The sequence below is a fragment of the Polaromonas sp. AER18D-145 genome, assembly GCF_002379095.1.
Lineage (GTDB): Bacteria > Pseudomonadota > Gammaproteobacteria > Burkholderiales > Burkholderiaceae_C > Polaromonas.
In genome coordinates, this window is record NZ_NBZV01000013.1 from 1 (window position 1) to 57,671 (window position 57,671).

Sequence of the window (57,671 nt, forward strand, 5' to 3'; positions counted from 1 at the left end):
AGCGACACCTACGTGTTCCAGAGCGGTGACGGCCTGGACACCATCCTGGACAGCGATGGCAAAGGCAGCCTCCTCCATGATGGCGACACCCTGGCGGGCGGTGCGCAATATGGCGACACCCGTGTTTACAAAAGCACCGACGGCAAACACCTGTATACCCTTGCCGGCGAGAGCACCCTCATCATCGATGGCCAGATTGTGGTGCAGGGTTATGACAAGGCGCGTGCTGACTTGGGAATCACCTACAGTGACGCGCCTGTGGTGAACAATCCGGACACCAACAACGACATCAAAGGTGATCTCAAACCGAAGGACGCCAACCTTGCTCTGGAAGGTAACCAGTACGACAACGACTCTCTTGGCAATATTATTGTCGGAGCCGAAGTAGAGGCGGATCGGGTTGACGTGCTAAGAGACAGTGGCGCGAATGATCACATCATCAGCGGTGGAGGAAATGACCGCATCTACGCGTTCCGCGGCGGTGACGACCTGATCGAAGCGGGAACAGGACAAGATGAAGTCTATGGCGGGGCCGGCAACGATGTCATCATGGGTGGAGCCGACGGCGACATTCTCAGCGGCGAAGTCGGCAATGATCGTATTTACGCCGACAGCCAGATGACCGTAGCTGCCGCGATAGCGTCTGGCAACGCCTCGACCGGTAGCGGTCAAAGGGGCGATTGGCTGGCTGGTGGATCGGGTGACGACACGCTGGTGGGAAGCACCGGCAACGACGTCTTGGCAGGCGGTGGCGGGCAAGATTTGCTTATAGGCGGGGCCGGCGATGACGAACTTCTAGGCGACCACGACTGGGTCGCTCAGAGTTTCACGTGGACCGTCACCGATCTGCCGACGGTTAGGTGGTTCGAGCCAGTCACGGGAACGATATCTCCATCGGACAGTGGAGCCGACGTCATTTACGCTGGGCGAGGCAACGACCACGCCTGGGGCGGAAGCGGCAATGATGTCATTTTTGGTGAAGATGGCAACGACTCCCTCGTGGGCGATGAAGGTAACGACATCGTTATGGGTGGCGACGGAGAAGATAAGCTGTTCGGGAAGGTCGACAACGACTATCTGGATGGCGGCGCGGGCGCTGACCAGATAAGCGGAGACGCTGGCGATGACATTCTGATCGGCGGCACTGGAAATGACACCTTGGAGGGTGGCGCTGGTCAAGACATTTACATCTTCAACAAGGGTGACGGCGTAGACACCATTGTTGACGCCAAATCAGAGAACAACATTTTTCGCTTTGGCGAAGGAGTTAATGCCAGCGACATTACCCTGCGCCTGGGCTCGCTGCTGCTCGACATGGGCAATGGCGACCAGGTGCACATAGACAACTTCAACCAGCACGATGTGTACAACAGTGTGGCGATCGACAGTTTCGAGTTTGCTGACGGATCCATCCTGAGCAGTAGTGCCTTGCTGGCTCGAGGTTTTGACATTCACGGAACCGAACAGAACGATACCCTTACCGGCACCAACATCACCGACCGGATGCACGGTTTTGGCGGCGACGATCTTCTTTTTGGCGGCGCGGGAGCAGATACCCTATCCGGGGGTGATGGCGTTGACGAGTTGCAAGGCGAGGATGGCGATGATCTGCTGAACGGAGATGCCGGCGCTGATACTCTGTTTGGGGGTGCCGGCCGGGACAATCTTTCTGGCGAAGATGGTGCGGACTACCTGGACGGGGGGGAGATGACGATCTGCTATCGGGCGGAGCAGACGACGACAGTTTGTTTGGCGGCGCGGGGGCGGACTACCTACTGGGTGGAACCGGCAACGATTTTCTGGCGGGCGATATGGAAACGGACGCCTTTACAGCCCAAGGCGCAGACTTTCTGGACGGCGGCGACGGTAACGATGAGCTTCGCGGCGAGGGGGGCAACGACACCCTCATGGGCGGCAAAGACAATGACTTGCTGTACGGCGACGCAGGCGATGACGATCTCTCCGGGGGAGACGGCGTTGACGAACTGCAAGGCGGTGAGGGCAATGACCTGCTGAATGGTGGTGCTGGCATCGATAACTTGTTTGGGGATGCAGGGCAAGATGAACTCCAGGGGAGCGAAGGCGCAGACCGGTTGAATGGCGGAGCGGGCAACGATGTCCTCATGGGTGGTGCTGACGGCGACTCGCTGTGGGGTGATGATGGCAATGATTTGCTGAACGGGGATGACGGCGATGACACGCTGACCGGCGGCGCTGGAAATGACACGCTGACTGGTGGTAGTGGCTCAGACGGATTGTTCGGCGGTGAGAACGACGACAAGTATGTAATACGCACCAGCGACGCTGTCACAGGTCATATTGACATCATTAGCGATTCGCAGGGCGTCAATACGTTACGAATAGAAGGTGCCTCGCTTGCGGATATTCAGCTCAGTATTGCCCAAAGCGGTAGTACCGAACATTTGTTCATGACTTACGATGCCACGGGCGCGAAAGTGGCAATTCAAGACGGCCTGGCCGGCGGTGCCATCAAGTGGCTTGAAGTGGACGGTCAGACAATTGATTTTCTGGAGTTTATTGGAACCCGTCTGCAAAGCTGGATTTATGGCCGAACCGCTCAGGAAGGACGAATTTTGGCCGGGGGCGCTGATTCTGACTACCTCCAGATAGAGCACAACAACACACTGATTTCAGGCGGCAAGGGCGACGACGATATAGGCCTGTACAGCACCGGGAACACGGTGTTGATCAGAGAAGGGGATGGTGTTGATCGAATCGACGGATCAGCCCCGACTGCCGGGGAAGCCAACTTGCTTGAATTTGGCACCGGCGTTGTGCTTAACGACATAGTGATTGAGCGTGGAATCCAGGGTGAAGTTCTGATCCGAACGGTTGATGGAACAACCGGCGCGCAGATTCGAGGAGGAATTACTGAAGTAAGGTTCCAGGACGGCGATCAATTGTTCGAATTGTCTGAACTGGTCCAGAGGGACCTCGCAGAGCGTGCAACTGAAGGCGACGATCTTGTAGTGGGGTCGGTGTTTGATGACGTTGTTCGAGGGGAAGCAGGTAATGACGTTCTCCTTGGCTATGAGGGCGATGACACCCTGATTGCGGATGGCGGCAATGACATCCTGATTGGCGGAGAGGGCAACGACACCTACGTCATTACTCCCGGTGCTGGGAGTGTGACTTTGCTGGTTGGACTGGATCAAGGTGAAAGTGCGGCACAGGCCGGAGCGGACCGTATTGTTTTCCGCGGTACAAAATCCCAGTACACGTGGACGACCAGCCGTGTAGACAACTCCCTGGTCGTCACTGCGCATCTCACGGAATCTGGCTCCAGTTCAAGTGTGCGTCTGGAAGGGTATTTCGACTCAGGTGTGGGCGCCGCGGTGTGGTCTGCCGCCACAGTGGGATTTGAGGACGGCAGCGTGCTTTCGATTCATGAACTGCTGTTCTCGTTCACGCCAGCTACGGAAGGCGACGACATTATTTATGGTCACCCTGGTGCAGAGGTGATTGATGCCTTGGGTGGAAATGACAATGTCTTCGCCCTGGATGGCAACGACGTTGTTGACGGCGGTGACGGAGATGACATTGTTGACGGCAGTTACGGCGATGATCTGCTGCATGGCGGTCTGGGGCAAGACGTTCTGACGGGCGGTGTTGGAGCAGATGTATTGCACGGAGGGGATGGTGATGACCTGCTTGCCGGTGGCGGAGGCGACGACATTCTATGGGGTGATGCGGGCAATGATTTCCTGATAGGCGAGTTGGGCAACGACACCTTGTACGGTGGCGCTGGCGTGGATAGCTTGCAAGGCGGAGAAGGGGAGGATCATCTGGACGGCGGAGAGGGGGACGACCTCCTGTTTGGAAATGATGGCGATGATGTGCTGCTCGGTGGCAGCGGGAACGATGTCTTGAATGGGGGGCTGGGGTCAGACACTTTGAATGGAGGCGAGGGGGACGACTTGTACGTGTTTGATAGTGATCCGCTTAGCGCCAGCCGCCTTGGCGAGGTAGATCGGATTATCGACGAGCAGGGCGCAGATGTCATTCAGGTTCGGGGGGCGTCAGCGTCGGAGGTCAGAGTATTTTCTTTAGGCAATCAGGAATACAGTGTTTTGTGGGGCACAGGTGGCGTCAAATTAAAAGGAGGGAGCGATGCACTGACGTGTTTTCAATTGGACATAGACGGCGTGCGCTCTTCGCTTGCAGACTACCTGGTTGCACCCCCGACAGAAGAGCCGCCGACGACGCCTGCCCAGGCGAATGCCAACTTCATCGCCCGGCATGAATATCAGGCGCGCATGCAGATTGAATATGCCGGCAGTATTGGCGCTCTGGTATGGCGTTATGACTCGAGCGATACGATCGGATCGCTGATGGAAAAATTCAGCACTGACGAATTGAATACCGATGTGTCGCGATCGTCGTATACCGCTGGAAGCACGCCTTATTACTACACGGTCAGCGGCTACCGGGATCCGCAGGGCAACGTCTTCGCAACGAACTACTATACGCAGACGACGTATAGCGAAACCAACACGCTGACAACAATCACACCAGGATACTCATACACCAGGCCTGACGGGTCAGTTGGACTAACAATGCCGACGTACGTCATTGTTACCAACCCGATGGTGACGTCGGTGACATATGCCATACCAAACCTGACTGCGTTTACCGAACAGAGGATTGGCTACACCACCGGTTACACGTTCCATGCCGCACCTACATCCGTAGACGCACAGCTAGGCTCTTCTGCCAATACGTTTACATTTTCTGCTGGGCTGGTCAATGGGGGCGACGGAGACGACCACATCTGGGCGAATATGGCCTCTTTCGCGCGATGGACATACATGAATGAGAGGCCGGACGGCTATGGTGTGCACAGCTATTTCAGCGTGGATGGCGGTAGAAGCGTAGCTCTAACGGAGCGTAACAAAACCTTATTGACAGGACAAACTACCGCCAGCTGGATAAATGGTGGAGAGGGCAACGACACCATTGTCGGCTCAGAAGTGTCTGATGTGATTTATGGCGGACCAGGCTTTAACTCTTTGGATGGAAGTACCGGTCCTGATCGCTACCTTGTTCTGGATCAGGGTGCAGAAAACCTAGGGTTCGACTACATCGCGGATAACTCAGTGGCGCATCCGCTGGAAAATCGTTATTACGACTCTTATGGCGGTATACCTGAAGAAATTCTGCCGCCAGGCGCAGATATCGACACGGTCGAGTTCGGCCCCGGCATCTTTCTGGAAGATCTTCAATTCAGCGTCAAAACCGCCGGAACCGATTCCGAGTATTTCCTGCCCAATGTTGGGAGTTATTGGGATCCACAACCCTATCTGGTGGTGGAGCGGGACGGCCGGAGACTGGTTTCAATCGAGCTGGCCAGCGACGGTACCTCCACTGAGCCGCCGGCCGATCCGCTGGGTGCAGGCGTAGAAGTTCTGGAGTTCCAGGATGGGCAGAAGATTACTCTGGCGGAGGCCTTAGAGATTGCGCGGACCCAGGTGCCGCCCGCGGCCAATCGAATTACCGGAACAGCCGGTGACGACGTTTTGGTGGGGACGGTTAATCGGGATGTGATCGACGGTGCTGCTGGTGTGGACCGTATGACGGGCGGCGTAGGAGACGATACGTACTATGTTGACAACAGCGCAGACGTGGTGGTGGAGAAGGCAGGAGAAGGCACAGACACGGTGATCACCACGGTCAGTGACCGCCTGTCGGCGCATGTAGATAACCTGACGCTTGCTGGGGTGGACGCCATCAACGGGACCGGCAACAGCCTGAACAACGTGTTGACCGGCAACAGCGCCAACAACACCCTGAACGGCGGCGCCGGTGCGGACACCATGCAAGGCGGCCTGGGCAACGACAGCTACTATGTCGACAACACCGGCGACCAGGTGATCGAAGAAGAAGGCCAGGGCACAGACCGAGTACTCGCATCCATCAGCTACACCCTCGGCGCCAACCTCGAAGACCTGCAACTCACAGGCACGGCTAACATTGACGCCACCGGCAACGAAGGCGCTAACAAACTCACCGGCAACGCCGGCGCCAACACCCTGGTCGGCCTGGCCGGCGACGACCGCCTGCTGGGAGGTTTGGGCGCAGACACCATGCTGGGCGGAGAAGGCGACGACCTGTACGAAGTCGACAACACGGTTGACGTGGTGACCGAACTTGGCGGCGAAGGCGTGGACACGGTAGAAGCCTCGGTGACCTACACCCTGGGCGCCAACGTCGAGAACCTCCTCCTGACCGGCACAGCCGTCGTCGGCGCCACCGGCAATGAGCTCAACAACCTCCTGCAAGGCAACCTTGTCGCCAACACCCTGACGGGCGGCGCCGGCAACGACACCTTGAACGGCATGAAAGGCCTGGACACCCTGATAGGCGGAGCCGGCAACGACACCTACCTGTTCGAAGACGACTTCGACACCATCGTGGAAGAAACCAATGGAGGACGCGACACCCTCATCAGCCGAATCAGCGCAGCCACCCTGGCCGCCAACGTCGAAGACGGCGTCCTGCTCGGCGCGGCTGTGGCCCTGACCGGCAACGAACTGTCCAACGTCCTGACCGGCAACAACGCTGCCAATACCCTGGACGGCGGTCTAGGGGCCGACGTCCTGATAGGCGGCAAAGGCAACGACCTGTATGTGGTTGATACCAAGGCCGACACCGTGGTCGAGAACGCGGCAGAAGGCAGCGACACCATTGAATCGAGCGTCAACTACAGCCTGGGCAGCAACGTCGAGCACCTCACGCTGACCGGCACAGCCGAAGTCGGTATGGGTAATGAGCTGGCCAACAAACTCACCGGCAACGCACAGTCCAACAAACTCTGGGGCGGCCTGGGCAAGGACAGCCTGGACGGCGGGCAAGGCGCCGACATCCTCATCGGTGGGTTGGGCCACGACAAATACTGGGTCGACTCCTCCGACGACCTGGTGGCAGAAAACGCACTGGAAGGCACCGACACCGTCTACGCCAGCGTCTCCTACGCGCTTGCAGACAACGTCGAATACCTCACCCTGACCGGCAGCGCCAACATCAACGCCGTCGGCAACGCCGGCAACAACCGCCTGGAAGGCAATACCGGCAACAACATCCTGTTCGGCGGACTGGGCAACGACACCTACGTGTGGGGCCGCGGCAGCGGCCAGGACATCATCGTCAACTTCGACGCCGGCAAACCCTCCGGCGACACTGTGCAGCTGGGTGCGGGCATTGCCGAGGCTGACCTGGGCCTTGCACGGCAGGGTAACGACCTGATTCTCAGCATCAACGGCACCAGCGACCAGCTGACGGTGGCCAACTACTTCCAGAACGCTGGCATAGGTGCCAACGCTCTGGAGAAGATACGCTTTGCCGACGGCACCAGCTGGAACCATGCGGCTGTGCTCAGCCGTACCACGACGCAGGAAGGGGCTTTCAGCGCCCAGATGCTGCCACCCGAGGTGCTGGCCGGCAACCCGACCGCCCTGTTTGACGCCCCCGCGCCGGCGCAAACCCAAACCAGCGATGCCGCCACAGCGCCGCAAAGCGTGGCCGAGTCGATTGCGGCGGCCAAAGAGCGCTTCGAGCAGGGCTTGCAGAACCTGACCTACAGCGTGGACGAGCAAGGTGGCCTGAGCCGCAGCGAGTTTGCCGAGCGCCGGGCCTTGCCGCTGCTGTGGAACCTGCAGGATGCCTTGCTGGACCTGCAGCTGGCGAAGAACCCGGACGGGCGCTTCACGGCGGACATCTCTATGGACAGCCGGGCCACGCGTGACCTGGGCCTGGGCATTGCGATGCTGGGCGGGGTCAACGGCATGGCTGGCAGGCTGGACCAGGTGGCCAGGCCTCAGGAGATTCTGCAGTTTGACCTGGCGCAGATGCAGTAGGGAATAGGGCAATCTGGCGGCACTCCAAGAAAGCACGCGTGACCAAGACTGTTCTGATTATTTGGGAGCACGGTGGCAATCTGGGACATCTTTCCAGATTGCTCCCGATTGCAATTGCCTTACGAGATGCGCAATGGAAAGTGATTTTTGCAGTTGCTGATAAAGTCTCTGCACAGCGATTTCTGGCTCCTGCGGGCTTCAACTGCATCAAGCTGCCTCGAATCGCACCAAAAGTGGCAGCAGCGATATCAGGCCCCCTCAACCACGCTGAGATACTGCTTCGTATGGGCTTTGAAAGAGTAGACCAAGTTCGATCTGTGCTGGATCGCTGGTACGCCCTGTTTGACGACATCAAACCCACAGCGGTGCTCGTGGATGCCTCACCTGTGGCGCTGTATGCGGCCCGCAGCGCAGGTATTCCGACCGTGGTGATCGGACATGGATTTGAAATCCCACCAGAGCAGGCACCGCGACCCTGCTTTATGCCATGGGTTGAAAACTCTGTAGCGAGGGCCGAGGAGCTTGAACTTCGTCTGGAGAGAGCGCTGGAAGAGCTGGCAAAAACCATACCGGCGCGCCTTCGCAAAAATGCCCCCAAGTCAATGAATGATCTTTTTAGTTCTGACAGCATAGCTTTGTGCGCGTGGTCGGAATTGGATCATTTCGATCGACCGGCCGGAGTTCGTGACGCTTCTGATGTCTACTTCGGACCGATTTGGTCAGAATCGCCGGGAGGAGAGCTTTTGAGCTGGCCAGATGGAGACGGACCGAAAGTACTGTGTTACCTCAACTTGCGGGATAAACGGTATGACCTGACCTGGCAGGCGCTCAAACTTCAGGGGGCAAACGTGCTGGTGATTTCACCTTCAGGCCTACCCAGGGCCTGTGAAGCCGCACGCGGATGGGGCATCAGAGTTGTCGAGCATCCGGTGCAGCTGGATCCGCTCATACGAGATAGCGCAGCCATTGTGGGGAACGGAGGCATGGGCCTGACAAGCATGTCGCTGCAGGCTGGTAAGCGGATACTGCTGCTCCCTGAGCATATGGAGCAGGCCATCCTGGCCTACCGCTTGAGTAAACAGGGGTTGGCCCTGGCGACCATACGGAACAAGATAAAAACTGTAGTCGCCGAAAAAGTTGATCAACTTCTGAGCGGTGAAATTTCTGCCGAACGCATTAAGAATTTTTCCTTGAGACACGGTGACTATCGACCCGGAGTGGCTGTACAAAAGACAGTCGCCACACTCTCGAAATTAGGACCACGCTGAGTAAGCCCCGTCAAAGAGTCCAATCTGGCTCACGACGGAGCGATGTGGCTTCAGCAGGGGCCGAACGCACTTTCATGCAGCGCCGTTGGTCTGTTTTTCGGGCCTTTCGGCGCATTTGCAGCCCTCATAGCCGAATTTACTAATCGGCCAAAAGTGAAGCCATAGACATATTGTCCAGAACGGCAAGCTACTGTGCGCCGTGCAGGACTCAACGAACAGTAAACTGCAGCCATGGATTCAGCCGCCCTGCCTTTGCCCGGTGACAGCCGTCATGTCGTGGCAGACATCGCCGCACGTGATGACTGGGTGGAGGCCAAGCTGACGCGCAACTTCATGCGCAATGCGCGGCCGGCGCTCAATTCAGCCGCGCTGGTGATTCCCGTCATCGTCCTTGTCCTCTACAACAACGTCAACCATTTCGCATTGCTGAGCTGGACGCTGGCTGCCGTGCTTCTCATGGTGATGCGCTACCGGGTGGTCCGGATCTACCAGCGGGACTATGCCGGCTCCGGCATCGTCCAGCAGCGGGCCTTCATTGCACGGTATGGCTGGACCTGGACCCTGGGGGCCGTGGTCTGGGGCTCGTCGATGTTTCTGTACTTTCGCAAGGCGCCGGTTTTCGACCAGTTCATCTGCCTGATTGTGCTGGTGGGCATGGCGGGTTTTGCGGTGGGTGCGTTTGCGGCGTGCCTGCGCTGCTTTCTCGGGTACATCAACGGGCTGGCTTACACCATCCTGGCCGCGATGGCCTGGAGCGTGGCGATAGAACGGCCTTTCCCCGGCACCGTCACCACTTATGCGCTGGTGTTGCTGGTGCTGATTTACTGGTCGGCGGTCCGCATGGCCGGGCAACGCCTGAACCGCGTGCAGCGCTCCAACCTGGAGCTGCAGTTTGCCAACGCGCAACTGATCGCCTCGCTGACCGAAAAGACACGCGTGGCGCTGGAGGCGGTCGAAGCCAAGAACCGGTTTATTGCAAGTGCGGCCCATGATTTGCGCCAGCCTGTGCACGCTCTCAGCCTGTATGCCGACTGGTTGCGTGCCGAGCCGGAACTGGTGCTGCAGATCACGCCGAAAATTGTGCAGTCCACGCAGGCCGTCAATGAGCTTTTCAATTCGCTGTTTGATCTGGCCAGGCTCGATGCCAGTGTGGTGGAAGTGAACTGGCAGCGGGTGGACTTGCCGTCGCTGGTCGGGGAGCTGGAGTTGCAGTACGCTCCGTTGGCGAAAGAGAAGGGGCTGGACCTGCGCACCCATGTGCTTGCAGGGGCGGTGCGCTCCGACCCGGTGCTGCTCAAGCGGCTGCTCGGCAACCTGCTGTCCAATGCGATCCGCCATACCGAACAGGGCGGCGTGTTGCTGGCGGTCCGTCCGGGCGAGGACGGCTGGCGGATGGAGGTGTGGGACACCGGCGTCGGCATTGCGCCGGAGCACCAGCAGGCGATTTTTCAGGAGTTTTACCGCGTGGCCAGGCACAACGGCACCGAGGAAGGCTTCGGGCTGGGTCTGGCCATCGTCAGGCGGCTGTGTGAGGCTCTGAACCATCGCCTGAGCATGAAGTCAAACCCCGGGCAGGGGACGGTGTTCCGGCTGGACATGGAGGCCTTTGACGACGGGGAGCTCGCCCGCGGGCGACCATACAGCCACCACTGAAGAGGCTAGAGCAGGCCTTGGGTACGGGCCAGATGGCTGGCCTGTGATCGGCTTTTGACATTGAGCCTGCGAAACAGGCGCCACAGATGCACTTTCACGGTGTGTTCGCTGATCTGCAATTCGGCGGCAATGTCACGGTTGCTCATGCCTTTGTCCAGCATCACCAGCAATTGCTTCTGGCGTTTGGACAGCTTCTCGGGTTCCGTGTTGGCCTCCGGATCGGCACTGTCATCCAGAAAGGTTTTCAGGACCTTGGCTATCTCGGTCGCACCGACGGATTTTTCGATATACACATCGGCGCCGGCTTCCAGCGAGAGATCCTGGTAGTCCTGTGCGGGGGCAGCTGACAACACCACGATAGGCACCTCGGGAAACTGCTGGCGCAGCTCCCGCACCCCCGATACGCCATGGGTATCCGGCAGCTTGAGGTCGAGGCAGATGATGTCCGGGATGCCATGCTGTTCCACGGCCGGGCCAATGGCCGCCAGCCTGTCGAGCTCGATGACGGACGCTTTTGCATGCAGGCGGCGAATAAGCATCACCACGGCTTCCCGCATGAGAGGGTGGTCATCGATGACAAAAATACGCATGGGGCCTGGCGGTAAGAGGGTGAAAAACTGTCAGTATTTGGATCAAAAAGTAAGCATACCTGCGGACTGTCAAGTTGGCGAGTAAGCGATAGATTTTAAGTCCGGAATTAATGCACTGTCCGGAGCTGAAAACTGATCCTTTCTTATTACTTGTCGATGTTGCGCTCCTGCGCCCGCATGTGTTTTGACGGCCTCTTCCCGACCTTCAGGACCGCGCTTCGACCAGTTGCTGCAAAGCCGAATTCAGTGTTGCCGCAGTGATGCCGGGGAGAGGTTGCAGTTTTTCCCGTAGACCGTCGAGTGCGATGGCGCCCTGGGTTTGCAGCAGACCAATCGCCTGCGCGGCCTCCTTGGGGGCATCGAAGCCGTAGCTTTGCAGCAACAGCTGGCCCTGGGGGTCGACCAGCTTGAAGTGGAACTTGCCATCGGCCTCCCGGTATTGCTTGAAGACCGGCAGGGATGCCTTGGCGGCCTTCGCTGCGGTGACGGCGCTCGTCTGGGCGCCGAGGTTGCGCAGGCCCACCGCGTGGCGCAGTTCCCGCATGAAGGGGCCGGCGAGCTGGCGTGCCTTGTCGGCGCCGGCCTGCAGGATGGCTTCTATCCTGGCGGGGTCTTTCATCAGGGCCTGGTACTGGGCACGCATGGGCGCCACTTCCTGGTCAATCCGTTCGAACAGGCGCTGCTTGGCGTCGCCCCAGGCAATACCTTCGCTGTAGGCCTGGCGCAGCGCGGCGGTTTCAGTCTCGCTGGCAAACGCCTGGTAGATCTGGAACAGGGCCGAGCCTTCGGTCTCCTTGGGCTCGCCCGGTGCGCGCGAGTCGGTGACGATGCCGGCGATGAGTTTTTTCAGCTGCTCGCGCGGCGTGAACAGCGGAATGGTGTTGTCGTAGCTCTTGCTCATCTTGCGGCCGTCCAGGCCGGGCAGCAAGGCGACGGACTCCTCGATCAGCGCCTGCGGCAGCACAAAGTGTTCGCCGTAGAGGTGGTTGAAACGCTGCGCCATGTCGCGCGCCATCTCGATGTGCTGGATCTGGTCGCGGCCGACCGGCACTTGGTGGGCCTTGAACATCAGGATGTCGGCGCCCATCAACACCGGGTACATGAAGAGGCCCGCGCTGACATCGGCGTCGGGGTCGTTGCCGGCGGCGGTGTTTTTATCCACCGAGGCTTTGTAGGCATGGGCGCGGTTGAGCACGCCCTTGGCTGTCACGCAAGTCAGCAGCCAGGTGAGTTCGGGAATCTCGGGAATGTCGGACTGGCGGTAGAAGGTCACGCGCTCCGGGTCCAGTCCGGCGGCCAGCCAGCTGGCGGCGATCTCCAGCGTGGACTGCTGGATGCGCGCCGGCTCATCGCACTTGATGAGCGCATGGTAGTCGGCCAGGAAATAAAAGCTCTCTGCGCCGGCGCCGGTGCTGGCGGCGACGGAGGGACGGATGGATCCGACGTAGTTGCCCAGGTGCGGCGTGCCGGTGGTGGTGATGCCGGTGAGAAAGCGCTGGGGCGAAGGCGAAGTGGCGGGGCGCGCGGCGGCGTCGGAAGGCTTGTTTGTCATCATTTGTCCAGGGTCATTGCACCAGCATCGCCAGAGGCGTCAGCACGATTTCAAGAAGGGCGTAGGTCAGCGTCATCAGCGGGCGCATCCACAGGTTGGTGATCACGCCGGCAATCACCAGCGCCATCACGATGAAAAACCCCCAGGGCTCCACGCGCGAGACCAGCATGGCCTGTTTCCAGGGCAACAAACCTACCAGCACACGCCCGCCATCGAGCGGCGGCAAGGGGAACAGGTTGAACACCAGCATCACGACATTGACCAGAATGCCGGCCTGGCACATCTTGATGAAAAACGGTTCGCTGATGCCCGCGCCCTGCAGCAGGTAGAGCGCGATGCCCCATAGCAGGGCCTGGACCAGGTTGGCGCCCGGGCCGGCCAGGGCCACCCAGACCATGTCGCGCTTGGGGTTGCGCAGCTTGCCGAACTGCACCGGCACCGGTTTGGCATACCCGAACAAAAAGGCACCCGAGGTCGCGAAGTAAAGCACCAGCGGCATCAGGATGGTGCCCACCGGGTCGATGTGTTTGAGCGGGTTGAGCGTCACGCGGCCCAGCATCCAGGCCGTGTTGTCGCCGAAGTGCCGGGCCACATAACCATGCGCCGCCTCGTGTACGGTGATGGCGAACAGCACGGGAAGCGCGTAAATGGCGACGGTTTGAATCAGGTTGGCAAAGTCCATGCCCGGATTGTCTCAGACGACGCTGTGCCCCCAGGTTCGCTGTGTTCCGTTCGTCCTGAGCCTGTCGAAGGATGCTCCCGAGGGGGAGCTTTTCAGACCAGCCGGGGCCGCGGAACCGGCCTTGGCCTGTCCTGAGCTTGCCGAAGGGCCGGGCCGCAGGCGCAGCGGCCCCCGAGGGGCTGGAGCCTGCGGCTCCAAAGCTGCTTGAGCAGCTTTGGACAGGCGACAGAGGTGAAGCGTCTCGCGAGCCGCGGCCTGCAAGGCCTCGGAAGCTACACGCAGTGAGCGCCCGTGGGGGCTCTACAAGCCCAACGCTGCGAGGTCTCCGCGCCCCTGCCGCACCACCACGGGGTCACCGCCCTGGCCCATGGGGGTCAGGTCGATCACCGTGGTGGCTTCCTTGGGGCAGGCGCCGGCATCGATGACCGCCGCCAGATCGTGTTCCATCTGGTCGCGAATCTCGCCCGCGTCGTTCAGCGGCTCGGTCTGGCCCGGCGGGATCAGCGTGGTGGCCAGCAGCGGCGCGCCGTGCAGCTCCAGCAGGCATTGCAGGGTTTTGTGCCCGGGCACACGCAGGCCGATGGTCTTGCGCGAGGGGTGGCTCAGGCGCCGCGGCACTTCCTTGCTGGCCTCAAGGATGAAGGTGTAGGGCCCTGGCGTGGCAGCCTTGATCAGGCGGAACTGCTTGTTGTCGACGCGCGCGTAGTTGGCCAACTCGCTGAGGTCGCGGCACAGCAGCGTCAGGTGGTGTTTGTCGTCCACCCCGCGGATGCGCCGCAGGCTGTCGGCGGCGGTTTTGTCGTCAAGATGGCAGACCAGCGCGTAGCTCGAATCCGTGGGCACGGCGACGACCGCACCGCGTGTCAGCAGCGCTACCGCCTGTTTGAGCAGGCGCACTTGCGGGTTGTCGGGGTGAATCTCGAAATACTGGGCCATGGTGTGCGTTTCGCAATGATGTCAGGACTCTGCCGGACGCACACTGAACTCTTTCAGCGCGCGGCTTTCACGCGCGGTCAACCAGGCGCCGGCGGCGCCGCACAGGGCAATCATCAGCATGCCGATCATGGACCAGCCGTCCGGCACATGTGAAAAAACAATCCAGCCGCCGACCATCGCAAAAGCGATCTGGGCATACAGGTAGGGCGTGAGGGTGGCGGCCGGCGCCCGCATGTAGCCCAGAATCAGCATGAAATGCCCGACGGTGGCCGCCACGCCCATCAGCAGCAGCCAGCCCCACAACGACCACGAGGGCAGGGCGGTCCAGACAAACGGCAGGGCCAGCGAGGCCAGCAGCGTGCCGACCCAGCCGGTGTACAGGTGCATGGTGATCGGGTCTTCGGTTTTGGCCAGCCGGCTGGTGAGCACCTGGAAGCCGGTGTTGGTCGCGACCATGCCCAGCGGCAGCAGCAGGGCCCAGGTGAAGTCTTCGCCGCCGGGGCGGATGATGATCAGCGTGCCGGCAAAACCGCCGAGTACCAGCGACCAGCGCAGGGCCGAGACCTTTTCGCCGAGCGCGGTGGCGGCCAGCAGCGTGATGAGCAGCGGCACGATGGCGCCGATGGCGGTGAACTCGGCCACCGGCATGTATTTGAGGCTTAAAAATGCGAAAAGGCTGCTCAACAACAGCAGCAGGCCGCGCAGGCACTGGAATTTCGGGTGGGCGGTGCGCAGCACGCCCAGGCCGCGCAGCGGCAGCACCACGGCCGTGGTGGCGACCGCCTGGAAAAAGTAGCGAAACCACAGGGCCATCAACAGCGGCACGCTGGCACTGACAAATTTGGTGGTGGTGTCCAGCGTTGCAAAAAAGCCGGTGGCGGCAATGACCAGCGTGATGCCCGCCAGGGCCGATGGCGCGCGGCTCACCGGATGCGGTCTTCCAGAAGCTCCCAGACGGGGGTCAGGTGGCCGGGCAAAAAGGGCAGGGTGCCCAGGTCGGTGTGGCTTTCGTCGGGGCTGTGGAAGTCGCTGCCGCGCGAGGCGGCCAGGCCGAACTCCCTGGCGGTTTCGGCGTATTTCACGTATTCCTGCGTGCTGTGGCTGCCGGTCACCACTTCCACCGCCTGCCCGCCATGGGACTTGAATTCGGTGAACAGTGCGTATTCTTCGTTGGGGGTGAATTTGTAGCGCCCCGGGTGGGCGATCACCGCCACGCCTTTGGCGCTGGTGATCCAGGCCACGGCGTCCTGCAGGCTGGCCCAGCGGTGCGGTACGTAGCCGGGTTTGCCTTCAGTCAGGTACTTGCGAAACACCTCGGAGGTTTCCTTGCAAACGCCCGTCTCCACCAGGAAGCGCGCAAAGTGGGTGCGCGAAATCAGGTCCGGGTTGCCGACAAACTTCAGCGCGCCCTCGTAGGCGCCGCGGATGCCGGCCTTGGCCAGCGAGTCGGACATTTCCATGGCGCGCTGTTCGCGGCCACCGCGCGTGTTGCGCAGGCCCTGCTGCATGGCCGCGTCGTCGGGGTCGAACCCCAGGCCGACGATGTGCACGGTTTCACCGGCAAAAGTCACCGAAATTTCCGTGCCGGTCAGGTAATGCATGCCCTGCGCCCGGGCTGCTGCTGCGGCCCGATGCTGGCCGCCGATTTCGTCGTGGTCGGTCAGCGCCCAGAGCTCGACGCCGTTGGTTTTGGCCCGTTCGGCCAGCGCTTCGGGGGTCATGGTGCCGTCCGACACCACGGAGTGACAGTGCAGATCAGCGTTGAGAATGTTTTTGGGGGTCACCAAACCATTTTAGGCTTTATGCCCTGTTAGCGTTGAGCACTGCGCCAGGGCCTACCATGGCAACACTTCCTGACCTTCACCGGATTTTCTCCATGATCACCGTCCATCACCTCAACCACTCCCGCTCGCAACGCATCCTCTGGCTGCTGGAAGAGCTGGGGGTTGACTACGAGATCCAGCGTTACGAGCGTGACCCCAAGACCATGCTGGCGCCCGCGGCCCTGCGCGCCGTGCATCCGCTGGGCAAGTCGCCGGTCATCACCGACGGCGAGCTGACCCTGGCCGAGTCGGGCGCCATCATCGATTATCTGGTCGAGCGTTACGGCGCCGGAAAATTCTCTCCGGCGGCGGGAACACCGGCGCGCCTGCGCTATACCTACTGGCTGCATTACGCCGAGGGTTCGGCCATGTCGCCGCTGCTGCTCAAGCTGGTGTTCGACAAGATAGAAAGCACACCCATGCCGTTTTTTGCCAAGCCGATTGCCAAAGCCATCAGCAGCAAGACCAAGGCGGCCTTCATCGAGCCGCAAATCAGGCAGCACCTGGACTATCTGGAGGGAGAGTTGGGAAAGAACACTTGGTTTGCCGGAGAGGCGTTCAGCGGCGCGGACATCCAGCTGAGTTTTGTGCTGGAGGCGGCCGAAGCGCGCGGCGGGCTCGATGCCAGCCGTCCGAAGCTGATGGCTTTCCTGAAGCGCATTCACGCGCGGCCGGCCTACCAGCGGGCCATTGCGCGCGGCGGGGAATACACCCTGCTGCACTGAATTTTCAAGCCTTTTATGCCTGCAGCCCTTGAGGCGCGGGCGCTAGTAGCTATCGATTTAATAGCGGATTCAGTGGCGTTTGCTGCGCCGGCCAGGATGTCAGCGAAAGCCGAAGTAGGACAGGATGTCAGCGAAAGCCGAAGTAGGACAGGATGAAGCCGATGATGACGACCAAACCGACGATGTAAATGATGGTGTTCATGTTTTCCTCTGGGCGGTTTCTGGGTGCACCGGGGGCACACCTTCTGTCCCAGATCATGAACGCGGCGGCGGCCTCAGGCTGTAGGCTGCCCCTGCCTGCGGCCGTCGGACAAGGGCTACAGCGCCGCGGCCGCCACGCAAGGCCCTGGCGCGGCCCCGGCCGGGGTTCATCCCCGGCGCGTCAGGCCTTGTTTTTCATGGAACAGGTGTTCCAGCCGAACAGGGCGTAAGGCGGGCACCAGCCGATGGCACCGGTGGCCAACGGAACGATGCCTATCCAGCCCCACAGGCCGACCGTGCCGGTGGCCGCCAGCCCGATCAGGACCAAGCCGAGGACGATGCGAAGGATGCGGTCGATGCCGCCGACGTTGGATTTCATGGTGGTTCCTTTGAAAAAGGGAAAGAAGGACTGATGACCGCATTGGGCGCCTTGGCGCGGCCCGGGTCTGTGACCTGGGTCACGCAGCGGCCCTGCGGCCGCCCCGGGGTTCAGGCGGGCAGGGCCGCGGCCATGGCGCGCAGTGCGGCGCTGTCGCGGATATGGATGTGCTCACGCGCGAGCTCGACCCAGCCTTCGCGCTCAAAGCGGCGCAGCAGGCGCGAGACGATTTCACGCACGGTGCCCAGCTCGTCGGCCAGCGCCTGGTGCGTCAGCGCCAGATCCTGGCCGCGGCCCAGCAGCGCGGCCGCCAGCCGCTGGTCCAGCCGCTGGAAGGCGATGGCATCGATCAGCCCGGTCAGGTCGGCCATGCGTTCGGCAAACAGGCCCAGCACCTCGTTGCGGAAAACCGGGGTTTCCAGCCAGCGGGCGAACACCGGCGGGGCAATCAGCAGCAGGGTGCTGGGCCGGGTGGTCACGCCCTGGGCCGACAGCGGCTGGCTGCGAAACAGGCAGGCGCTGGAGACCAGGCACAACTCGCCGGGGACCACGCGGTAGAGCTCCAGTGAGCGCCCGTCGCCGGAATGGCGCGAGACCTTGACCTCGCCGCTGAGCACCAGCGGAAAGCCCTGGCAGGGCGCGTGTTCGTCGAACAGCACGGTGCCGGCCGGCACGCTGAGCGGGCCGGCGTCCGGCCCCAGCTCGGCCAGCGTGGGCACGACTTCGGCCAGGGCGGGGTACAAGGCGAGGGGGTCGTTCATGGGGCTGACGCTCGGTTTCGGGGTGGTGGCAGGCTGTGCCGGTGGAAGTATGCTACCAAATCAATAGCTGCTTGCGCCCGTGTTTGTTGGGCTGGACGCCAAAATCATTCAAATCTCCGCCGCCTCCACCAGAAAACGCACACGTTTGATGCCCTGCCATTCGTCGGCATCGAGCCGGAAGGCGAGTTTGACGCGTGCCGGCAGCGTCTCGGTGTGGCCGAACCAGATGCCGTCCACCGGCTGGCCCTGGTGCTTGAGCTTGAGCGACAGGTGTTTTTCGCCAACCAGCCGCTGCGAGACGACCTCGACCTCCTCGCTGAAGGTTGGCGCCGCAAAACCCTGGCCCCAGACCTCTTTGTGCAGCGTGTCCACCAGGTCCGCGCGCCGGTACTCGGGCGCCAGCGGGCCGTCGGTGTCGAGGCGGCGCAGCAAGGTGGCGGCGTCCAGCCACTCGTGCGCCACCTGCTGCAGGGCCTGCTCAAACAGCTCGAACTGCTCCTCGTTGATGGTGCAGCCGGCCGCCATCGCGTGGCCGCCAAAACGCAGCAAGACGCCGGGGTGGCGTTTGGCCACCAGGTCCAGCGCATCGCGCAGATGAAAACCGGCAATCGAGCGGCCCGAACCCTTGAGTTCGTGTTCCTTGCCCGGCGCCTGGCTGGCGGCAAACACAAAGGTCGGGCGGTGCAGCTTGTCCTTGATGCGCGAGGCCACGATGCCGACCACGCCTTCGTGGAAGTCGGGGTCGAAGATGGCGATCGCCGGCGGCGGCACCTCATCCTCGTCGATCATCGCGTCGGCCGCGTACTGCGCCTGCTCGCGCATGCCGGCCTCGATGTCGCGCCGCTCACGGTTGATGCCGTCCAGCGTTTTTGCCAGCTCGTCGGCGCGGCCCGCATCGTCGGTCAGCAGGCACTCGATGCCCAGGGTCATGTCGCTGAGCCGGCCGGCGGCGTTGATGCGCGGGCCGACGGCAAAACCGAAGTCGAAACTGGTCGCCACCGCCGCGACGCGCCCGGCGGCGGTGAACAGCGCCGCCAGGCCGGCCGGCAGGGCGCCGCTGCGTATGCGCTTGAGGCCCTGCGCCACGAGGCGGCGGTTGTTGGCGTCCAGCCTGACGACGTCGGCGACCGTGCCGAGTGCGACCAGAGGCAGCAATGCATCGAGCTTGGGTTGTGTGGTGGCGTCGAACACGCCGCGCTTGCGCAGCTCCGCGCGCAACGCCAGCAACACATAAAACATCACACCGACGCCGGCCATGGCCTTGCTCTCAAACGCACAGCCGGGCTGGTTCGGGTTCACGATCACGTCGGCGTCGGGCAGCACGATGGCACCGTCCCTGAGTGCCGGCAGGTGGTGGTCGGTCACCAGCACCTGCATGCCCAGTTCGCGCGCGCGCGCCACGCCGTCGATGCTGGCGATGCCGTTGTCCACCGTGACGAGAAGGTCAGCGCCGGTGGCTTTGACGCGCTCGGCAATCGTCGCCGTCAGCCCGTAGCCGTCGACCACGCGATCGGGCACGATGTAGCCGACCTGGGTGGCGCCCAGCAGGCGCAGGCCGCGCAGCGCGACGGCGCAGGCGGTGGCGCCGTCGCAGTCGTAGTCGGCCACCACGCATATTCTCTTGTTCGCGGCGATGGCGTCGGCCAGCAGCACGGCGGCCTCCGCCGTGCCTTTCATGGCCGACGGTGGCAGCAGCCGCGCCAGGCCGTCGTCGAGTTCATCGGCGGTGCGCACCCCGCGCGCGGCATACAACTGCGCCAGCAGCGGGTGGACGCCGGCCTGCTGCAGTGCCCACACGCTGCGCGGCGGTGCTTCGCGTACTATTATTTTCATAGCTGCTCGAGCAGGACCGACAGGGGCTGCTGGCCAAAAAGACTTTTCATTCGGGAGAAAATTCCGGTGGAGGTGGTTTCAAATGTCCGGGCGTTGCGCTCGCCGCACAGGCTCAGCCGGACGGTCGCGCCGCCTTGCTGCAAGGCGAGCAGCCGCACGCCTTCGCCGGCATCGAGGGCCGTCCAGGCTTGTGTGTAGGCGGCCCAGTCGTCACTGAAAGCGGCGTGCGCCAGGCTGCGTGAGATCGTGGTGTCGGGGGGCACCCTGGCATGAAAGGGGTCAGGCAAGGCGCCGCTGCCGCTGATCCAGAAGGAGTTGACGGCCGGCTGCCTTCTTGCCGCACGCGCATCGTTGACCGCATGGGTGTAGAGCAGCATCTGCATTTCGTTCTGGAGCAACCTCATGGCCCGGCCGGGAACGCCGCCGGGCAGCCAGGGGTCCACATTGCGGCCCAGCACGCGGTCCAGCGAGGCACTGGGCAGGTCGCGAAACAGCTCGCCTTCGGCCAGCCAGCGTGTCGGCGCCGCATGGTGCAGCGTGATGCCATAGGTCTCGAAATAGGGCTGCATGGCCGCCAGCAGCGTGTGCGACTCGGCCTCGGACAGGTCCAGCGCGGCCGGGTCGGTCATCGTGGCGTGTTCGCGGCCCATGGCCCAGTGGCAGGGCGTGATGAATGCCCAAGCCCGGGCCGCAGGGACGCCGCCGCCCTGCAGGTGTTGCCAGGCGGCCCAGGGGATCAGGCCGTCGGGCGCGGGCAGGCCCAGCGCACGGGCCAGCACCCGCTCGTGCGGCGGCGACAGCGAGCGCACATCGCCGCTGTCGGTGTGGACCAGCTTCATGCCCTGCAGCAACTTGCCAAGGTGACGCGAGGCGGCGGGAGGCATGGCCTGGATGGCAGGCAGCCAGTCATCGGAGGCGCAGGCGGCAAAGGGCAGCACCCAGTGGTGTTGAGGCGGGGGGGGGGCGGCGGACATCCGCTTATTGTCCGGGATTGCGGGGTCCCCGGCTGATGCCACAATCGTCCCATGCAAATCCCCTACGAACTGATTCTGGGCTGGCGCTACACGCGCGCCGGTCGCGCCACGCGGCGCAACGGGTTTATTTCCTTCATCTCGGGCGTCTCCATGCTGGGCATTGCGCTGGGCGTGGCGGCGCTGATCATCGTGCTCAGCGTGATGAACGGTTTCCAGAAGGAAGTGCGCGACCGCATGCTGGGCGTGATCTCGCACATCGAGGTGTTTGCGCCCAACGGCGCCGCCCTGCCCGATGTGCAGAAAACCCTGGCCGAGATCAGGCAGAACCCGAACGTGGTCGGGGCTGCCAGCTTTATTGCCGCGCAGGCGCTGCTGGCCCGCGGCGAGGACATGAAGGGCGCGATCGTGCGCGGCATCGACCCGGCGCTGGAGGGGCAAGTCACCGACCTGGCCGTCGACCTGAAGGACACGGCCTTGCCCAAGCTGGTGTCCGGCGAGTTTGGTGTGGTGCTGGGCAGCGAGCTGGCGCGTTCGCTGGGCGTGCGCGAGGGCGACCAGGTGACGCTGATTGCGCCCAGCGGCCAGGTGACCCCGGCCGGCGTGGTGCCGCGCCTGAAACAGATGACGGTGGTGGGGGCGTTTGATTCCGGCCACTTTGAGTACGACTCGGCGCTGGTCATGCTGCACCAGGACGACGCCGCGAAAATTTTCCGCCTCGAAGGCCCGACCGGCATACGCATCAAGCTCAAGGACCTGCACCAGGCGCGCGAAGTGGCGGCCCAGTTGTCGCGCAGCCTCAGCGGCGATTTGCTGATCCGCGACTGGACGCGGCAGAACAAGACCTGGTTTGCCGCCGTGCAGCTGGAAAAACGCATGATGTTCATCATCCTGACCCTGATCGTGGCCGTGGCCGCCTTCAACCTGGTCAGCACCCTGGTGATGACGGTGACCGACAAACGCGCCGACATCGCCATCCTGCGCACCCTGGGCGCCAGCCCGAAAAGCATCATGGGCATCTTCATGGTGCAGGGCGCGATGGTCGGTGTGATCGGCACGCTCTCCGGCCTGTTGCTGGGGCTGGGCATCGCGCTCAACATCGATGTGATCGTGCCCGCGCTGGAGCGCCTGCTCAACGCCAGCTTCCTGCCCAAGGACATCTACCTGATCAGCCGCATGCCCAGCGATCCGCAATACGCAGACATCATGCCGATCGCCGTGATTGCGCTGGTGCTGGCCTTTCTGGCCACCATTTATCCGAGCTGGCGCGCCAGCCGTGTCAATCCCGCCGAGGCCCTGCGTTATGAATGAAAAGACTTCTGCAAATCCGGTTCTCGGGCGCATAGCTTCGTTGCGCGGTGCTCGGAATCCTCACGTACCTGGGTACGTTCCGGTGTCCTGCGCTCCGTGCGCCTCACTCTGCATCCCGATAACCAAATTTTCAGAAGCCTTTTGGGGGCGTGTATGAGCGAGATAGTTCTGCAAGCCCAAGGCCTGACCAAACGCTTCCACGAAGGCCCGATCGACCTGACCGTGCTGCACGGCGTGGACCTGCAGGTGATGGCGGGCGAAACCCTGGCCATCGTCGGCGCCTCGGGTTCCGGTAAAAGCACCTTGCTGCACCTGATGGGCGGGCTGGACGCACCCACCAGCGGGCAGGTCGAGCTCAAGGGCCAGCGGATGTCCTCGCTGTCGGCGGCCGAACAGGGCGATCTGCGCAACCGGCACCTGGGCTTTGTCTACCAGTTCCACCACCTGTTGCCCGAGTTCAGCGCCCTCGACAACGTCGCCATGCCCTTGTGGATACGGCGCGAGGACCGCCAAAAAGCGGCCCAAACCGCCACCGCCATGCTGGCCAGTGTGGGCCTGAAAGACCGCATCCACCACCGTCCCGCGGAACTCTCGGGCGGCGAGCGCCAGCGCGTGGCGATTGCGCGCGCGCTGGTCACGCGGCCGGCCTGCGTGCTGGCCGACGAACCCACCGGCAACCTGGACCGGACCACCGCCGACGGCGTGTTCGAGCTGATGCTGCAACTGGCCCGTGAGCACGGCACGGCCTTTGTGATGGTGACACACGACGAGACGCTGGCAGCACGTTGCGGCCGGCGTTTCCGGCTGGTGTCGGGGCGTTTGTCGGAATGGGCGTGAGGCCGCGGGCCGGCCTGACGGCGGTCCCGCGGGCGGCAAGCCCGGCGCAAGGGCATTAGCCGGCCTCCCGCCCTGAAAAGGGCCGGGCGTGCATAATCTTGGGTCCCCTCGTCGCCCGCGCCTGCGCTTTTTCCTGCCGGTGAGCCCTTCAACATGCCGTGGCAGTGCCTTGCCCGCGGCCCAGGACAACGCCACCTGCGCATGACCGATCACTACACCGCCCTCGGGCTGGACAGCGCTGCCACGCTGGCCGACGTCAAGAAAGCCTTTCGCCAGCAGGCGTCGTTCTGGCATCCCGACAAAAATGCCGATCCGCAGGCGCCGGCGCGTTTTCGGGCGGTGCAGGAAGCCTATGAAGTGCTGTCGGACGCGGAAAAACGCCAGGCTTACGACGACAACCGCCGCCGCAACCTGCTCGACAGCCCGCTGGCCAGTGCGACCGGGATCTGGCAAAACTATTTCAACCCGCTGCTCTCATCTGAGCCCCGCTGACCCATGGAACTGAACAATGAAAAACCCGGCGGCATGAGCATCTCCCCCTATTTTCTCGACCTGCGTTCGGCCTACCAGTCCGAAATGGATGACCTGCGCTTCGACTCCGAGGGACGCGACGTGCTGCACCAGCGCCTGGCTGGCAAACGCCAGGAAATCGGTTTTCTGCTCCAGATGATGGAGCTCAGCCCTGAGATGGTGGCGGTGGTGTTCCACCAGGGTTTTGACTTCACCGGTCGGGTCGCCATGGATCACCTGCTCACCCATGACGCCGATCTGTTTCCTGCCTGGAGCAGCCTGGCGGGCAGCTGTGAGCTGGCGCCCTGGGCTCAGGACCTGGCGCAGATCGTCCTGGAGTCGCCAGGCGGCGACCGGTTCCTGACACTGACGGCAGGCCTGGAATACATGGCGGGCCTGCCGGTCGCTGCGTCGGGGCTCGCCCTGGGCGGCGACGAAGAAGACGACGAAGACAGCGACCAGGATAGCGACGACGACCTGGTGATCTTTGAGGACGATGGCGAGGGCGGGCGAGGCAGCGATGCCCGCGCACGCCAGGAAGCAGGTGCCGACTGGCTGGTCCAGCAGGGCTTCGACCAGAAAGACTGATGGAATCAACCATGACATGGAATGTGAAGCCTTGACGATGACGAACCACCTCGCCCTGATCGAAAAAACCCAGACCCTGATTGCGGCCGGCGACATCGTGGGCGCCGAGTCGGCCCTGGTCGGGCTCGCCGACACCGAAGGGGATGCCGCGCTGATGGTGGTGCTGGAGCAGCTGCCGCCCAAGGACATTCTGGCCGTCATCCGCGAATACGACCATTCGAAGGAGTCGGTGGTCAGCCTGCTGGTGTCGCCCGCGCAGTTCGCCCGCGCCGTGGTGATCGAAAAACTCTACAAGGACCTGACCCGCACGCACCTGCGCGGCATGGTCAACGCGGTCATCTTCCGGGAGGACGCCGACCCGCTGGAGTTTCTCAATGCGATCGGCGACCTGGACGGCGGCAGCGAGGCCCTGGCCGACTATTTTTCTGACCAGTGGAGCCGTGTCGAGGGTTTTGCCCGTAGCGGCAGCTTCGAGGCGGCCGACGAATACGGCAAGATGCTGTCGCAGGCGGCCTTGCTGGCCTCGGCGTACGAAAAGCCGCGTGTCCAGCAGGATGAAATCGCCGACCAGGACTGGATGCAGCTGGCGTGGATTCTGCGTTACGAACTGCCGGACCTGTTCATCGAGATGCTGATGGTGTTGCGCGCCAAGGTCAGCGCCCACCAGGCGGCCGCTTCCGAGGAAGAAGACGAGGAGGACGCCGAGGACGACGGCAAGGTCGAGACGGGCGACACCGACCGTGGCAAGGCCACGCCGACGGCGCGCGAGTCCGACGAGGAATCGGCGATCTGAGCGCCCGACCGGGCTCTCCCGCTTCGACAACCGTTTGACCTTCATTGACCCAGCTGCGACCCTGCCCATGACTTCGCCTTCCGTCATCTCGCTGTACGACGCGCGTCCTTTTTTCGAAAAGGCGCTGCAGTACGGTGTGCAAAGCGGCATCATCGGCGCCGAAAAAATCGAGGCCATGCGTGTCGAGGGGCCCAAGGGCATGGTGCAGATTGCGCGTTATTTCGGCAACGAATTCTTGCGCCCTGAGCTTGAAAAGGCCCGCGACCGCATGATCAACCTGGTCAGCCTTTACCTTGAAAGCACGAGCGGCGGCGACCTGCGGCAGGCGGCCGGGCAGCTGCGCGATTTTTCCCTGCTGTCGCGCTCCAAGGGCGGCTCGGACATGCTCAAGGCCCTGATCGCCATGCCGCAAAACAGCCACTTCGGCATGAACGAGCGCGGCGGCTTTCGCGACGAGCACATTCCGCTGCTGGCCAAATGGTCGCTGCGCAGCCTGGCCGACTACCAGGCCGAACTCGCCAGACGCAGCCAGGTGGCGCAGGTGGTGGATGCGGCCCTCTGGCTGGCCGGCGAGCTGGGTATGGACGCGGACGAGCTGGACGAGGCAGGCAAGGATGCCGAAGCGGTGATCCGCACCGCCTTGCTGGTGCTGGCGATGGGCCGCATCGAGATGCCCGACTGGGTCGCGTTCGAGAAGATGGTCGTCGCCCTGCGCAAGAAGCATGGGGCCGCTCCAAAGGCGCTGCCTGTCGCTGTACCGAAAAAACTGCCTGCCCATCTGCATGGCGTGGTGGAGGTCGTGCGGCGGTCGGTGATCGCCGACGCGCCAAAAATACTTGACCCGGCCTTGCCGGTGCGCCAGCTGTTTGACCGGAGTCCGGCCTTCATGGGCCGGTATTTCTGGGTGGAAGACGGCCTGAACGAAGTCGACCACCATGACCGCCAGGCCTCGGCGGCATGGAACAAGGTCACCGGCGGCAACAGCGACGATGGTTCGCTGCTGACCCTGCTGCTGTGCGTGGCCGCCGGCGCCGCCCCGAAAACCATGTTGACCGAAAAAAGCGCTGCGACCCTGGTGCGCAAGATCTGGAAGTCAGGTTTCCATCCCGCGCTGGCCCACCAATATCTCCTGGATCATGCCCCGGCGCAGCATCAGGAGGCTTACGCCAGTTTGTGGGAAGACTTTGTGGAAGAGGCCCAGCCCACGCTGCAAAGCGATGCGGTTCATGCGCTCAATGACGCCCTGGCGCTGCTGCGGCGGGAATGCCATGTGCAATAGGCGCTTGCCGCTTGTGATGACGGTATTTCTCTAAGAAATTTATGATCACAGCCCTTATCCCATGGGCGCAGGCAGCTATTGAAGTTATAGCGACTTCTCTCTGTAGCTTGTCATACCGGCCTTGATCCGGGAGCCATGTGGGCGGTGCTTTAGGCGCTGTTCGGGCTGAGCTTGTCGAAGGGTCGAAGCCTGCGCGGCTGACCATCGTGAAACCAGCGGCCAAATTAAAAAACCGCCACCCAGGAAACCAGGTGGCGGGAAAACTGCTTAGTTATTTTAGAAACCGAAATCGAGTTGACCCGGATGAGAGCGCCAGTGCTGGCATACGTGTTCGAGGCGGTTAAACCGCATGCGAACGTACGCGCAGACATGCACACTCTTTCGACGATATGGCGACATATCGTTCTCCTCAAGTGAGCGAGGGCGACATTGACCAAATCCCCTCCAAAGTTTAGAATGGAGGCTCCCTAGTAAGGAATGGACTTAGTGGAAAGGGTTCGCCCCCAGACCGAGTTCCATAAATCCTGATGCGCTCTAACGCATCAGGTCGTGACACCAGCCTCATGGCTGGATAGTTGCGGGGATGAGCCGCTTAAGCAGTGGCCTGCCACGGCCGGCGTAGTGTTAGTTCCGCCAAGAATTTCCACACTACGCCGGCCTTCCTATTTCCGCCCCGGCAGGGCAGGCAAATAACCGCCGGGGACGCCTTATCTCCTGCTCATGACGAAGCTCCAGTAGTGATCGACAAGGTGCTTCCTTTCAATGTGATTGTTATCCCGGCAGTCTCGTCGTCTGCCGAATACATCAGGTCAAAAATATTTGCGGCGGTTGTAAGCCACTTAGCGCGCCCGGCTAAGTCCCATTGGGATTCTGGCTCTGGCAGTTTGTCGATCAAACCCTGAATAAATGGTGGAAGGTTCGACCCGCCCCCATTGCCCCCTCCCTTTCGGCGAGTGGTTTCCTCTCCATCGAAATCAGGCCCTGCAGCCGCTTTGGGTGGACCTTGATTAAGACTAGGGGGCAAGGAAAGACGTTCAGCTGATATCTCGAACAAGCCAGCGGTTTTTGCTGACCGCATGAAGGCTAGTCGCGCCTTATCTTTTTGCTTTGGAGCAACACCAAGTTGTTCGGCCATCCGCTCGACAGCCGCCGCCGGAGGTAGTGTTTGACCGTTCAGTTTTTCAAACAGCGCCCTGTACAAAGGCACCGCCATGAAGGCATCCACTCGGGCGGCACGTTCGAACTGCGGATCGACTGCCCGTAATCCGAGTTCAGTCAACTCAACATGCCCTCGGTCATAGTCCAGCAGCCCGAACGTTTTTGCGGTCATCATTCGAGAACGAAATCCGCCGCCCTCAGCGGTCATATTGAGCTTTACGGCTAGCTGTTTCCAGTCGGCAGAAGTGCCTCCTACCTGCTTAACAGCCTGCGCAACCTCAAGGGCGCTGGTTAGGTCGAAATAAGGAAACTCGATGGTTGAACGCCCACGAGCTTCATCGGGCTTGGGCGTAGTAGCTTGGCTTTCAGCAGTCATGGTGCGTCCTTTGCAAGTTGGTAGGACGAATTTTGACTGATGTTCGGGATGAATGCAAGTCGTCAAATGCTATTTTCAGCATTTATCCTAAAAAATCCTCATTTGTTTCGCAATACTGTATCTATGTCCAGTTCTTGAATTGGATGGGGTTGGTGAAATCTGGGTACGTAAAGTACAACATAGCCAAAAGAAAGGCGACCCGATGGGTCCGGGTCCCTCCGCTTCACTCCGGGGCAACCTGCGGTGCGCTCCTCGGCCCAGCCCGACGGGTGGGGAAACAAAGACAAAGACCAACGCCGAATGCGGGGAGTCATGACGCGCGCAGCGCGTCATGACGGAGTCAACAGACGTTCATGTTTGCACGCGAGTGCAGCACACGCGACCAAATGAAGTCCCCCTCCATCGCCCAGCGGGGCGAGGGCAGGGGCTAGGGGTGGGAGTGGGGAGTTCAACCTACTCCCCCAGGCAAACTACAGGCGCAGCAGCGTGATGCCGGATTCTCCCTGGCGGCAAAGCGGTGACGTCAAAGAATCCGGTTAAACCACAGCAGTGACAAGCCCGCCGACAGCAGGGCCAGCACCGACGCCACCAGCGCCAGCAAGCCGGAGATTTCGGTTTCCTTTTTCTCCACGGTCAGACGCGAACTCAAGGTCTTGTAGACCTTCCTCAGGTCCGCCGCGGTGCCGGCATAGAAGTATTCGGCCTGGGTCTTGTTGGCAATGGCCTTGAGGGTTTCCTCGTCGAGCCTGACGCGCATGGACCAGCCTTCAAACCCGATGGTCTCGCCATCGACCGTGCCCACCCCCACGGTGTAGACGCGTACGCCGCGGTCGGCCGCCATCTTGGCGGCTTCCAGGGAGTCCACCCCCGTGGTGCGCTGGCCGTCGGTCAGCAGGATGATGGCCGCCGAGGTGTAGGAACCGGGGGCTACGGGCGTGAACTCCTTCTTCGGCTCTTTCGGCGCCTGGTCAATCGCGATGCCGCTGTTGCGGTTGCGGCCGTAGGTCAGCGACGCCAGGTCGATGCCGGCATCCGGAAACAGCTCGGCCAGCGAGACGACGATGGCGTTGCCGATGGCCGTGGCGCGTTGCAGCTGGAACTTGTCGATGGCCGCGACCAGGTCCTCCCGGCTGAGCGTGGGTTGCTGCACCACCGAGGCGGTGCCTGCAAACGCGACAATGCCGACCCGCACGCTGCGCGGCAGGTCGGCCAGGAAGGCCTTGGCGGCGTTTTGCGAGGCGACCAGGCGGTTCGGCTGCACGTCGGTGGCGCGCATGCTCCCCGACACGTCCATCGCCAGGATGATGGTTTCCTGCTGCGAGGGCAGGGTGATCACGGCGAAGGGCCGCGCTGCAGCCAGCAGCATGGCGGCGATCGCCAGCAGGAAAAGCAGCGGCGGGATGTGACGCCGCAAGCTCTGGCCCGTGCCCATGGCTTCGCGCACGATGGACAGGCTGGCATACCGCAGTGCCATTTTCTTTTTGCGGCGCAGCAGCCACACATAAACCACCACCAGCAGGGGAAGGGCCAGCATCAGCCACAAAAAATGGGGCCAGAGAAAAGTCATGGGAGGTGTCATGGGGTCATCTCCTTGCGGCTCAGGCCGCCGCCTTCAGGTGGCCGGGCAGCTTGCCGCGGCCGTGTCTGCCGGCAGCGCCCGAGACCTGGCCGCGGCGCTTGCGCAGTTCGGTGAAACGCATGATGGCGTCGACCAGGTCGCCGTCGGTGGACAACTCCAGCGTGTCCACGCCGGCCTGCGCCAGCGCCTGGCGCAAGTCGGCTTCACGCTGGGCGGCAATGCGCGCAAAGCGCTGGCGAAAACCCGCGTCGTGGGTGTCGACCAGCAACTGCTCACCGGTTTCCGCGTCGCGTATCGGGATCAGTCCAAGGTCGGGCAGTTCGAGCTCCAGCGGGTCCAGCAGGCGCACCGCCACCACCTCGTGGCGTTGCGCCAGCCGGCCCAGCGCTTTTTCCCAGCCGGGTTCACTGATGAAGTCGGACACCACAAACACCGTGGAACGCCGGCGCAGCAGCTGGGCGGCCGATGTCAGCAGTTCGTCGAGGCGCGTGGTGACCACGCCGGTGGTTGCGGGACGGGTCTGCAGCCTGTGCAGCAGTTGCAGCACATGCGCGCGCCCGCCGCGCGGCGGCAGTACGGTGTCCACACCGGCGCCGTACAGCATGGCGCCCACACGGTTGCCGTGGCGCGTCAGCACGCGCGCCAGCACCGCGACGAATTCGCTGGAGACCTGGCTTTTGCGCTGGTCACCCGACCCAAAATCGACCGAGGGGCTCAGGTCCAGCAGGAACCAGCTGGCCATTTCGCGGTCTTCGGTGAACACACGCACATGCGGCGACTGCAGGCGCGCGGTCACGTTCCAGTCGATGTGGCGCACGTCGTCGTGGTGCTGGTACTCGCGCAGGTCGGCCAGGTCCATGCCGGTGCCGCGCATCAAGGTGCGGTAGTCGCCCTGCAGCAGGCCGTCGAGCCGGCGCAGCACGGTCCACTCGAGACGGCGCAGCACGTGCTCGGCGCTGCCATGGCTGCCAGCGTGCACCCGGGCCACCGACGCCTGGACGGGGGCTTCGGCAGGTTCGGGTTGGACGGATTTGCGGAACCAGTTTTTCATGACCGGTCACCACCTCGTGTAGGGCAACCGGCGAGGGGCCCTCTGCTTCAAGCAGGGGCCGCGGATCTGGCTTTGCCAGTCCGCAGGCGCAGCGGCCCCCGAGGGGCTGGAGCCTGCGGCTCCAAACCTGCCTGCGCAGGTTTGGACAGGCGACAGAAGCGAAGCCTCCGGCGAGCGGCGGCCTGCAAGGCCTCGGGAGCTACACGCAGTGAGCGACCGTGGGGGCCACATTTCTAGGCAACCAGTTTTTCATGTTCCAGTGGACGCGCAGGCGCCGGAACTTTGGCCATGATTCTGGCGATCACGGTGTCCGCGCTCAGGCCCTCGGACAGCGCTTCGTAGGACAGCACCAGCCGGTGCCGCAACACATCCGGCACCAGGTCCGTCATGTCTTCGGGCAGGACATAGCTGCGCCCGCGCAGCATGGCCAGGGCGCGCGCGCCTTCGGTCAGGTTGATGGTGGCGCGCGGGCTGGCGCCGAAGGTGATGAATCGGGCCAGGTCTTTCAGGCCGTTTTTTTCCGGGGTGCGGGTGGCCGATACCAGCCGCACGGCGTACTGGATCAGCGAAGGGTCCACATAGACCCGCCGGCATTCGCGCTGCAGTTCGGCCAGCTGCGCAGTGGTGGCGACGCTGGAGACGGCCACGGCCGGCCCGATCACGCGCTCGACAATCACGAACTCCTCCTCGTCGGTCGGGTAGTCCACCAGCACCTTCATCATGAAACGGTCCACTTGCGCTTCTGGCAGCGGGTAGGTGCCTTCGGTTTCGATCGGGTTTTGCGTGGCCATCACCAGAAAGGGCTCGGGCACTCGGTGGGTAACGCCCGCAATCGTGACCTGGCGCTCCTGCATGACCTCCAGCAGGGCGCTTTGCACCTTGGCCGGCGCCCGGTTGATCTCGTCGGCCAGCAGCAGGTTGGTGAACACCGGGCCCAGCGAGGTGCTGAAATCGCCATTTTTCTGGTTGTAGATGCGGGTGCCGACCAGGTCCGCCGGCACCAGGTCGGGTGTGAACTGGATGCGTTTGAAATTGCCCTGGATGGTGGCGGCCAGGGTCTTGACGGTCAGGGTCTTGGCCAGGCCCGGCACACCTTCAACCAGCAGGTGGCCCTGCGCCAGGATGGCCACCATCACACGTTCGAGAAAACGGTCCTGGCCGACGACCACGCGTTTGACCTCGTAGAGGATCTGTTCCATCAGTTGCGCGGTGTGGGGGTCCTGCGAGGCGGCGGGTGTTTGCATGGGGAGGTCCTTCAGAAGGGAGGCAAGCCGACGGCGGCCGCGGCGTTTTCAATCGGCACGGCAAAGGCGATGCCGACAAAGCTGCGCTGCTGGTTGGGGTTGAGGATGGCGGTGACGATGCCGACCACCTCGCCGTCCATGGTCACCAGCGGGCCGCCGGAGTTGCCGGGGTTGGCGGCCGCGTCAAACTGGATCAGGTTGGTCATTTCCTGCTTGCCTTCGGGAGAGCGGAAGGTGCGCTTGAGGCCGGAGATCACGCCCGCCGATGCCGACGGCCCGATGCCGAAGGGGTAGCCCACGGCCAGCACATGGTCGCCGGACGCCAGGTCGCCGGTGGAACGCATGGTCGCCGCAATCATGTCGTCGGGGATCTTGTGCGCCTGCAGCACCGCCAGGTCGTTTTCGGGCTGGGCGCCGATGATGTGGGCGGTGGACTCCAGCCCGTCGGAAAACACCACCTTGATGGTCTGCGCCCCCTGCACCACATGCAGGTTGGTCAGGATGATGCCTTTGTCCACAATCACCACGCCGGTGCCGACGCCGTACTCCTGGTCTTCCTTGCCGTTCTTGCTTTTACCGTAGCCAGTGACGCGCACCACCGAGGGGCGAATGGTGTCGTAGGCCTTGGCAACGGCCGAGGGCAACTGGGTGGTTTCCAGCGTTTTCAGGACGGCGGCGTTGATGTCGGCCTGCGTCAGCTTGCGTGGCTGCGGCCGCAGCGCCAGCGAGAGGCTGAGGGCCAGCAACAGCGCCATCACGGCCAGCGCGGTCCAAAGCAGGCGCGGGTTGGACAGCGAGAAGAAACGTGTTCGGGGGGCAGGCGCAAGGACCTGCCCGGCTTGCGCCTGCTGCCCTGGCGCCTCCGCGGGAGGGGGTCTGCTGGAGCTGCTGTAGAGGGCTGGCCTGCGCATCCGTGTCACCTGTGAAAAGGGTTTTTCCGGGATTTTTGGACTGACGATTGCACGGTATCACGTCTGGCGCAACCCTGCATATTCTTCAGGCATCCGTGGGGTCATCGCGGCTGGCGGGCGATCAGGCATCATGGAGAAATGCCTCACTGGATAGATACCCATTGCCACCTCGATGCCGCCGAATTCGACAAGGACCGTGTCGCCGTGCGGGCGCGGGCGGCGGCCGCCGGCGTGGCGCATTGTGTGTTGCCGGCGGTCGGGGTGGCTGACTTTGCGGCCGTGCGTACACTGGCGCACGATTTTGGGGACAGTTATGCGCTGGGCATCCACCCCTTGTTTGTCGGCCAGGCACAGGAGGGCGATCTGGCCGCGCTCGATGCCGAACTCGCCCTGCGAAAAACCGACGCCCGGCTGGTTGCGGTGGGCGAAATCGGGCTCGATTATTTTGTGCCGGCCCTGACACAAAGCCCTTTGCGCGAGCGCCAGGAGCATTTCTACCGCGAGCAGCTCCTGCTGGCACGCAAGCACGGCCTGCCGGTGATCCTGCATGTGCGCCGCTCCGCCGACAAACTGCTCAAGCACCTGCGCGAGCTCGCGCCGCAGGACGGCTGGCGCGGCATTGCGCACGCTTTCAACGGCAGCCGGCAACAGGCCGATGAATTCCTCAAGCTGGGCCTCAAGCTCGGTTTTGGCGGGGCCGTCACTTTTGAGCCGGCGCGGCAGCTCAGGCGCCTGGCGGCCGAATTGCCGCTGGAGGCACTGGTGCTGGAAACCGATTCGCCGGACATTCCGCCGCACTGGCTGTACGCCACGGCGCAGCAGCGCGGCGGGGGCCAAGCCCAGGGGCGCAACGAGCCGGCCGAGTTGCCGCGCATCGCCGCGGTGGTGGCTGAACTGCGTGGCATGACGCTCGATGCCCTGGCGCTGGCGACCACGGCCAACGCCGGCGCGGCCCTGCCCGGGCTGCAGGCCCTGTCGGCATGCTGACCGGTCTGGCGCCGCTGGTCAGCCGCCGGACCCGTGTGCTCATCCTCGGCAGTTTCCCCGGCGTGGCCTCGCTGGCCGCGCAGCAGTACTACGGCCATCCGCAAAACCAGTTCTGGAAAATTCTGCAAGCGATTTGGCCCTCCAGCCCAATACCAGTGGGCGTAGACAGCTATCAAAGTCGTAGCGAATGGCTGCTCGACAGGCAACTGGGCGTCTGGGACGTGTATGCCGCCTGCGAACGCGAGGGCAGCCTGGACAGCCGCATCCGCCAGCCGGTGGTCAACGATTTCGCGCAGATGCTGCAACAGTGCCCGGCGCTGGAAGTCATCGCCCACAACGGCGGCGAGAGTTTCAAACATGCCCGAAAAATTGCCCCCACGCTTGCCACTTCGTGTGCTGCGCAGCCCCCTGAGGGGGCTATTTCGCCTTGGGGCGGCCCGGCGGCGAAATGCCGCGAGACCGCCATCGCGTTTTATCAATTACCGTCCACCAGCCCGGCGAATGCCTCCTGGACGTTTGAGCGCAAACTCGCTGCCTGGCGCGACGTATTTGAAAAACACAGATTGACCGATTGACCCGATGGCCCGCAAAGAAACCAGCATCAACCTCAACAAGCTTCCACAGGCAGAACTGCCCGAGGTGAATTTTTCCGATTACGGCGACGTCCGCTACCTGCACCTGGGCACGCAGTGGGTGCAGGGCTCCATGCTGCTGGACAAACCGTTCGACATCGAGCTGGAATATGTCCAGCGCATGATGGTCTGGCTGCTGCTTGCCGAATCCGGCACGGTGGCTGCGCGACACGCGATGCAACTGGGCCTGGGGTCGGCAGCGCTGACCAAGTTCTGCTACAAGAAACTGAAGATGAAAACCACGGCCATCGAGCTCAACCCGCAGGTGCTGGCCGCCTGCCGGCTGTGGTTCAAGCTGCCCGCCGATGACCTGCGCCTGAAGGTCATCTTGGCCGACGCCGCGCAGGAAATCCGCAAGGCGGCGCACCACGGCACCGTGGACGCGCTGCAGGTGGACCTGTACGACCACGAAGCGGCCGCGCCTGTGCTCGACAGCGCGGACTTCTACGCGGATTGCCGCGAGCTGCTCAGCGAGGACGGCGTCATGACGGTCAACCTGTTCGGGCGCGACTCCAGCTACATCAGCTCGCTGGAAAAAATCGCCGAGGTCTTCGGCCCCGAATCCGTCTGGGCCTTCAAGCCGACGCGCGAGGGCAACACCGTCGTGGCGGCGCAACGTGAGCCGACCCGGCCCGAGCGGACGGAGCTTTCGCAACGGGCCGAGGTGATCGAGTCCCGCTTCGGCCTGCCCGCCAAAAAGTGGCTGAGGCTGTTCAAACCCGTTTTTTGAGAGTTCCCCGAGAAGTTCTCCGTCGCAAGGGGGTGATCAGTTAAAGTGCCTGCATGCGTGCTGCCGTGCCTCCCAAACACCCCCCTGAATCCACCACCCGGTCCGCCGCGCCGGCCGGGCCGCTGGACTGGCGCCGGCTGGTGGAGTGGCTCAGTGACGACGGGCTGATCTCGGCGGCCGAGGCGCAACGCACGATTGCGCGTTGCTCGCAGGTCCAGAGCGCGCAGCATCCGCTGATCCGGCTGGCCAGCGTCAGCATGACCCGCGTGTCCGACGGCAAGCCGCTGGACATTGAAACCATTTCCCAGTGGCTGGCTGGCCGGGCCGGCCTGGGCTACCTGCGCATCGACCCCCTGAAGGTGGACGTGGGCAAGGTGGCCGACACCATGTCGGCCGTGTATGCCGAACGCCACAAGGTGCTGCCGGTGCAGGTCACTCCGTCCGAGGTGGTGGTGGCGACCGCCGAGCCCTTCGTCACCGACTGGGTCTCCGAGGTCGAACGCCAGGCCAAGCGCAGCGTGCGCCTGGTGGTGGCCAACCCGCTGGAAATTGCCCGCTACACCGCCGAGTTTTTCGCGCTGGCCAAGTCGGTGAAGGCGGCCATGAAGGCCGGCGGCAACGCCGGCGCCGCCAGTTTCGAGCAACTGGTGGAGCTGGGCAAAACCAACAAGCAGCTCGACGCCAACGACCAGGGCGTGGTGCAGGTGGTGGACTGGCTCTGGCAATACGCCTTTGACCAACGCGCCAGCGACATTCACCTGGAGCCGCGGCGCGACCAGGGCGTGATCCGCTTTCGCATCGACGGCGTGTTGCACCCGGTTTACCAGTTGCCCATGGGGGTGCATAACGCGATGACGGCACGCATCAAGCTGCTGGGCCGCATGGACGTGGTCGAGAAGCGCCGGCCGCAGGACGGCCGCATCAAGACCCGCAACCCGCGCGGCGACGAAATCGAAATGCGGCTGTCCACCTTGCCGACGGCCTTCGGCGAAAAAATGGTGATGCGGATTTTTGACCCCGACACCACCGTCAAGGACCTCGACGCACTGGGCTTTTCCCAGCATGACGCGACGCGCTGGGAGCAGCTCGTCAAGCGGCCCTATGGCATCGTGCTGGTGACCGGGCCGACCGGCTCGGGCAAAACCACCACGCTGTATTCGACGCTCAAACGCATCGCCACCGAAGAGGTCAACGTCAGCACCATCGAAGACCCGATCGAGATGATCGAGCCGGCCTTCAACCAGACCCAGGTGCAGGCGCACCTCGATTTCGATTTCCCGGAAGGCCTGCGCGCGCTGATGCGGCAGGACCCGGACATCATCATGGTCGGCGAGATCCGCGACCTGCAGACCGCGGAAATGGCGGTGCAGGCGGCACTGACCGGGCACCTGGTCTTCAGCACGCTGCACACCAACGACGCGCCTTCGGCGGTGTCGCGCCTGATGGAACTCGGCGTCCCCTCCTATTTGATCAACGCCACCTTGCTGGGTGTGCTGGCGCAGCGGCTGGTGCGCACGCTGTGTCCGCAGTGCCGCGAAAAAGACGAAGGCAGTTCGCGCGAAACGCTCACGGAAATCGTCAAGCCCTGGCAGATCAACGGTGCCTATCAGCCTTACAAGCCGGCCGGCTGTGTTGATTGCCGCATGACCGGCTTCCTGGGCCGCATGGGGTTGTATGAACTGCTGACGGTGACCGAGGCCTTCAAGGACAAGGTCACCAAAGAGCCCAGCATCGACGCGCTGCGGCGCCAGGCCGTGGCCGACGGCATGCGGCCGCTGCGGCTGGCGGGCGCGCTCAAGGTGGCTGAAGGCCTGACCACCATCGAGGAAATCCTTTCCACGACGCCGCCCATGGCCTGAAGCCTGTCCCGGCCGGGACAGGCGGATTTTTTCTGCCGCTTTTTTGCGTAAGTGAAAGCCACATCCCCTTCAGGGGCAATTACATGCACAATCCAGCGATTCATTCTTTAGTTAGAGGAGACAAACCGTGAATATCAAGAGTCAGAAAGACTTTTTTTGCGGCCTGATGTTCATGGCCGTCGGAGGCGCATTCGCATGGGGCGCCAGTACTTACAACGTCGGTACGGGCGCGCGCATGGGCCCCGGCTACTTCCCGCTGATGCTGGGTGTGTTGCTGGCCGTCATTGGCGCCGCGATCACCTTCACCGCACTGGTGGTTGAAACCGAGGGCGGCGGCAAGATCGGCAAGATTGCCTGGAAGCCGCTTATCTTCGTGATTTCCGCCAACGTCGTGTTTGGCATCCTGCTGGCGGGCCTGCCCGCCATCAAGTTCCCGGCCTTCGGCATGATTGTGGCGATTTACGCCCTGACCTTCATTGCCAGCATGGCGGAAGCCGGCTGGAAATTCAAGACCACCTTGATCCTCGCGACGGTGCTGGCCGTCGGCAGCTACATCGCCTTTGTTCTGGCGCTGAAGCTGCAGTTCCCGGTGTGGCCGTCCTTCATCACGGGCTAAGGAAAATAAAATGGATCTGATTACAAATTTGTCCTTGGGTTTCAGCGTGGCATTCACGCCGATCAACCTGATGTATGCCTTTTTTGGCTGCGTTCTGGGTACGCTGATCGGCGTACTGCCGGGCATCGGCCCTGTCGCCACCATCGCGATGCTGCTGCCGGCCACCTATGCGCTGCCACCGGTGTCCGCGCTGATCATGCTGGCCGGCATTTATTACGGTTCCCAGTACGGCGGTTCGACCACCGCCATCCTGGTGAACCTGCCGGGCGAGTCGTCGTCTGTGGTGACCTGTATCGACGGTTACCAGATGGCCAGAAAGGGTCGAGCGGGGCCGGCGCTGGCCGCTGCCGGACTTGGTTCGTTTTTTGCCGGCAGCGTGGGCACGCTGATCATCGCGGCGTTTGCGCCGCCGCTGACCGAACTGGCCTTCAAGTTCGGCCCGGCCGAGTATTTCGCCCTGATGGTGCTGGGCCTGATCGGCGCCGTGGTGCTGGCCTCGGGCTCGCTGCTCAAGGCGGTAGGCATGATTGTGCTGGGGCTGCTGCTGGGCCTGATCGGCACCGACGTGAACTCCGGCGTGGCGCGTTTCAGCTTTGATGTGCCTGAACTGACCGACGGCATCGGTTTTGTCGTGATCGCCATGGGTGTGTTTGGTTACGGTGAGATCATCAGCAACCTGTCCCAGCCCGAGCATGAGCGCGAAGTCTTCACGGCCAGTGTGACGGGGCTGTTCCCCACCAAGCAGGATTTCAAGGACATGGCCCCGGCCGTGTTGCGCGGCACGGCCTTGGGTTCGGCCCTCGGCATCCTGCCCGGCGGTGGCGCCTTGCTGTCGGCCTTTGCCGCCTACACCCTGGAGAAGAAGATCAAGGGCCGTCCTGGTGAAGTGCCATTTGGCCAGGGCAACATCCGCGGTGTGGCCGCTCCTGAATCTGCCAACAACGCCGGCTCACAGACGTCGTTCATCCCGCTGCTGACGCTGGGCATTCCGCCCAACGCCGTGATGGCGCTGATGGTGGGCGCGATGACCATCCACAACATCCAGCCTGGCCCGCAGGTCATGACCAGCAACCCCGAGCTGTTCTGGGGCCTGATTGCCTCGATGTGGATCGGCAATGCCATGCTGGTGATCCTGAACCTGCCACTGATCGGCATCTGGATCAAGCTGCTGACCATTCCCTACCGCCTGCTGTTTCCTGCGATTGTGCTGTTCTGCGCGATTGGCGTGTATTCGACCAACAACAACACCTGGGACATCTGGATGGTGGCGATTTTCGGTGTGATTGGTTATGTTTTCATCAAGCTCGGGGCTGAGCCTGCGCCGCTGCTGCTGGGCTTCATCCTGGGCCCCATGATGGAAGAAAACCTGCGCCGGGCGCTGCTGCTCTCGCGCGGCGACTGGAGCGTGTTTGTGACCCGTCCGCTGTCTGCCGGCCTGCTTGCCGCCGGGGCGCTGCTGCTTGTGATCGTGCTTTTGCCGGCGGTCAAGAACAAGCGTGAAGAGGCTTTTGTCGAGGACTGACCCCTCGGCGACAGGCCCCAACGGCACCCTCGGGTGCCGTTTTTTTTGAGTGAAACTGTCCGAACCCTGCTATCCCGAAAACCGTTGCACAATGGCGAAATGAAACGTAGACATATCATTTTTCTGACGGCGGCCAGCGTTGTTGCAGCGGCCCTGCCTGCCGCGGCGCAGACTTCAGCGGCGGCTCCCGGGGCGGCTTACCCCGCGCGGCCGATCCGCATGATCGTGCCTTTCCCGGCGGGTGGCGCCACCGACATCCTGGCGCGCGCGCTGTCGCAGAAGCTCGGTGAAAAAATCGGGCAGACCGTGGTGGTCGACAACCGGCCGGGCGCCGGCGGGACCATAGGCGCCGACGCCGCGTCCAAGGCCACGCCGGACGGCTACACGCTGCTGCTGGCGACCTCGAGCACCCACAGCATCGGGCCGGCCATCAACCCGAAAATCCCCTACAACGCCGAGGCGGATTTCACGCCGATCGCCTACGTCGCCAGTTCGCCCAATGTCGTGCTGGTACCCAACTCCTCGCCGGCCAGGAGCATGCAAGAGTTCATAGCCCATGCGCGGAAAAATCCGGGGCGGCTGAACTACGCGTCCAGCGGCAACGGCACCATCGTGCACCTGACCACCGAGTACTTCAAGGCGCAGTCCGGCACCTTCATTCTTCACATTCCCTACCGGGGCACGGCGCTGGCCATGCCGGACCTGATCAGCGGCAAGCTCGATGTGCTGTTCGACTCCTTTGTCACCGGCATGCCGCATGTCAAGGATGGCAAGCTGCGCGCCCTGGCGGTGACCAGCCTCAAGCGCACCGCGCTCGCGCCTGATCTGCCGACGGTGTCCGAGGTCCTGCCGGGCTTCGAGTCCGTGACCTGGTTCGGCGTGTACGGCCCCAAAGGCCTGAACGCCGAACTAACGGCCCGGGTGAACCAGGCGGTCAATGCGGCCCTGGCCGACCCCGACGTCAAAGAGCGTTTTGCCCGGCTGGGCGCCGAGCCCACCGGCGGCACGCCGCAGGCTTTTGCGGCGATGGTCAGGACCGACAACGCCAAGTGGAAAAAAATCATTTCCGAACGCAAGATCACCACCGACTGACAGCGTTTAACCGGCGCCAGGGCTTGGCGCCAGCCCTCCCATTTCCAGAGCCATTCATGAACTTCGACTACAGCAATCCCTACACCTCCACCCGCATTCCCCTGTTTGCCCGCAATGTGGTGTCCACCTCGCACCCGCTGGGCGCACAGGCCGGGCTGCGCATGCTGCTCAAGGGCGGCAACGCGGTGGATGCCGCCATTGCCGCTGCCGCTGCCATGACCATCGTCGAGCCGGTCAGCAACGGTCTGGGCAGTGACGCCTTCTGCATCTTGTGGGACGGCAAGGAATTGCATGGCCTCAATGCCTCGGGCCGCGCACCGCAGGCCTGGACGCCGGACTACTTCAAGCGCAAATACGGCGACAGCGCCGCCACCCCGCCCAAGCGCGGTCTTGATTCGGTGACCGTGCCCGGTGCCGTCGCCGGCTGGGTGGCCATGAGCGAGCGTTTTGGCCGGCTGCCGTTTGCCGACCTGATGGAGCCCGCGATCGAGATTGCCGAGCGGGGCTACCTGCTGCCGCCGGTGGTTCAGCAGAAGTGGGCGGCCGCTACCAATGAACTGAAATCGATGCCCGGTTTTGCCCAGTCCTTTCTGCCCTGGGGCCGCGCGCCCAATGTCGGCGAGCTGTTCCGGTTCAAGGCCGCGGCCAGGGCGCTGCGGGCCATTGCCCAGAGCAAGGGTGCGGCGTATTACGGCGGTGAGATCGCGCAGGCGATTGAAAAATTCTCTGCACAAAACGGCGGCAGCCTCACGGCCAAAGACTTTGCGTCCTACCAGCCGGAGTGGGTCAAGCCCATCGGCAAGGACTACCGCGGCCACACGCTGCACGAGATTCCGCCGAACGGCCAGGGCATCTCGGCATTGATTGCGCTGGGCATCCTCGACAAGTTCGATGTGGCCGGCCTGGCGGTCGACGGCGTGGATTCGCAGCACCTGCAGATCGAGGCGATGAAGCTGGCTTTTGCCGACGTCTACAAATACGTGGCGGAGCCATCGTCGATGGAGGTGAGCGTCGATCAAATGCTCGACGACAGCTACCTCGCCTCCCGTGCCAAACTCATCGACATGAAAAAAGCGCAGGACTTCGGCGCCGGCAACCCGGTCAAGGGCGGCACCATTTACCTCACCGCGGCCGACGAAGACGGCATGATGGTCAGCTTCATCCAGAGCAACTACATGGGGTTTGGCTCGGGTTGTGTCGAGCCCGAGTTCGGCATCAGCCTGCAAAACCGCGGCCACGCCTTCAGCCTGCAGGCCGGCGTCAACCAGGTGGCGCCGGGCAAGCGGCCTTTCCACACCATCATCCCGGCCTTCCTCACGAAAACGGTCGGCCCCTCCGATGCCCAGTGGGAAAGCGTCAAGCATCTGGTGTCGGGCCCCGAGGGCCACTCCGGGTTCCGATCCCCTGAAGGGGCCCCTCTCCAGCCCTCCGTAACCCTCCCGGTGATGAGTTACGGCGTGATGGGCGCCAACATGCAGCCCCAGGGCCACATGCAGACGCTGGTGCGCATGCTCGACTACCAACAGAGCCCGCAGGCCGCCTGTGATGCGCCGCGCTGGCGCTACAACGCCGGCTTTGAAATCAATGTCGAAGCGTCGATGAACCCGCAAACCGTGCAGGGCCTGGCGGACCGCGGCCACCGCATGGAAGTCATCAACGACTCCTACCAGGACTTCGGCGCGGGCCAGTTCATCTGCCGCGCCGGCGATCCGAAGGTCGAAGGGTATGTGGCGGCCAGCGACAGCCGGCGCGACGGCCAGGCCGTCGGTTTCTAAAATTTTCTCTTGTCCAGAAGTTCAGAGCAAAAAGCACTTACAGCCCAGAATCCACGGGCGCAGGCAGCTACTAAAAGCATAGCGTCCGGCTTGCTGCTGGCGACGTTCGGCGCGATCGCCTTCAGCGGCAAGGCGATCATCGTCAAGCTCGCCTACCGCTACGGCGTCGATGCGGTCACGCTCATCATGTACCGCATGCTGTTTGCGCTGCCGATATTTGCCGTGATGGCCTGGTGGGCCAGCCGGGGCAAGGCGGCCCTGACCCGCAAGGACTGGCTGGGCGTGCTCTGGCTCGGTTTCACCGGTTATTACCTGGCGAGTTTCCTGGACTTCGCCGGGCTCGCCTACATCAGCGCCTCGCTGGAGCGGCTGATCCTCTACCTCAATCCCACGCTGGTGTTGCTGCTGGGCCTGGTGCTGTACCGCAGGCGGATCAGCGCGCCGCAAATCATGGGTATGGCCATCAGCTACAGCGGCGTGGTGCTGGTCTTCGGCCACGAGATCACCCTGCTGGGGCCGGAGGCCGCCTGGGGCGCGCTGCTGGTGTTTCTCAGCGCCGTCAGTTATGCGCTCTACCTGGTCTACAGCGGCGAGATGGTCAAGCGCCTGGGCGCCTTGCGACTGGTGGGGCTGGCCACAACGGTCGCCTGCCTGTGCTGCATCCTGCAGTTCCTGCTGCTCAGGCCGCTCAGCGCTGCGGCGGTTGCGCCCGAGGTGATCTGGCTCTCGGTGCTCAATGCCACGCTGTGCACGGCGGCTCCGGTGCTGATGGTGATGATGGCCATTGAGCGAATAGGCGCCAGCCTGGCCGCGCAGACCGGCATGGTCGGCCCGATGTCCACCATCTTGATGGGCGTGCTGATTCTCGGGGAGCCGTTCACCGCCTGGGTAGCGGCCGGCACGGTGCTGGTGATCGCCGGCATCTTCGTGTTCAGCCGTGGGGGCAAGTGATATTCGTTCGGCTTTTGCGTCACGCTGCGTTCCCGGTTCGCTCTGGACAGTAGGCACAACTCCCCACTCCCACCCCTAGCCCCTGCCCTCGCCCCGCTGGGCGATGGAGGGGGACTCATTTGGCTGCGTGTGCTGCGACCGCGTGCAAACACAACGGCCGCTTGACTCCGACATGACGCGCTGTGCGCGTCATGTCTCCCCGTATCCGTATTCGCTTCCCCCACCCGTCGGGCTGGGCCGAGGAGCGCAGGCAAAAGCGGATCAAGGGCTCGCGATTGTTTGAGGCGAAGCCGAGTTCGAGCGAGACCCCGCTTTTGTCAAGCACCACAGGTTGCCCCGAAGCGCAGCGCAGGGGACCCAGACCATCGGGTCGCCTTTCTTTTGGGTACTTTTCTTTGGCGAAGCAAAGACAAAGTGTCTCGCCCGCCGGGGCGAGACCCGGCCTGCCTGAAGACCCACAGCCGCGCGGGCTTGCACAGGCTTCGACAGGCTCAGCCCAAACGGTAGTAAGGGCGGTTCGACCCATAGTCCACCTTAGTCCGAATGCTGAAAAAACCGCACTTACTTTTTCGCCGGTATCCGTCGCCCAGGCGGCGCTGTGACCGCTGGCACATCTGCACTTCTGGCCGTGCGTGCGGCCGCCAGGCCTTCCAGGCGTTGGGCCACGGTGATGACCTGCTGTCCGCTCAGGCCGTCCATGCGGTTGCCCATGGCCTGCTCCAGCAGGTCCAGCCGCTGTTGCGCCGGCGGGTGGGTGCTCAGCGACAAGGCAAACAGCGGGTTGTCGGGCGTCGCGGTGCGCAGCTGCTGCAACACGGCCACCAGCCCGTAAGGGTCAAAACCGGCGCGTGCGGCCAGCGCCACACCGCTGCGGTCGGCATCGAATTCATCGGTCTGGTCCAGACCGCGCGAATACAGGTCGCGCCCCAGGTTGAGAAACTGGGCCGACACCGCGCCCGCCAGTTCGCCCTTGACCTGCGAGCCGATGACCTGCGTGAGCAGGCCGGCCCGCGCGGTTTTGGCAATCGCCTGCAGGTGGTGTCTGGCGGTCACGTGGGTGATTTCATGCGCCAGGATGCCGGCCAGCTCGGCCTCGTCGGCAACACGTTCAACCAGCCCCTTGGTCACGAACACATAACCGCCGGGCGCGGCGAAAGCGTTGAAGCCGGCATCGTCCAGCACCACGAAGGTCCAGGGCAGGTGCGGCCGCGAGGACTGCAGGCTGATCCAGCGCCCCAGCTGGTTGACGTAACGCTGCAGCGCCATGTCGGGGTGCAGCGGCTTGCTGCCCAGCAGCACGGCGGCCAGTTGGCGGCCGATTTCAATTTCCTTTGGCTCGTCGATCTGCTCGAGCGACTGCGCCAGCAGGCCGATCAGGTCGCCGGCGCGGGATGCCTGGCCAGCGCCGGCCGGCGCGAAGCCGGTGCCCAGCATGTTTCCCAGCAGTCCGCCGGGCGAGGCCGGCTGGGCGGGCGCCGGCGCTTCGGCAGGGGCGGCCTGGCGCAGAAAGGAGCCCAGCAGGTTCAGGGCCTTGCCGGCGTCCTGGCCGTGCGCCGGCATGCAGGCCAGACCGGCGGCCAGCGCCAGCGGCGGCAGCCAGGCCGGTTGCGGGAGGCGGTGTGGCAGGTTCATGGGCGGCTCCCGTTCTAGTTGTTGTTATTGACCGCTGGGTTGCTGTTTTGCAGCGGCGCCGGCTCGGGCAGGGCGTCCACCGGCCGGCTGCGGAGTGCTGCCGCGCTGGCGAACTGGCGGGCCTGGTCGGCATCCATGCGCAGCGTGTCGGCTTGCGCCACCGCTGCCATGTTGGGTTGCGCGCGCGCCAGGTCTTCCGCGCCCAGCCCGCGTATGCCCACAGTAGACGTGGCGGTGGTGGCGCCGCCCTGGGCGCTACCCTTGTTGAAAAAGCTGGTCAGGCCGCGCAGCGCATTGGCGCCGGCGCTGGGCGCCGCGACGCTGCTGGCCGGGGCCACGTCGAACATGTGGACCCAGCCGCTGGCGCCTTCGGCGGTACGCACCTGGATCCACGCGCCCTGGCGCGCGCCCGAGCGCGTGACTGGCGTGCGCGCCGCCAGCGGGGCCACGCTGCGCGGTGTTTCCCCCGGCGCCTCGCGCAATTCAGTGGTTCGCTTGACCAGCACTGATTCGGGTTGCGCATGGGCCAGGGCGCTGGCCAGCAGGAGGGCGCAAGAGCCCAGCCAGTGAACGCGCTTGGATTTACTCAGTATCATGGCCCATCAACTTTCAACGAAGAAGCGGAAATTATTATGGATTTAGGTATTGCAGGCAAATGGGCATTGGTGTGCGGCGCAAGCAAGGGCCTTGGTCTGGGCTGTGCCCAGGCGCTGGTGCGCGAAGGCGTGAACGTGCTGATCGTCGCGCGCGGCGCCGAGGTGCTGGAAGCGACTGCTGCAAAATTGATAGCTGATAGCGCCCGACCGGCGGGCGCCAGCGTACAGTTTGTTGCGGCGGACATCACAACCGTGGAAGGCCGCGCGGCGGTCTTCGCGGTGCGCAAGGATTTCGACATCGTGGTGACCAACGCCGGCGGTCCGCCACCGGGCGACTTCCGCGACTGGGACCGCGACGCCTGGATCAAGGCCGTGGACGCCAACATGCTGACCCCGATCGAGCTGATCAAGGCCACGGTCGACGGCATGGCGGCGCGCGGTTTTGGCCGCATCATCAACATCACCTCCAGCTCGGTGAAGGCGCCGATTGATATTTTGGGCTTGAGCAACGGTGCGCGCAGCGGGCTGACGGGTTTTGTCGCTGGCGTGGCGCGTACCAAACTGGCGGCCCAGGGGGTCACGATCAACAACCTGCTGCCGGGCAAGTTCGACACTGACCGCATCGCCACCACCGTGCGTGCCGCTGCTGAAAAGTCCGGCAAGAGTGTCGAAGAGATCCGCCGCGCGCAACAGGCGCAAATTCCCGCTGGTCGCTTTGGCACGCCTGACGAGTTCGGTGCGATCTGCGCCTTCCTGTGTAGCACGCATGCCGCTTACATGACGGGGCAGAACGTCCTGGCCGACGGCGGGGCTTACCCCGGGACTTATTGATCCTGATCCGCAGAGGGCGTTCCTTCGCAACTTCCGCGGTTCCCGGAGCGCGGACCCGTCCGTGCACTGCATAGCGGCGTGCCTTGTGTGGGTGCATGTCCGGGTTCACATCGGACCTGACTGACGCTTTTGGCTGGCACGTTTGTCAGCCTGCTGGTTGGGGCAGGCGCTGCAGCACCCTGACTTGCGAGCCAAAAATAATCCACGCCTGCACGGCGAACCCCGCGAGGGCCAGCACCAGGCAGGCGGGTTCGCCCCAGGTCGCGCCCACGAAACCGCCCAGGGCGGCGCCGATGGGTCTGGCCCCGGTATTGGCCGCCAGAAAAATCGCCGAGACACGCCCCAGCATGGCGCCGGGGGTGACGGTTTGCCGCAAGGTCGTGGACGTGATGGTCCAGACAATCGGGCCGGCGCCGAAAAGAAAAAACGCCACGCCCGCCAACACGCCGGACGGAAGGGCGAGTGTGGCGACCATGGTCAGCGCCGCCAGCACCGAGACGGCCGGACCGAGTTGAATCGCCCGGCCGAAGGGCAGCTTCGCAACAAGGTGCGGGGCCAGCAGCGCGCCCACCACCATACCGGCGCCATACGCGGCGAGTGTCATGCCGACGGCCGCGGCGCTCAGGCCGAGCAGCCGGATGGCGTAGGGCACGTACGCGGCCTGCAGGACAAACCAGGAAATGTTCCAGGCCACAGCCGTCAGAAAAATGGGCCGCAGCAGCGCATGGCGCCAGACCCAGTGCGCGCCGTCCCGAATGTCGAGCAGCGGGTGACGCCTGGCCATTGGCGCGCGCGGCGGCTCCACCAGCTGCAGCAGCAGAACCACCGCAGAGACTGACAACACGGCGGCCAGCACAAACGCAGCAGGTGCGCCGGCCCAAGTGACCAGCGCCCCGCCCAGCGCGGGCCCGGCAGCAAACGCGGCACTTCGGGCGAGTTCCAGCCGGCCGTTGGCTCGCGCCAGGGCTTCACGCGGCACCAGCGCGGGCACCAGGGCAGGCGCAGCGACGCTGAAACCCACGGTGCCGACGGCACCCAGAAAGCCCAGCACGGCCAGCAAGCCGATGGAGAGCTGGCCGGACATCACGGCTGCCAGCAGGCCGAACAAGGCCAGGGCGCGCAGGGTCTCGGCCCACACCATCAGGCGGCGCCGCGAGGTGCGGTCGGCCAGCAGGCCCAGGGGAATCGATAGCAGCAGAAAGGGCAGCGTCTGGGCGGTCGCCAGCAAGCCGATGTCGCCGGGCCCGGCGCCCAGGACCAGGACGGCGACGATGGGCACCGCCGCCAGACTCAGTTGCTCGGCCGACTGTGCCGCGAGGTTGGACCCGGTGAGGGCCAGCAGGGAGCGGGGAAGCGGGGGTGCCATGGGTGCCTGTTCTCTGGAAACACGCATCATGCCCGGTCTTCCGGCCGCCACTGGCCATTTGCGGACCTGTCGGCGAAGCAAGGCCCTGTCGGTCGACGGCTGCGCTCAAGGCTATAGTCCAGCCTATGAAAAAGGCAGCGTTGATCCTGGTCCTGATTATGGCGGTGACCGGTGCTTACCTGAGCTGGTGGCCAGTACCGATAGAGCCTGTCCGCTGGAACGCAAGCACGGCCCCCGGCTACACCGGACCGCACGCGGTCAACAACAAGCTGGCGGGTCTGCAGATGATTTCGCTGGGTGCCGAAGAAGGCCCAGAGCATGTGGTGATGGCCAGGGACGGCAAGCTGTATGTGACTGTTGTCAGCGGCACCATCCTGCGCATGGCCCCGGACGGCAGCGCGCGGGAGGTGTTTGCCAACACCGGAGGCAGGGTGTTGGGGTTTGACTTTGACGCCGCTGGGCATCTGATTGCGGCCGATGCGGTCAAGGGCCTGCTGTCCATCAGTCCGGACAAAAAGATCACGCTGCTGACCGACAAAGTCGGGAGCGACCCGATTCGTTATGCGGATGCGGTCATCGTGGCCGGCAACGGGAAAATTTATGTCAGCGATGCCTCCACACGTTTTGCGCCGGCCCGCTGGGGCGGCACGTTTGAAGCCAGTGTGCTGGACATTCTCGAGCAGTCCTCGACCGGGCGGATTCTGGAATTCGACCCGGTGACCCAGGTCACGCGTGTGGTTGCCCGGGGCCTGGGTTTTGCCAATGGTGTTGCCCTGAGTCAGGATGGCAAGACGCTGTTCGTTGCGGAGACTGGCAAGTACCGGGTGTGGAAAGTATCCGTCGACGCCAGCGACCTGGATGTCGCGCGGCCGGGTCCGCAAGCCAGTGTGTTGCTGGATAATTTGCCCGGCTACCCGGACAACCTCATGCGCGGCCTGGACGGCAGGATATGGCTGGGCCTGGCCAAGCCCAGAAACCCGACGGTCGACAAACTCGCGGACCAGCCCTTTTTGCGCAAACTCACCCTGTGGCTCCCGCGTGCCATGTGGCCCATTCCGCCTTCCTACGGGCATGTCATGGCCTTCACGGAAGACGGAAAAATCGTCACCGACCTGCAGGACCCCAGCGGGGCCTACCCGGAAACCACCGGCGTTACGGAAACACCCGACAGGCTTTACATCCAGAGCCTGCACGCCAAAAGCCTGGGCTGGCTGGCGAAGTAAATCGATCGACACAGGGCCCACGGGTTAGGCGGGCACTGTGGAGATTCAGGCTTTCACTGTGTACTTTCCACATCCCCTGTTCCGGGGATGGCGCGGGCAGGTCCCTGCATCTAAGCTTCCCAATCTGTGGTTGGCCTCGCCCGGGCAGGGCCAATTTTCCGAAAAGCGGACTGTGGGGAGAGAACCATGAAGCACCGATATCTGCTGGCCTTGTTGCTGGCCTTGCTTGCGACGGGCGCATCAGCGGCCGGCAACCCCGGACGGAGTGCCATGGAATGTGTTTCCGCATCGCGCGACAAGCAGGACATTGTTTTCAGGAACAGCTGCAACTACAAGGTTTTTGTGGTCTGGTGTGGTGAGCAAAAGTACACCAAAAAGAAGTGTGGGGACGGGCCAGCGGGAAACAGTTTTTACACTCACTCCAACAACATCGAAGCAGGTTCAATTACCCGGGCCAGCGGCATCCAGGAATACCGCTATGCGGCCTGTGAGGGCGGTATCGGCTTTGGAAAATCCGAAATCAAGGACTCGCCCGACGGCAGTTTCCAGTGTGTCGGCCCTGGATCCGGCAAGCAGGCCTTGAACACGAAAGTTGAGACGGCGCTACCTGCCAGCGTTGCCCCTCAACGACCGGTCGCGCAATCCACGCCGGTGGGTATCTGGCAGGTGGTCACCGAGGCTGGTGAACGCGCGAGGCTGATCATCCAGGGGGATGGTGCTGCGAATTATGCGGACAAATATCCGGCGCGCTGGAGCCGGCAGGGCGACAGGATCACTGTCATTGTGTACGCCAATGACGGCGCAATGCAGGCCAATCGGAGCGCAATGACTTACGAGCTCGAGATGGCTGGCAGTACCATGACAGGCACCAAGCTCGCGACGCGCATTAACAACCAGGACTTTCCGGCGCTTGCGCTGACGCTATCGCGACTCAATTAGGCGCCGTCGCCATCTGCGTGGCGCGCGTCAGATCGGGGGTCAACCTGCGCCTTATCTCCGCGCCGACACCACAATCCCGCCCACGATCAGCGCGAAAGCCAGCCCGTGGTACAGGTGCGGCAGCTCGCCCAGGAAGGCGGCCGACATCAGGGCCGCAAACAGTGGCGTGAGGTTGGCGAAAAATCCCGCCACCGCAGGACCGGCGCGCTGCACACCCACGCCCCAGCAGCGGTAGGCCAGGATGGCCGGGCCGAGGGCGACATACAGCAGGGCGGCGGCCAGCGGCCAGCCCCAGCGGATGTGGGCATCGGTCAGGGCCCACTCGCTGGCCGCGAACAGGCCGGACCAGCCCAGCCCGAAAATCATTTGCGCCATCAGGAACGCCGCCCAGTCGTTGCGTATCTCTGGCGGCTCCGCGGGTTTGGCCAGCAGCCAGCTGTAAAACGCCCAGGCCATGGTGGCCAGCAGCACATACAGGTCGCCGGGCACCAGCCGCACCTGGGCCAGCAGGGACCACTGGCCGCGCGACAGGACCACCAGCACGCCGGCGATCGACAGGAGCGCCCCCATGATCTGCCGCCGCGACACCTTCTGGGAAAAACACAGCCAGCCTATGCCCAGCATCCACACCGGCGTGCTGGCCGCGACCAGCGTCACATTGAGCGGGGTCGATGTCTGCAGCGCCAGGTACTGCAGCGCGTTGTAGGCGCCCACGCCCAGCAGGCCCAGCAGCGCAAAACGCCGCCAATGGGCCCACAGGCCGCTGCGGCGGCGCAGCACCCAGCCGGCCAGCGGCAGCAGGATCACAAACGCCAGCGCCCAGCGCAGGAAGTTCAGCGTGATCGGCGGCACGAGCTGGTTGACCAGCCGCCCGACCACGGCATTGCCGGCCCAGAGCAGCGGCGGGATGATCAGCAGCAGGGCGGTGCGAGGGTTCAGGCCGGGTGTCATGCGGCGACTGTACCCAGCACGCGGCGGGATTGCTGAGGAAAGCCTGAACACCCGCCCGGTGCCCGGGCCGGCCGCGTCCGCGGCGAGCGCATCCTGGTGATTCGTGGCAGGATGCAGGCCGCATTCTTCTTTTCGCATCCCTTTCATCGTATTCAAGGAAAACCACCATGGCCCAGACCACCTCACTCGCCGTCCAGATTGACCGGAACGGCGGACCTGAAGAACTCAAGCTGGTGGAGGTGACTGTCGGCGAACCCGGGCCCGGCGAGATCCGCATCCGTCACAAGGCGGTGGGCCTGAACTACATCGACGTCTACCAGCGCGCCGGCCTGTACAAGCTGCCCATGCCGCTGCAGCTGGGCATGGAAGCCTCGGGCGTGGTCGAGGCCGTCGGCGAGGGCGTCACGCACCTGAAGGCCGGCGACCGCGCGGCGTATGCGAGCCAGCCCCCCGGCAGTTATTGCGAGCTGCGCGTGATGCCCGCCAAGTGTGTCTGCAAGCTGCCCGACGACATTTCGTTCGAGACCGGCGCGGCCATGATGCTCAAGGGCCTGACGGTGCAGTACCTGCTGAACCGTACCCAGCCGCAGGGCGGCTTGCAGGCCGGCGATTTTGTGCTGTTTCACGCCGCGGCCGGCGGTGTCGGCCTGATCGCCTGCCAGTGGGCCAGGGCCATGGGCCTGCAACTCATAGGCACGGCCGGGTCGGACGACAAGTGTGCTCTGGCCAAAGCGCAGGGCGCGGCCTTTGTCATCAATTACGCGAAAGAGGATTTTGTCGCCCGCGTCAAGGAGATCACCGGTGGGCAGGGCGTGAAGGTGGTGTACGACTCGGTCGGCAAGGACACCTTCCTCAAGTCGCTCGACTGCCTGCGTCCGTTTGGCCTGCTGGCCAATTTCGGCAACGCCTCGGGCAAGGTCGAGCCGCTGGACATCGGCCTGCTGGCCGCCAAGGGCTCGCTTTATGTGTCGCGCCCCACGCTGTTCACCCACATTGCCACGCGCGAAAGCACGCAGGACATGGCCGACCAGCTGTTTGCCATGGTCAGCAGCGGCAAGGTGAACATCCAGATCGACCAGCGCTTCCCGCTGGCCCAGGTGCAACAGGCGCATATTTCCCTGGAAGCGCGCAAGACCACCGGCTGCACCATCCTGACCCTGTGACCGAAGGTGGGGAACCCGCGGGCTTTTGACCTGAGCTGGCTGCGTGCCCAGCGCGCCGCCGCCGCTCAGCCGCCCTTGCGCCCGCGCGTGCCGCTGTGGTCCGGTGCCTCGCTGATCGGATCGGTTGAGCCTGATTTTTTACATCAAATCGACCTCCAGCCCTTGCCGGACGGACGCAAGCAGCTATTAAAAGAAGAGCGCGATGGGCTGCCGGGCTGGCACCTGCTGGGCGATGTGACGGCCGGCCTGAATCGCGTGGCTGCCGCCCTGCACGCGGCCGACCTCGCTGGCGCCTGGCGCGGAGAGCAGCTCGCGGTGAACGATCAGCAGGGGGTTCGCCTCGGTACGGTGGAGCGCGCGGCGGTCCGGCCGCTGGGCATCGCCACCCAGGCCGTGCATCTGGTGGGGCAAACCGTGGACGGCCGTTTCTGGGTGCAGCAGCGCGCCCTCGACAAACCCAACGATCCCGGCCTCTGGGACACCTTGATGGGTGGCATGGTGTCCGCCGAGGACACGCTGGCGACGGCACTGGTGCGCGAGACCTGGGAGGAGGCCGGCCTGCATCTGGACCAGCTGCAGAGCATGGTTCGCGGCGGCCATGTCGACATCCGCCGTCCCTGCGACGACGGCCGCGGCGCCGGCTACGTGGTCGAACACATCGACTGGTACCACTGCACCGTGCCGGACGGGCAGGTGCCGGTGAACCAGGACGGCGAGGTCGAACGCTTCGTGCTGATGGATGCCGGCGAGATGCTGGACAGGATGCACGCCAACGAATTCACCAGTGAGGCCGCGCTGATTCAGGCAGCTTTGCTGGACCTGCGCTCAGGCAGCTCATCCGCGCAGTAAGCGAATCGACAAGCTCAGGACTAACGGAGCTGGGAGGCGCCTGTGGCTGTCCTTCAAGCAGGGGCCGCGGGTCCGGCTTTGCCGGCCCGCAGGCGCAGCGCCCCCTTGGGGGGCAGCGACCCGCTCAGCGGCGGAGCGTGGGGGCTTTAAATTCGGCCGATCTCCGGCCAGCGGTGGTGCAGGTACAGCCAGGCCAGCAGGCCGATGCCCATCATCAGCAGCGACACGGCCGCCAGCGCCACGGTGGAGTGCATGATCAGCGGCGCGATCACGCCGGCCACAATGCCGTTGGCGGTCGAGCCGATAAAGGCCTGCAGCGACGAGGCCATGCCGCGCCGTTCGGGGTAGAGGTCGAGCACCAGCAGCGTCACCACCGGCACCATCAGGGCCCAGCCAAAGGCAAACACCGCAATCGGAAACAGCGCCCAGGAGACATGGGCCTTGAACAGCAGGTTGGCCGCCAGGTTGAGCACCGCAATCACCAGCATGATCACAAAGCCGTGACGGATCTGCTGCTTGGGCGCAATCTTGCCGGCCAGGCGGCCGCTGAGCCAGGCGCCGGCCATGATGCCGGCAATCGTCAACACGAAGAACCAGAAAAACTCCGTCGGCGCCAGGCCCAGGTGCGAACCCAAGAATTCAGGCGCTGACAGCACGTACAGAAACATGCCGTTGAAGGGCACGCCGCTGGCCAGCGCCAGCAGGAAAAAACGCGCGCTCGAACCCAGCTGCCAGTAGCCGCGCATCAGGTGTTTCACATTGAAGGGCTGGCGCTGCGTGATGTGCAGCGTCTCGGGCAGCAGCTTGTAGTTGGCGGTCCAGAGCAGCACGCCGATGCCGGTGAGGAACCAGAAAATCGCATGCCAGTTCAGGTGCACAAACAACCAGCCGCCGATGATGGGCGCAATCGCCGGCGCCACGCCGAAATAAATCGTCACCTGGCTCATCACCTTCTGCGCCTGCACCGGCGGGAACATGTCGCGGATCACGGCACGCGAGACCACGATGCCGGCGCCGGTGGACAGGCCCTGCAGCGCCCGGAAAAACACCAGCTGCTCGATGCTTTGCGACAGCGCACAACCGGCCGAGGCTACGGTGAACATCGCAATGCCCCACAGCACGACCGGTCGGCGGCCGAAGCTGTCGGCCAGCGCGCCGTGGAACAGGTTCATGAAGGCAAAGCCGAACAGGTAGGCCGACAGCGTCTGCTGCATCTCGACCGGCGTGGCGCCCAGCGAGCGCGCAATGCCCGAAAACGCCGGGATGTAGGTGTCGATGGAAAACGGCCCGAGCATGCCCAGCAGGGCCAGCAGCACCGCCAGTGCCCAGCGCGGTGCGCGCCAGAGCTGGTCGGCGTCGGGGTTCATCGCTGCATATCCTGCCGGTCAGCGGGAGATTGAATCACTGAAGGCGCTTTGGCGCAGGCGGTTGGGCACCAGGGCGCCGGCGGAGTCGAGGATGGGGTAGGCGATCGAGCAGATGTGCGAGTTGATGCGTTTCAAGTCGCTGATCAAATCGATGTGCAGCGAACTGGTTTCCATGCTCTGCATGGTGCGGTCGGACAGGCGGCCCAGGTGGGTGGTGGCGTAGGCGCGCTCCAGGTCGCGAAAACGCGCTTTTTCTTCCAGCAGTTTTTTTGCATCGCGCACATTGCCGTTCAGGAACACGCTCATGCCCAGGCGCAGGTTGTCGAGTAGTCGCTGGTGCAGCTCGCAGATCTCGGCCATGCCGGCTTCCGAGAAGTTGCGGCCCGGCTTGATCTTCTTGTCCTCGATGTCGATCAGCACGCGTTCGATGATGTCGCCGATCTGCTCCATGTTGATGGTGAAGCTGATGATGTCGGTCCAGCGCCGGCTTTCCTCCTCGCCCAGGGCCTCGCGCGAGATCTTGGTCAGGTAGTACTTGATGGCCGAATACAGTTCGTCCACCGTGTCGTCCATCTTGCGCAGGTCTTCGGCCAGCCGCAGGTCGTTGTGGCGCATGACTTCCAGCATGCCGATCAGCATGCTTTCCACCACGTCGGCCTGGTGCAGCGCTTCGCGGGCGGCGCACGAGATGGCCAGCGACGGCGTGGACAGCGCCGTCGGATCCAGGTGGTGCGGCCGGCCACCGGCGGCACCGCCCTTGACCGGACGCGGCAGGAGTTTTTCAACCCAGCGCGCCACCACCTGCGTCGATGTGATGAACACCAGGCCGACCAGCACGTTGAACATCAGGTGAAACAGCACCACCGTGGTGGCCGCCTCGCCAAGAAAGGGCCGCACATGGCGCAGCCACAGGCCGACAAAGGGCACGGCCGCGGCGACACCGAGCAGCTTGAAAAGGAAGTTGCCCAGCGGCACCTGCCGCACTTCGATGGTGGAGCGGGCCGTGGTCAACACCGCCAGCAGGCCGCTGCCGAGGTTGGCCCCCAGCACCAGCCCCAGCGCCACGTCCAGCGGAATCACGCCCGAGGCCGCCAGGGTGGCCGTCAGCAGCACGATGGCCAGGCTGGAGTAGGACACCACGGCCAGCACCGCACCGACCGTGATCTCCAGCAGCAGGTCGCTGCTGAGCGTGCCCAGCAGGGCCTTGACGGCGGCGTTCGAGGTCAGCACCGCGGTCGAGTCCGTCACCAGGCGCAGCGCCAGCAGCATCAGCCCCAGGCCGATCAGGATGCGGCCGAAGCGTCCGACATTGGTGGTCTGGCGCGAGATGAACAGCACCACGCCGGTGAAGATGAGCAGGGGCGAAAGCCACGACAGGTCAAACGAGAACACCACGGCCATCAGGCTGGTGCCGATGTCGGCGCCCAGCATCACGGCCAGCGCCAGCGGCAGCGCGATCAGCCCCTGGCCGACAAAGGAGGAAACGATCAGCGAGGTGGCGGTGCTGGACTGCACCAACGCGGTCACGCCGAGACCCGACAGGGCGGCGGTGAATCGGTTGCCTGCGCTGCGCGACAGCACGTGGCGCAAGTTGGCCCCGAACACGCGCAGGATGCCGGTCCGAACCAGGTGGGTGCCCCAGACCAGCAGCGCGATGGCTGCCAGCAAATTCAACAAATGCTTCATAAGTGTGGAGGACCACTATAACGCCGGTGTGCGAAGGACTGGCGCTTTGCGGCGGGTGTCGTGCATTTTTCACCACGCTGCCAGTTGCAGGCAGGTGGTGCGCAGGCGCAGGAAGCGCTTATTTCGCCTTCCGGACGCGCAGCAGTTCGTCCAGCACCAGGCAGATGGCCCCGACGGTGATGGCGCTGTCGGCCACGTTGAAGGCCGGGAAGTGCCAGCCGGCGTAGTGGAAGTCCAGAAAGTCGACCACATAGCCATGCAGCGTGCGGTCAATCACATTGCCGACCGCGCCACCCAGAATACAGGCCAGTGCAAAGGAAAACAGCTTTTGCCCCGCGTGCGACTTGAGCATCCACAGGATGAACAGCGCCGCCCCGATGCCGATGGCCGTGAAGAACCAGCGTTGCCAGCCCGACGCGGAGGCCAGGAAGGAGAACGCAGCGCCGGTGTTGTGCACCCGCACCACGTTGAAAAAGCTGGTGACATAGGTCGCGTCGCCGAGCTGGTAGTAGCCCAGGATCAGCACCTTGGTGAACTGGTCGGCAATCAGCAGGATCAGCGCCAGGCCCAGCCAGGGCAGCAAGCTGGTGGAGGTGGTGCGGAAGGTGGTCGTGGCCATATCAATGCCCGCCCGGCCGCCCGAAGGGCATTGAGCGCCCCCTCAGGGGGCAACGAACGTAGTGAGTGTGGGGGAGTGTCATCATGCAAATTTCCTGTCTTCACCCGCGCCGTAGAGATTGCTGGTGCAGCGCCCGCAAATCGTCGGGTGCGCAGCGTCGTGGCCCACGTCGTCGCGGTAATGCCAGCAGCGTTCGCATTTGACGGCGGAACTGGCTTCGGTCCTGATGGTTTGTGCGCCTCCAGCTATTAAATCAATAGCGGAGGTGATGAAGGCGAACTTCAGGTCATCACCGAGGCTGGCCAGCAATGCGTGGTCGTCGGCCGTGACTTCCAGCGTCACTTTGGCCTGCAGCGACGAGCCGACCTTGCCGTCGGCGCGCAGGGCCTCGATGTCCTTGTTGACCGCATCACGCAGTTCGCGGATGCGTGTCCATTTGGCCAGCAGGGCCTCATCGGGCGCGGCCAGGTCGGCATAGGTTTCCATGAAGATGGACTCCGAACTGCCGAACACCTGCCAGGCTTCTTCTGCCGTGAAGCTCAGGAAAGGCGCCATCCAGCGCAGCATCGCATGGGTGATCTGGTGCAGCGCGGTCTGCGCGCTGCGCCTGGCCAGCGACTTCGGCGCCGTGGTGTACAGCCTGTCTTTCAGGATGTCGAGGTAGAAGGAACCCAGGTCCTCGCTGCAGTAGATCTGCAGTTTGGAGACCACCGGGTGGAACTCGTACACCTCGTAGTGCACCAGGATGTCGGCCTGCAGCTGCGCCGCGCGGCTCAGTGCGTAACGGTCGATTTCCAGCATCTGCTCCAACGGCACGGCGTCTTTGGCCGGATCGAAGTCGCTGACGTTGGCCAGCAGAAAACGCAGCGTGTTGCGGATGCGTCGGTAGGCGTCCACCACACGCGCGAGGATCTTGTCGTCGATGGCCAGGTCGCCCGAGTAGTCGGTCGAGGCGCACCACAGGCGGATGATTTCGGCGCCCAGCTTGCCCGACACTTCCTGCGGTGCCACCACGTTGCCTTCGCTCTTGCTCATCTTGCGGCCCTTGCCGTCCACCGTGAAGCCGTGTGTCAGCAGGCCCTTGTAAGGCGCGTGGTCGTACATCGCGCACGAGGTGAGCAGCGACGAGTGGAACCAGCCGCGGTGCTGGTCGTGGCCTTCGAGGTACAGGTCGGCCGGCCAGGCGGACTGGTCGGCATGGCTGCGCCTGAGCACGTGGAAATGCGTGGTGCCCGAGTCGAACCAGACGTCGAGGATGTCGGTGCTCTTGATGTAGTTGGGGGCCCCATGTTCGCCATCTGCGCCGATGATGGACGCGGCGCTGGCCTTGCTCCAGGCCTCGATGCCGCCGGCCTCCACCATGGCGGCGGCCTGTTCCATGATTTCCATGGTGCGCGGAT

Annotated in this window: 48 protein-coding genes and 1 pseudogene (1 of these 49 running past the window's edge); 25 read left to right on the top strand and 24 right to left on the bottom strand. The window is 63.5% G+C overall.

Translation table 11 applies throughout. The features are described from left to right. Positions 1–405: 405 nt before the first annotated feature. The 4 genes and pseudogenes from B7G52_RS24015 to B7G52_RS08780 all read left to right on the top strand — a co-directional run. A pseudogene (locus B7G52_RS24015) lies at positions 406–1,692 on the top strand (calcium-binding protein); the annotation flags it as partial. A 119-nt stretch (positions 1,693–1,811) separates the two neighbouring features. Next, positions 1,812–7,874 (top strand): calcium-binding protein, encoded by a 6,063-nt coding sequence (locus tag B7G52_RS24020; protein WP_141397413.1) that lies wholly within the window; start codon positions 1,812–1,814, stop codon positions 7,872–7,874. A 38-nt stretch (positions 7,875–7,912) separates the two neighbouring features. Further along, positions 7,913–9,142 carry a glycosyltransferase family 1 protein gene (locus B7G52_RS23280; protein ID WP_141397414.1) on the top strand — a complete coding sequence of 410 codons (1,230 nt, stop codon included), beginning with the start codon at positions 7,913–7,915 and terminating at the stop codon, positions 9,140–9,142. Between the two features lie 231 nt (positions 9,143–9,373). Further along, a complete protein-coding gene (locus tag B7G52_RS08780; protein WP_096697237.1) occupies positions 9,374–10,795 on the top strand; it encodes a HAMP domain-containing sensor histidine kinase in 1,422 nt (473 codons plus the stop codon). Between the two features lie 5 nt (positions 10,796–10,800). Here B7G52_RS08780 and B7G52_RS08785 read toward each other — a convergent pair whose 3' ends face one another. The 6 genes from B7G52_RS08785 to B7G52_RS08810 all read right to left on the bottom strand — a co-directional run bounded on the left by B7G52_RS08785 (position 10,801) and on the right by B7G52_RS08810 (position 16,339). Next, the gene (locus tag B7G52_RS08785; RefSeq protein WP_096697238.1) at positions 10,801–11,385 is read right to left on the bottom strand and encodes a response regulator transcription factor; all 585 of its coding nucleotides are present in this window, start codon (positions 11,383–11,385) and stop codon (positions 10,801–10,803) included. A 205-nt stretch (positions 11,386–11,590) separates the two neighbouring features. Beyond that, the gene (locus B7G52_RS08790) at positions 11,591–12,940 is read right to left on the bottom strand and encodes a tryptophan--tRNA ligase (RefSeq protein ID WP_096697239.1); all 1,350 of its coding nucleotides are present in this window, start codon (positions 12,938–12,940) and stop codon (positions 11,591–11,593) included. Between the two features lie 10 nt (positions 12,941–12,950). Continuing rightward, positions 12,951–13,619: a site-2 protease family protein gene (locus B7G52_RS08795; RefSeq protein WP_096697240.1), complete on the bottom strand. Its 669-nt coding sequence runs from the start codon at positions 13,617–13,619 to the stop codon at positions 12,951–12,953. A 300-nt stretch (positions 13,620–13,919) separates the two neighbouring features. Beyond that, positions 13,920–14,555 (bottom strand): L-threonylcarbamoyladenylate synthase, encoded by a 636-nt coding sequence (locus B7G52_RS08800; protein ID WP_096697241.1) that lies wholly within the window; start codon positions 14,553–14,555, stop codon positions 13,920–13,922. 21 nt (positions 14,556–14,576) lie between these two features. Further along, the gene (locus B7G52_RS08805; RefSeq protein WP_096697242.1) at positions 14,577–15,482 is read right to left on the bottom strand and encodes a DMT family transporter; all 906 of its coding nucleotides are present in this window, start codon (positions 15,480–15,482) and stop codon (positions 14,577–14,579) included. Next, positions 15,479–16,339 carry a 3',5'-nucleoside bisphosphate phosphatase gene (locus B7G52_RS08810; protein WP_096697296.1) on the bottom strand — a complete coding sequence of 287 codons (861 nt, stop codon included), beginning with the start codon at positions 16,337–16,339 and terminating at the stop codon, positions 15,479–15,481. The genes B7G52_RS08805 and B7G52_RS08810 overlap by 4 nt, the downstream gene beginning before the upstream one ends. Positions 16,340–16,431: 92 nt before the next feature. On the opposite strand from B7G52_RS08810, the gene B7G52_RS08815 reads away from it, so the two are divergent. Next, on the top strand, positions 16,432–17,103 hold the full coding sequence (locus tag B7G52_RS08815; protein ID WP_096697243.1) for a glutathione S-transferase family protein: 672 nt from the start codon (positions 16,432–16,434) through the stop codon (positions 17,101–17,103). 127 nt (positions 17,104–17,230) lie between these two features. On the opposite strand, the gene B7G52_RS24325 is transcribed toward B7G52_RS08815, so the two are convergent. The 5 genes from B7G52_RS24325 to B7G52_RS08835 form a co-directional block, all read right to left on the bottom strand. Beyond that, entirely contained in the window at positions 17,231–17,362 is a 132-nt protein-coding gene (locus B7G52_RS24325; RefSeq protein WP_256387722.1) for a hypothetical protein, read from the bottom strand. 123 nt (positions 17,363–17,485) lie between these two features. Beyond that, a complete protein-coding gene (locus B7G52_RS08820; protein ID WP_096697244.1) occupies positions 17,486–17,683 on the bottom strand; it encodes a DUF2892 domain-containing protein in 198 nt (65 codons plus the stop codon). A 110-nt stretch (positions 17,684–17,793) separates the two neighbouring features. Further along, positions 17,794–18,444, bottom strand: a complete 651-nt coding sequence (locus B7G52_RS08825) for a Crp/Fnr family transcriptional regulator (RefSeq protein ID WP_096697245.1) — start codon at positions 18,442–18,444, stop codon at positions 17,794–17,796. 108 nt (positions 18,445–18,552) lie between these two features. After that, positions 18,553–20,277, bottom strand: coding sequence for a single-stranded-DNA-specific exonuclease RecJ (gene recJ / locus B7G52_RS08830; protein WP_096697246.1), 1,725 nt, complete (start codon positions 20,275–20,277; stop codon positions 18,553–18,555). Next, the gene (locus B7G52_RS08835) at positions 20,274–21,251 is read right to left on the bottom strand and encodes a hypothetical protein (RefSeq protein ID WP_096697247.1); all 978 of its coding nucleotides are present in this window, start codon (positions 21,249–21,251) and stop codon (positions 20,274–20,276) included. Before B7G52_RS08835 ends, recJ begins: the two co-directional genes overlap by 4 nt. Positions 21,252–21,302: 51 nt before the next feature. Between B7G52_RS08835 and B7G52_RS08840 the strand changes: the two genes are divergently transcribed. From B7G52_RS08840 to B7G52_RS08865, 6 genes are all read left to right on the top strand, one after another. Continuing rightward, entirely contained in the window at positions 21,303–22,559 is a 1,257-nt protein-coding gene (locus B7G52_RS08840) for a lipoprotein-releasing ABC transporter permease subunit (protein ID WP_096697248.1), read from the top strand. Between the two features lie 153 nt (positions 22,560–22,712). Then, a complete protein-coding gene (gene lolD, locus B7G52_RS08845; protein ID WP_096697249.1) occupies positions 22,713–23,396 on the top strand; it encodes a lipoprotein-releasing ABC transporter ATP-binding protein LolD in 684 nt (227 codons plus the stop codon). Between the two features lie 201 nt (positions 23,397–23,597). Further along, positions 23,598–23,888, top strand: coding sequence for a DnaJ domain-containing protein (locus B7G52_RS08850; RefSeq protein WP_096697250.1), 291 nt, complete (start codon positions 23,598–23,600; stop codon positions 23,886–23,888). A gap of 3 nt (positions 23,889–23,891) precedes the next feature. Beyond that, positions 23,892–24,494 (top strand): hypothetical protein, encoded by a 603-nt coding sequence (locus B7G52_RS08855; protein WP_371329003.1) that lies wholly within the window; start codon positions 23,892–23,894, stop codon positions 24,492–24,494. Positions 24,495–24,531: 37 nt separating this feature from the next. After that, positions 24,532–25,287 carry a hypothetical protein gene (locus B7G52_RS08860; RefSeq protein WP_096697298.1) on the top strand — a complete coding sequence of 252 codons (756 nt, stop codon included), beginning with the start codon at positions 24,532–24,534 and terminating at the stop codon, positions 25,285–25,287. Positions 25,288–25,354: 67 nt separating this feature from the next. Further along, a complete protein-coding gene (locus B7G52_RS08865; protein WP_096697251.1) occupies positions 25,355–26,566 on the top strand; it encodes a hypothetical protein in 1,212 nt (403 codons plus the stop codon). Between the two features lie 718 nt (positions 26,567–27,284). On the opposite strand, the gene B7G52_RS23285 is transcribed toward B7G52_RS08865, so the two are convergent. The 5 genes from B7G52_RS23285 to B7G52_RS08885 all read right to left on the bottom strand — a co-directional run bounded on the left by B7G52_RS23285 (position 27,285) and on the right by B7G52_RS08885 (position 32,885). Next, on the bottom strand, positions 27,285–28,100 hold the full coding sequence (locus B7G52_RS23285; protein ID WP_141397416.1) for a hypothetical protein: 816 nt from the start codon (positions 28,098–28,100) through the stop codon (positions 27,285–27,287). A 523-nt stretch (positions 28,101–28,623) separates the two neighbouring features. Further along, positions 28,624–29,667 (bottom strand): VWA domain-containing protein, encoded by a 1,044-nt coding sequence (locus B7G52_RS08870; protein ID WP_096697252.1) that lies wholly within the window; start codon positions 29,665–29,667, stop codon positions 28,624–28,626. Between the two features lie 31 nt (positions 29,668–29,698). Further along, the gene (locus B7G52_RS08875) at positions 29,699–30,730 is read right to left on the bottom strand and encodes a DUF58 domain-containing protein (RefSeq protein WP_096697253.1); all 1,032 of its coding nucleotides are present in this window, start codon (positions 30,728–30,730) and stop codon (positions 29,699–29,701) included. 233 nt (positions 30,731–30,963) lie between these two features. Beyond that, entirely contained in the window at positions 30,964–31,974 is a 1,011-nt protein-coding gene (locus tag B7G52_RS08880) for a MoxR family ATPase (RefSeq protein WP_096697254.1), read from the bottom strand. A gap of 11 nt (positions 31,975–31,985) precedes the next feature. Beyond that, positions 31,986–32,885 (bottom strand): S1C family serine protease, encoded by a 900-nt coding sequence (locus B7G52_RS08885; protein WP_096697255.1) that lies wholly within the window; start codon positions 32,883–32,885, stop codon positions 31,986–31,988. A 138-nt stretch (positions 32,886–33,023) separates the two neighbouring features. Between B7G52_RS08885 and B7G52_RS08890 the strand changes: the two genes are divergently transcribed. The 9 genes from B7G52_RS08890 (at position 33,024) to B7G52_RS08935 (ending at position 43,049) form a co-directional block, all read left to right on the top strand. Then, positions 33,024–33,872 (top strand): TatD family hydrolase, encoded by an 849-nt coding sequence (locus B7G52_RS08890; protein ID WP_096697256.1) that lies wholly within the window; start codon positions 33,024–33,026, stop codon positions 33,870–33,872. Beyond that, positions 33,866–34,447, top strand: coding sequence for a DNA-deoxyinosine glycosylase (locus tag B7G52_RS08895; RefSeq protein WP_096697257.1), 582 nt, complete (start codon positions 33,866–33,868; stop codon positions 34,445–34,447). Before B7G52_RS08890 ends, B7G52_RS08895 begins: the two co-directional genes overlap by 7 nt. Positions 34,448–34,451: 4 nt before the next feature. Beyond that, entirely contained in the window at positions 34,452–35,234 is a 783-nt protein-coding gene (locus B7G52_RS08900; RefSeq protein WP_096697258.1) for a spermidine synthase, read from the top strand. 53 nt (positions 35,235–35,287) lie between these two features. Continuing rightward, positions 35,288–37,093 carry a GspE/PulE family protein gene (locus B7G52_RS08905; protein ID WP_096697259.1) on the top strand — a complete coding sequence of 602 codons (1,806 nt, stop codon included), beginning with the start codon at positions 35,288–35,290 and terminating at the stop codon, positions 37,091–37,093. Positions 37,094–37,220: 127 nt separating this feature from the next. Continuing rightward, the gene (locus B7G52_RS08910) at positions 37,221–37,709 is read left to right on the top strand and encodes a tripartite tricarboxylate transporter TctB family protein (protein WP_096697260.1); all 489 of its coding nucleotides are present in this window, start codon (positions 37,221–37,223) and stop codon (positions 37,707–37,709) included. A 10-nt stretch (positions 37,710–37,719) separates the two neighbouring features. Then, positions 37,720–39,231 carry a tripartite tricarboxylate transporter permease gene (locus B7G52_RS08915; RefSeq protein WP_096697261.1) on the top strand — a complete coding sequence of 504 codons (1,512 nt, stop codon included), beginning with the start codon at positions 37,720–37,722 and terminating at the stop codon, positions 39,229–39,231. A gap of 99 nt (positions 39,232–39,330) precedes the next feature. Beyond that, positions 39,331–40,323, top strand: a complete 993-nt coding sequence (locus tag B7G52_RS08920; protein WP_096697299.1) for a tripartite tricarboxylate transporter substrate binding protein — start codon at positions 39,331–39,333, stop codon at positions 40,321–40,323. A 56-nt stretch (positions 40,324–40,379) separates the two neighbouring features. Further along, entirely contained in the window at positions 40,380–42,098 is a 1,719-nt protein-coding gene (locus tag B7G52_RS08925) for a gamma-glutamyltransferase family protein (protein WP_205853041.1), read from the top strand. 9 nt (positions 42,099–42,107) lie between these two features. Continuing rightward, positions 42,108–43,049: a DMT family transporter gene (locus tag B7G52_RS08935; protein WP_371329004.1), complete on the top strand. Its 942-nt coding sequence runs from the start codon at positions 42,108–42,110 to the stop codon at positions 43,047–43,049. A 561-nt stretch (positions 43,050–43,610) separates the two neighbouring features. Here B7G52_RS08935 and B7G52_RS08940 read toward each other — a convergent pair. Then, a complete protein-coding gene (locus tag B7G52_RS08940; RefSeq protein ID WP_096697262.1) occupies positions 43,611–44,681 on the bottom strand; it encodes a M48 family metalloprotease in 1,071 nt (356 codons plus the stop codon). A gap of 14 nt (positions 44,682–44,695) precedes the next feature. Further along, positions 44,696–45,277, bottom strand: a complete 582-nt coding sequence (locus B7G52_RS08945; protein ID WP_096697263.1) for an SH3 domain-containing protein — start codon at positions 45,275–45,277, stop codon at positions 44,696–44,698. Between the two features lie 36 nt (positions 45,278–45,313). On the opposite strand from B7G52_RS08945, the gene B7G52_RS08950 reads away from it, so the two are divergent. Then, a complete protein-coding gene (locus B7G52_RS08950; protein ID WP_096697264.1) occupies positions 45,314–46,108 on the top strand; it encodes an SDR family oxidoreductase in 795 nt (264 codons plus the stop codon). 145 nt (positions 46,109–46,253) lie between these two features. On the opposite strand, the gene B7G52_RS08955 is transcribed toward B7G52_RS08950, so the two are convergent. After that, positions 46,254–47,474: an MFS transporter gene (locus tag B7G52_RS08955; protein ID WP_096697301.1), complete on the bottom strand. Its 1,221-nt coding sequence runs from the start codon at positions 47,472–47,474 to the stop codon at positions 46,254–46,256. 125 nt (positions 47,475–47,599) lie between these two features. Between B7G52_RS08955 and B7G52_RS08960 the strand changes: the two genes are divergently transcribed. Together B7G52_RS08960 and B7G52_RS08965 are read left to right on the top strand one after the other, a co-directional pair. Beyond that, positions 47,600–48,697, top strand: coding sequence for an SMP-30/gluconolactonase/LRE family protein (locus B7G52_RS08960; protein ID WP_240523374.1), 1,098 nt, complete (start codon positions 47,600–47,602; stop codon positions 48,695–48,697). Between the two features lie 186 nt (positions 48,698–48,883). Continuing rightward, on the top strand, positions 48,884–49,636 hold the full coding sequence (locus B7G52_RS08965; RefSeq protein ID WP_096697265.1) for a hypothetical protein: 753 nt from the start codon (positions 48,884–48,886) through the stop codon (positions 49,634–49,636). A 51-nt stretch (positions 49,637–49,687) separates the two neighbouring features. Here the strand turns inward: B7G52_RS08965 and B7G52_RS08970 are convergent, their stop codons facing one another. Continuing rightward, on the bottom strand, positions 49,688–50,587 hold the full coding sequence (locus B7G52_RS08970) for a DMT family transporter (RefSeq protein WP_096697266.1): 900 nt from the start codon (positions 50,585–50,587) through the stop codon (positions 49,688–49,690). A gap of 167 nt (positions 50,588–50,754) precedes the next feature. On the opposite strand from B7G52_RS08970, the gene B7G52_RS08975 reads away from it, so the two are divergent. Together B7G52_RS08975 and B7G52_RS08980 are read left to right on the top strand one after the other, a co-directional pair. Beyond that, on the top strand, positions 50,755–51,750 hold the full coding sequence (locus B7G52_RS08975) for a quinone oxidoreductase (RefSeq protein WP_096697267.1): 996 nt from the start codon (positions 50,755–50,757) through the stop codon (positions 51,748–51,750). Positions 51,751–51,756: 6 nt separating this feature from the next. Continuing rightward, a complete protein-coding gene (locus tag B7G52_RS08980) occupies positions 51,757–52,599 on the top strand; it encodes an NUDIX domain-containing protein (protein WP_096697268.1) in 843 nt (280 codons plus the stop codon). A gap of 146 nt (positions 52,600–52,745) precedes the next feature. On the opposite strand, the gene B7G52_RS08985 is transcribed toward B7G52_RS08980, so the two are convergent. The 4 genes from B7G52_RS08985 to ileS form a co-directional block, all read right to left on the bottom strand. Then, positions 52,746–53,966 (bottom strand): multidrug effflux MFS transporter, encoded by a 1,221-nt coding sequence (locus B7G52_RS08985; RefSeq protein WP_096697269.1) that lies wholly within the window; start codon positions 53,964–53,966, stop codon positions 52,746–52,748. Positions 53,967–53,984: 18 nt separating this feature from the next. Beyond that, positions 53,985–55,652 (bottom strand): Na/Pi cotransporter family protein, encoded by a 1,668-nt coding sequence (locus B7G52_RS08990; protein ID WP_096697270.1) that lies wholly within the window; start codon positions 55,650–55,652, stop codon positions 53,985–53,987. 118 nt (positions 55,653–55,770) lie between these two features. Then, positions 55,771–56,271, bottom strand: a complete 501-nt coding sequence (gene lspA / locus B7G52_RS08995) for a signal peptidase II (protein WP_096697271.1) — start codon at positions 56,269–56,271, stop codon at positions 55,771–55,773. 81 nt (positions 56,272–56,352) lie between these two features. Next, positions 56,353–57,671: the 3' portion of an isoleucine--tRNA ligase gene (gene ileS, locus B7G52_RS09000; RefSeq protein ID WP_096697272.1), read on the bottom strand. The gene runs 1,528 nt beyond the window's last position; the window shows 1,319 of its 2,847 coding nt (coding positions 1,529–2,847); the start codon falls outside the window, past its right edge — the gene reads right to left on this strand; it ends in the stop codon at positions 56,353–56,355.

Bases quoted from the DNA above. Each gene is read 5' to 3' on its own strand.
- B7G52_RS08835 (WP_096697247.1), bottom strand. From the start codon at position 21,251: ATGTCCGCCGCCCCCCCCCCGCCTCAACACCACTGGGTGCTGCCCTTT.
- B7G52_RS08950 (WP_096697264.1), top strand. From the start codon at position 45,314: ATGGATTTAGGTATTGCAGGCAAATGGGCATTGGTGTGCGGCGCAAGC.
- B7G52_RS08875 (WP_096697253.1), bottom strand. From the start codon at position 30,730: ATGAAAAACTGGTTCCGCAAATCCGTCCAACCCGAACCTGCCGAAGCC.
- B7G52_RS08815 (WP_096697243.1), top strand. From the start codon at position 16,432: ATGATCACCGTCCATCACCTCAACCACTCCCGCTCGCAACGCATCCTC.
- B7G52_RS08915 (WP_096697261.1), top strand. From the start codon at position 37,720: ATGGATCTGATTACAAATTTGTCCTTGGGTTTCAGCGTGGCATTCACG.
- B7G52_RS08920 (WP_096697299.1), top strand. From the start codon at position 39,331: ATGAAACGTAGACATATCATTTTTCTGACGGCGGCCAGCGTTGTTGCA.
- B7G52_RS08960 (WP_240523374.1), top strand. From the start codon at position 47,600: ATGAAAAAGGCAGCGTTGATCCTGGTCCTGATTATGGCGGTGACCGGT.
- B7G52_RS08885 (WP_096697255.1), bottom strand. From the start codon at position 32,885: ATGCGCAGGCCAGCCCTCTACAGCAGCTCCAGCAGACCCCCTCCCGCG.
- B7G52_RS23285 (WP_141397416.1), bottom strand. From the start codon at position 28,100: ATGACTGCTGAAAGCCAAGCTACTACGCCCAAGCCCGATGAAGCTCGT.
- B7G52_RS08825 (WP_096697245.1), bottom strand. From the start codon at position 18,444: ATGAACGACCCCCTCGCCTTGTACCCCGCCCTGGCCGAAGTCGTGCCC.
- B7G52_RS08945 (WP_096697263.1), bottom strand. From the start codon at position 45,277: ATGATACTGAGTAAATCCAAGCGCGTTCACTGGCTGGGCTCTTGCGCC.
- B7G52_RS08965 (WP_096697265.1), top strand. From the start codon at position 48,884: ATGAAGCACCGATATCTGCTGGCCTTGTTGCTGGCCTTGCTTGCGACG.
- B7G52_RS08800 (WP_096697241.1), bottom strand. From the start codon at position 14,555: ATGGCCCAGTATTTCGAGATTCACCCCGACAACCCGCAAGTGCGCCTG.
- lspA (WP_096697271.1), bottom strand. From the start codon at position 56,271: ATGGCCACGACCACCTTCCGCACCACCTCCACCAGCTTGCTGCCCTGG.
- B7G52_RS08975 (WP_096697267.1), top strand. From the start codon at position 50,755: ATGGCCCAGACCACCTCACTCGCCGTCCAGATTGACCGGAACGGCGGA.
- B7G52_RS08870 (WP_096697252.1), bottom strand. From the start codon at position 29,667: ATGACTTTTCTCTGGCCCCATTTTTTGTGGCTGATGCTGGCCCTTCCC.
- B7G52_RS08895 (WP_096697257.1), top strand. From the start codon at position 33,866: ATGCTGACCGGTCTGGCGCCGCTGGTCAGCCGCCGGACCCGTGTGCTC.
- B7G52_RS08855 (WP_371329003.1), top strand. From the start codon at position 23,892: ATGGAACTGAACAATGAAAAACCCGGCGGCATGAGCATCTCCCCCTAT.
- B7G52_RS08990 (WP_096697270.1), bottom strand. From the start codon at position 55,652: ATGAAGCATTTGTTGAATTTGCTGGCAGCCATCGCGCTGCTGGTCTGG.
- B7G52_RS08890 (WP_096697256.1), top strand. From the start codon at position 33,024: ATGCCTCACTGGATAGATACCCATTGCCACCTCGATGCCGCCGAATTC.
- B7G52_RS08840 (WP_096697248.1), top strand. From the start codon at position 21,303: ATGCAAATCCCCTACGAACTGATTCTGGGCTGGCGCTACACGCGCGCC.
- B7G52_RS08985 (WP_096697269.1), bottom strand. From the start codon at position 53,966: ATGAACCCCGACGCCGACCAGCTCTGGCGCGCACCGCGCTGGGCACTG.
- B7G52_RS08795 (WP_096697240.1), bottom strand. From the start codon at position 13,619: ATGGACTTTGCCAACCTGATTCAAACCGTCGCCATTTACGCGCTTCCC.
- B7G52_RS08790 (WP_096697239.1), bottom strand. From the start codon at position 12,940: ATGATGACAAACAAGCCTTCCGACGCCGCCGCGCGCCCCGCCACTTCG.
- B7G52_RS08865 (WP_096697251.1), top strand. From the start codon at position 25,355: ATGACTTCGCCTTCCGTCATCTCGCTGTACGACGCGCGTCCTTTTTTC.
- B7G52_RS08900 (WP_096697258.1), top strand. From the start codon at position 34,452: ATGGCCCGCAAAGAAACCAGCATCAACCTCAACAAGCTTCCACAGGCA.
- B7G52_RS08925 (WP_205853041.1), top strand. From the start codon at position 40,380: ATGAACTTCGACTACAGCAATCCCTACACCTCCACCCGCATTCCCCTG.
- B7G52_RS08820 (WP_096697244.1), bottom strand. From the start codon at position 17,683: ATGAAATCCAACGTCGGCGGCATCGACCGCATCCTTCGCATCGTCCTC.
- B7G52_RS08880 (WP_096697254.1), bottom strand. From the start codon at position 31,974: ATGCAAACACCCGCCGCCTCGCAGGACCCCCACACCGCGCAACTGATG.
- lolD (WP_096697249.1), top strand. From the start codon at position 22,713: ATGAGCGAGATAGTTCTGCAAGCCCAAGGCCTGACCAAACGCTTCCAC.
- B7G52_RS24325 (WP_256387722.1), bottom strand. From the start codon at position 17,362: ATGATCTGGGACAGAAGGTGTGCCCCCGGTGCACCCAGAAACCGCCCA.
- B7G52_RS08940 (WP_096697262.1), bottom strand. From the start codon at position 44,681: ATGAACCTGCCACACCGCCTCCCGCAACCGGCCTGGCTGCCGCCGCTG.
- B7G52_RS08970 (WP_096697266.1), bottom strand. From the start codon at position 50,587: ATGACACCCGGCCTGAACCCTCGCACCGCCCTGCTGCTGATCATCCCG.
- B7G52_RS08955 (WP_096697301.1), bottom strand. From the start codon at position 47,474: ATGGCACCCCCGCTTCCCCGCTCCCTGCTGGCCCTCACCGGGTCCAAC.
- B7G52_RS08850 (WP_096697250.1), top strand. From the start codon at position 23,598: ATGACCGATCACTACACCGCCCTCGGGCTGGACAGCGCTGCCACGCTG.
- B7G52_RS08905 (WP_096697259.1), top strand. From the start codon at position 35,288: ATGCGTGCTGCCGTGCCTCCCAAACACCCCCCTGAATCCACCACCCGG.
- recJ (WP_096697246.1), bottom strand. From the start codon at position 20,277: ATGAAAATAATAGTACGCGAAGCACCGCCGCGCAGCGTGTGGGCACTG.
- B7G52_RS08860 (WP_096697298.1), top strand. From the start codon at position 24,532: ATGACGAACCACCTCGCCCTGATCGAAAAAACCCAGACCCTGATTGCG.
- B7G52_RS08780 (WP_096697237.1), top strand. From the start codon at position 9,374: ATGGATTCAGCCGCCCTGCCTTTGCCCGGTGACAGCCGTCATGTCGTG.
- B7G52_RS08785 (WP_096697238.1), bottom strand. From the start codon at position 11,385: ATGCGTATTTTTGTCATCGATGACCACCCTCTCATGCGGGAAGCCGTG.
- B7G52_RS24020 (WP_141397413.1), top strand. From the start codon at position 1,812: ATGGAAACGGACGCCTTTACAGCCCAAGGCGCAGACTTTCTGGACGGC.